The organism is Desulfobacterales bacterium (assembly GCA_029211065.1).
Taxonomy (GTDB): Bacteria; Desulfobacterota; Desulfobacteria; order Desulfobacterales; family JARGFK01; genus JARGFK01.
Map to the genome: position 1 here is coordinate 1 of JARGFK010000028.1, position 45,993 is coordinate 45,993.

46 protein-coding genes are annotated in these 45,993 nt (G+C 50.6%); 19 read left to right on the plus strand and 27 right to left on the minus strand.

Annotated elements, in window-relative coordinates:
* A partial coding sequence (locus tag P1P89_08180; GenBank protein MDF1591473.1) for a transposase occupies window positions 1–256 on the minus strand: 256 nt, incomplete at its 3' end.
* 214 nt (window positions 257–470) lie between these two features.
* On the opposite strand from P1P89_08180, the gene P1P89_08185 reads away from it, so the two are divergent.
* The 3 genes from P1P89_08185 to P1P89_08195 all read left to right on the plus strand — a co-directional run bounded on the left by P1P89_08185 (window position 471) and on the right by P1P89_08195 (window position 2,554).
* On the plus strand, window positions 471–932 hold the full coding sequence (locus P1P89_08185; GenBank protein MDF1591474.1) for a glycine/sarcosine/betaine reductase selenoprotein B family protein: 462 nt from the start codon (window positions 471–473) through the stop codon (window positions 930–932).
* Window positions 933–950: 18 nt separating this feature from the next.
* A complete protein-coding gene (locus P1P89_08190; GenBank protein MDF1591475.1) occupies window positions 951–1,697 on the plus strand; it encodes a hypothetical protein in 747 nt (248 codons plus the stop codon).
* A 77-nt stretch (window positions 1,698–1,774) separates the two neighbouring features.
* On the plus strand, window positions 1,775–2,554 hold the full coding sequence (locus P1P89_08195; protein ID MDF1591476.1) for a TVP38/TMEM64 family protein: 780 nt from the start codon (window positions 1,775–1,777) through the stop codon (window positions 2,552–2,554).
* Window positions 2,555–2,615: 61 nt separating this feature from the next.
* Here the strand turns inward: P1P89_08195 and P1P89_08200 are convergent, their stop codons facing one another.
* Window positions 2,616–3,038, minus strand: a complete 423-nt coding sequence (locus P1P89_08200; GenBank protein MDF1591477.1) for a hypothetical protein — start codon at window positions 3,036–3,038, stop codon at window positions 2,616–2,618.
* A gap of 257 nt (window positions 3,039–3,295) precedes the next feature.
* Here P1P89_08200 and P1P89_08205 point away from each other — a divergent pair, with 257 nt between their 5' ends.
* Entirely contained in the window at window positions 3,296–3,868 is a 573-nt protein-coding gene (locus P1P89_08205; GenBank protein ID MDF1591478.1) for a peroxiredoxin-like family protein, read from the plus strand.
* On the opposite strand, the gene P1P89_08210 is transcribed toward P1P89_08205, so the two are convergent.
* Both P1P89_08210 and P1P89_08215 read right to left on the minus strand, forming a co-directional pair.
* Window positions 3,861–6,263 carry a hypothetical protein gene (locus P1P89_08210; GenBank protein MDF1591479.1) on the minus strand — a complete coding sequence of 801 codons (2,403 nt, stop codon included), beginning with the start codon at window positions 6,261–6,263 and terminating at the stop codon, window positions 3,861–3,863. The two genes, P1P89_08205 and P1P89_08210, sit on opposite strands and share 8 nt — an antisense overlap.
* A gap of 8 nt (window positions 6,264–6,271) precedes the next feature.
* Complete coding sequence (locus P1P89_08215; protein ID MDF1591480.1) at window positions 6,272–6,544, minus strand: hypothetical protein; 273 nt, start codon at window positions 6,542–6,544, stop codon at window positions 6,272–6,274.
* A gap of 167 nt (window positions 6,545–6,711) precedes the next feature.
* Here P1P89_08215 and P1P89_08220 point away from each other — a divergent pair, with 167 nt between their 5' ends.
* Both P1P89_08220 and P1P89_08225 read left to right on the plus strand, forming a co-directional pair.
* A complete protein-coding gene (locus P1P89_08220; protein ID MDF1591481.1) occupies window positions 6,712–7,311 on the plus strand; it encodes a sigma-70 family RNA polymerase sigma factor in 600 nt (199 codons plus the stop codon).
* On the plus strand, window positions 7,308–7,622 hold the full coding sequence (locus P1P89_08225) for a hypothetical protein (GenBank protein MDF1591482.1): 315 nt from the start codon (window positions 7,308–7,310) through the stop codon (window positions 7,620–7,622). Before P1P89_08220 ends, P1P89_08225 begins: the two co-directional genes overlap by 4 nt.
* Before the next feature lie 657 nt (window positions 7,623–8,279).
* Here P1P89_08225 and P1P89_08230 read toward each other — a convergent pair.
* From P1P89_08230 to P1P89_08280, 11 genes are all read right to left on the minus strand, one after another.
* A complete protein-coding gene (locus P1P89_08230; GenBank protein MDF1591483.1) occupies window positions 8,280–9,056 on the minus strand; it encodes an FkbM family methyltransferase in 777 nt (258 codons plus the stop codon).
* A gap of 121 nt (window positions 9,057–9,177) precedes the next feature.
* Window positions 9,178–10,392, minus strand: coding sequence for an MFS transporter (locus P1P89_08235; GenBank protein ID MDF1591484.1), 1,215 nt, complete (start codon window positions 10,390–10,392; stop codon window positions 9,178–9,180).
* Between the two features lie 202 nt (window positions 10,393–10,594).
* Window positions 10,595–10,795 carry a hypothetical protein gene (locus tag P1P89_08240; protein MDF1591485.1) on the minus strand — a complete coding sequence of 67 codons (201 nt, stop codon included), beginning with the start codon at window positions 10,793–10,795 and terminating at the stop codon, window positions 10,595–10,597.
* 46 nt (window positions 10,796–10,841) lie between these two features.
* A complete protein-coding gene (locus P1P89_08245) occupies window positions 10,842–11,684 on the minus strand; it encodes an undecaprenyl-diphosphate phosphatase (protein ID MDF1591486.1) in 843 nt (280 codons plus the stop codon).
* Window positions 11,685–11,767: 83 nt separating this feature from the next.
* Window positions 11,768–13,366 carry a peptide chain release factor 3 gene (locus P1P89_08250; GenBank protein ID MDF1591487.1) on the minus strand — a complete coding sequence of 533 codons (1,599 nt, stop codon included), beginning with the start codon at window positions 13,364–13,366 and terminating at the stop codon, window positions 11,768–11,770.
* Window positions 13,367–13,383: 17 nt separating this feature from the next.
* Entirely contained in the window at window positions 13,384–13,941 is a 558-nt protein-coding gene (locus tag P1P89_08255; protein ID MDF1591488.1) for a class I SAM-dependent methyltransferase, read from the minus strand.
* A gap of 181 nt (window positions 13,942–14,122) precedes the next feature.
* A complete protein-coding gene (gene pnp, locus P1P89_08260) occupies window positions 14,123–16,219 on the minus strand; it encodes a polyribonucleotide nucleotidyltransferase (GenBank protein MDF1591489.1) in 2,097 nt (698 codons plus the stop codon).
* 381 nt (window positions 16,220–16,600) lie between these two features.
* Window positions 16,601–18,004 (minus strand): nicotinate phosphoribosyltransferase, encoded by a 1,404-nt coding sequence (locus P1P89_08265; GenBank protein MDF1591490.1) that lies wholly within the window; start codon window positions 18,002–18,004, stop codon window positions 16,601–16,603.
* A 22-nt stretch (window positions 18,005–18,026) separates the two neighbouring features.
* A complete protein-coding gene (locus P1P89_08270) occupies window positions 18,027–18,824 on the minus strand; it encodes an ADP-ribosylglycohydrolase family protein (GenBank protein MDF1591491.1) in 798 nt (265 codons plus the stop codon).
* A gap of 4 nt (window positions 18,825–18,828) precedes the next feature.
* Window positions 18,829–19,170, minus strand: coding sequence for a TraR/DksA C4-type zinc finger protein (locus P1P89_08275; GenBank protein MDF1591492.1), 342 nt, complete (start codon window positions 19,168–19,170; stop codon window positions 18,829–18,831).
* Between the two features lie 18 nt (window positions 19,171–19,188).
* A complete protein-coding gene (locus P1P89_08280) occupies window positions 19,189–20,655 on the minus strand; it encodes an SEC-C metal-binding domain-containing protein (protein MDF1591493.1) in 1,467 nt (488 codons plus the stop codon).
* Between the two features lie 297 nt (window positions 20,656–20,952).
* Here P1P89_08280 and P1P89_08285 point away from each other — a divergent pair, with 297 nt between their 5' ends.
* The 12 genes from P1P89_08285 (at window position 20,953) to P1P89_08340 (ending at window position 31,232) form a co-directional block, all read left to right on the plus strand.
* A complete protein-coding gene (locus P1P89_08285; GenBank protein MDF1591494.1) occupies window positions 20,953–21,702 on the plus strand; it encodes a DUF547 domain-containing protein in 750 nt (249 codons plus the stop codon).
* Between the two features lie 35 nt (window positions 21,703–21,737).
* Complete coding sequence (locus P1P89_08290; protein MDF1591495.1) at window positions 21,738–21,902, plus strand: NAD(P)-binding protein; 165 nt, start codon at window positions 21,738–21,740, stop codon at window positions 21,900–21,902.
* Window positions 21,884–23,191 carry an FAD-dependent oxidoreductase gene (locus P1P89_08295; protein ID MDF1591496.1) on the plus strand — a complete coding sequence of 436 codons (1,308 nt, stop codon included), beginning with the start codon at window positions 21,884–21,886 and terminating at the stop codon, window positions 23,189–23,191. The genes P1P89_08290 and P1P89_08295 overlap by 19 nt, the downstream gene beginning before the upstream one ends.
* 43 nt (window positions 23,192–23,234) lie before the next feature.
* On the plus strand, window positions 23,235–24,143 hold the full coding sequence (gene gnd, locus P1P89_08300; GenBank protein MDF1591497.1) for a decarboxylating 6-phosphogluconate dehydrogenase: 909 nt from the start codon (window positions 23,235–23,237) through the stop codon (window positions 24,141–24,143).
* Window positions 24,144–24,181: 38 nt separating this feature from the next.
* Complete coding sequence (gene zwf / locus P1P89_08305) at window positions 24,182–25,744, plus strand: glucose-6-phosphate dehydrogenase (GenBank protein ID MDF1591498.1); 1,563 nt, start codon at window positions 24,182–24,184, stop codon at window positions 25,742–25,744.
* Window positions 25,745–25,757: 13 nt separating this feature from the next.
* Window positions 25,758–26,456 (plus strand): TVP38/TMEM64 family protein, encoded by a 699-nt coding sequence (locus P1P89_08310; GenBank protein ID MDF1591499.1) that lies wholly within the window; start codon window positions 25,758–25,760, stop codon window positions 26,454–26,456.
* 57 nt (window positions 26,457–26,513) lie between these two features.
* Window positions 26,514–26,879, plus strand: coding sequence for a glucokinase (locus P1P89_08315; GenBank protein MDF1591500.1), 366 nt, complete (start codon window positions 26,514–26,516; stop codon window positions 26,877–26,879).
* 66 nt (window positions 26,880–26,945) lie between these two features.
* Window positions 26,946–27,695 carry a ribose-5-phosphate isomerase RpiA gene (rpiA, locus tag P1P89_08320; protein ID MDF1591501.1) on the plus strand — a complete coding sequence of 250 codons (750 nt, stop codon included), beginning with the start codon at window positions 26,946–26,948 and terminating at the stop codon, window positions 27,693–27,695.
* Window positions 27,696–28,024: 329 nt separating this feature from the next.
* Window positions 28,025–28,942, plus strand: coding sequence for an arsenosugar biosynthesis radical SAM protein ArsS (arsS, locus tag P1P89_08325; GenBank protein MDF1591502.1), 918 nt, complete (start codon window positions 28,025–28,027; stop codon window positions 28,940–28,942).
* Between the two features lie 178 nt (window positions 28,943–29,120).
* Window positions 29,121–29,756 carry a hypothetical protein gene (locus tag P1P89_08330; protein MDF1591503.1) on the plus strand — a complete coding sequence of 212 codons (636 nt, stop codon included), beginning with the start codon at window positions 29,121–29,123 and terminating at the stop codon, window positions 29,754–29,756.
* A gap of 35 nt (window positions 29,757–29,791) precedes the next feature.
* Window positions 29,792–30,466: a hypothetical protein gene (locus P1P89_08335; GenBank protein MDF1591504.1), complete on the plus strand. Its 675-nt coding sequence runs from the start codon at window positions 29,792–29,794 to the stop codon at window positions 30,464–30,466.
* A gap of 58 nt (window positions 30,467–30,524) precedes the next feature.
* A complete protein-coding gene (locus P1P89_08340) occupies window positions 30,525–31,232 on the plus strand; it encodes a DUF3047 domain-containing protein (protein MDF1591505.1) in 708 nt (235 codons plus the stop codon).
* Window positions 31,233–31,959: 727 nt separating this feature from the next.
* On the opposite strand, the gene P1P89_08345 is transcribed toward P1P89_08340, so the two are convergent.
* The 11 genes from P1P89_08345 to P1P89_08395 form a co-directional block, all read right to left on the minus strand.
* Window positions 31,960–32,553, minus strand: coding sequence for a hypothetical protein (locus P1P89_08345; GenBank protein MDF1591506.1), 594 nt, complete (start codon window positions 32,551–32,553; stop codon window positions 31,960–31,962).
* Between the two features lie 394 nt (window positions 32,554–32,947).
* The gene (locus P1P89_08350; GenBank protein MDF1591507.1) at window positions 32,948–34,690 is read right to left on the minus strand and encodes an aldehyde ferredoxin oxidoreductase C-terminal domain-containing protein; all 1,743 of its coding nucleotides are present in this window, start codon (window positions 34,688–34,690) and stop codon (window positions 32,948–32,950) included.
* 337 nt (window positions 34,691–35,027) lie between these two features.
* On the minus strand, window positions 35,028–36,152 hold the full coding sequence (locus tag P1P89_08355; protein MDF1591508.1) for a zinc-binding dehydrogenase: 1,125 nt from the start codon (window positions 36,150–36,152) through the stop codon (window positions 35,028–35,030).
* A 65-nt stretch (window positions 36,153–36,217) separates the two neighbouring features.
* On the minus strand, window positions 36,218–37,711 hold the full coding sequence (locus P1P89_08360; GenBank protein MDF1591509.1) for a tripartite tricarboxylate transporter permease: 1,494 nt from the start codon (window positions 37,709–37,711) through the stop codon (window positions 36,218–36,220).
* Between the two features lie 12 nt (window positions 37,712–37,723).
* Window positions 37,724–38,179 carry a tripartite tricarboxylate transporter TctB family protein gene (locus P1P89_08365; protein ID MDF1591510.1) on the minus strand — a complete coding sequence of 152 codons (456 nt, stop codon included), beginning with the start codon at window positions 38,177–38,179 and terminating at the stop codon, window positions 37,724–37,726.
* Between the two features lie 64 nt (window positions 38,180–38,243).
* Window positions 38,244–39,203, minus strand: coding sequence for a tripartite tricarboxylate transporter substrate binding protein (locus tag P1P89_08370; protein ID MDF1591511.1), 960 nt, complete (start codon window positions 39,201–39,203; stop codon window positions 38,244–38,246).
* 65 nt (window positions 39,204–39,268) lie between these two features.
* Window positions 39,269–40,189 (minus strand): TIM barrel protein, encoded by a 921-nt coding sequence (locus P1P89_08375; protein ID MDF1591512.1) that lies wholly within the window; start codon window positions 40,187–40,189, stop codon window positions 39,269–39,271.
* A gap of 14 nt (window positions 40,190–40,203) precedes the next feature.
* Window positions 40,204–40,815, minus strand: coding sequence for a class II aldolase/adducin family protein (locus tag P1P89_08380; protein MDF1591513.1), 612 nt, complete (start codon window positions 40,813–40,815; stop codon window positions 40,204–40,206).
* 3 nt (window positions 40,816–40,818) lie between these two features.
* Window positions 40,819–42,045, minus strand: coding sequence for a Tm-1-like ATP-binding domain-containing protein (locus P1P89_08385; GenBank protein MDF1591514.1), 1,227 nt, complete (start codon window positions 42,043–42,045; stop codon window positions 40,819–40,821).
* A gap of 86 nt (window positions 42,046–42,131) precedes the next feature.
* Window positions 42,132–42,995, minus strand: a complete 864-nt coding sequence (locus P1P89_08390) for a creatininase family protein (protein MDF1591515.1) — start codon at window positions 42,993–42,995, stop codon at window positions 42,132–42,134.
* Between the two features lie 177 nt (window positions 42,996–43,172).
* Window positions 43,173–44,174: a LacI family DNA-binding transcriptional regulator gene (locus tag P1P89_08395; GenBank protein ID MDF1591516.1), complete on the minus strand. Its 1,002-nt coding sequence runs from the start codon at window positions 44,172–44,174 to the stop codon at window positions 43,173–43,175.
* 366 nt (window positions 44,175–44,540) lie between these two features.
* Between P1P89_08395 and P1P89_08400 the strand changes: the two genes are divergently transcribed.
* Window positions 44,541–45,353, plus strand: a complete 813-nt coding sequence (locus P1P89_08400) for an alpha/beta hydrolase (GenBank protein ID MDF1591517.1) — start codon at window positions 44,541–44,543, stop codon at window positions 45,351–45,353.
* Between the two features lie 334 nt (window positions 45,354–45,687).
* Here the strand turns inward: P1P89_08400 and P1P89_08405 are convergent.
* The coding region (locus P1P89_08405) for a transposase (GenBank protein ID MDF1591518.1) at window positions 45,688–45,993 on the minus strand (306 nt) is incomplete at its 5' end.

Genomic DNA, 45,993 nt, shown 5'->3' on the forward strand with positions numbered 1-45,993 from the left:
CTGCTTGCTCCTCATCGCCCAAAAGTTCATTCGCATCACAGGCCACCTGACCGATGACATCATGGGCGCTCCACTTGCTGTGAGTCAAAAACTGCTGAAGATTGCGCGACTTGGAATCCGGAACGACTTCGGCCATCCGGTCCATGTTTTTGCGCGAACCCGCCTGCATCAGGCCGCTGGCATACTGCCGGGCTTTATCAGTCACATTGTGACGGTAGGATTGAAAATGATGACGGTAGCTTTTCACGAAGGACACAAAACGCCCCCCGATACGGGCGAGAACCCTCTGCGGGGTGGCATAAGATTTCCTCCTGGGTTTACGGTTCTTTCTCCGGGGTTGATTTCATGAATACATCCATAGTAAATAACTGAAGTAATTGCAAGAATAATCTTTACAATGTCAAATTAAAGATGTCAAATAAAAACATTATACTATAAAATAGAAATCATACTTAGCAAGGAGATCTCAAATGGCACGACTTGAACATATGCCCGAAGACGAGAGGAAGCATTTACTCTCTATTCCCTGTCCTAAATTTACACAAACTCCCTTTGTAAAAGGATCATTATTATCCCAACGACGGGTGGCCCTTATCTCAACTGCCGGAATTCACCGGCGTGGGGATCAGCCTTTTGAAATGGGGACATCCAACTATCGGATCATTCCGGCTGATGTGACGGCCAATGATCTGGTGATGAGCCATATTTCAACCAATTTTGACCGCACCGGCTTTCAGCAAGACATGAACGTCATTTTCCCCTTGGATCGCCTGCGGGAATTGGTAAAAGAAAGATTAATCGGTTCACTGGCCGATTTCCACTATTCCTTTATGGGTGCAACCGATCCTGCACAGATGGAAGGGACTGCCCGCGCCCTTGCGGGGATCATGAAACACGACTCGGTAAACTCAGTACTGCTAGTGCCGGTCTGACCGCTTTGCACGCGCGCCGTGGGCGGGCTGTCGCATTACATTGAGGACGAAGGCATTGCCACCACACATATCAGCCTTATTCGGGAGCATACCGAAGTGATAAAGCCCCCGCGAACCCTTTGGGTACCGTTCGAATTGGGGCGACCTTTGGGAGCGCCCAACGATGCCGACTTCCAAAAGCGGGTTCTTAGAAATACGCTTAAACTCCTGGAGGCCGACGCCGGGCCTATATTAGTAGACTATACCGAAGAAGCGCCGGTGGCCGAAACAGACCAGAAACCCGTGGCTTGCCCGGTAAATTTTGCTTTGCCGCCGAACCCGGACACGCCGGTGGAAAACCTGATCTCCAATTTCAAGCAGGAAGTCGATCAAATGCGGGCATGGTATGATACGGCGATAGAAAAGCACGGTCGGACCACCAGCGGAGCGACAGGGCTCTCGGCCGAAGAGACAGCCGCCTTTATAATTGCCTTCGTTCAGGGCGAGCGTCAGAATAAACGGATGCCGGACCTTGTTCTATCTACCGCCCTGAGGATGGCGGCTCAAGATTTGAAGGCCTACTACCTGGAGGCGGTTGCGGCTCAGCCCGGACAGCCGACGGACAGTACCAGTCTATCCGATTGGTTCTGGGGTCAAACCGCAGCTGCCAGAATGATCAATGAGGTGCGGAAAATATGTCTTGAAAGCGGCGATAAAGATCTCAACCTTCTGGGCAAGCTTTTGTTGGTTCCAAGGAGTCAACTTCATCGTTTTAAAGCTTCATAACGGCCGATGGCGCATTTTTTCGGCATCGCCGTTCGGCAGAGGGGCGTTAAAATAGAATCAGCTAACGGGTTATTGTGATGGGTATTTACAGTTTACTGCTTTTATTCCTGGGAATTCTCATTATCGGTTTGGTGTATGCCAAAACCCGTAGGAACCGGATTTCGCACCACGTTTTATTTGCTATTATTCTTTTATTATTTCTAATCGCTTTTTTTTCTATCCATCACCATTTTCAAAAGACCTGCGCTATTTTGTTTGCCGGAAATCTTGATCAAACCATCAGGCTGATTAAGTCATGGGGGGCTGCCGCCCCCTTAATGAGCCTGCTCTTGATGATCCTTCAAGCGATAATCGCACCCCTGCCCGCTTTTATAGTTACTGCAGCCAATGGTATGGTGTTTGGAGGTTTCTGGGGGGCAGCTTTATCCTGGTCCGGCGCCCTTATGGGGGCTTTAACATCGTTTTATATCGCACGTCTTTTCGGAAACGTGGCCGCAGAAAAAATCATCGGAAACCATAAAGCTGTCGAATTTATAAGGCGTGCCGGTGAAAAAAACGGTTTTTATGTGATTCTTTTGGCCAGGCTGTTGCCATTTATTTCCTTTGATTTCATAAGCTACATGGCAGGATTAAGCGGCATCCGCACGTGGGCTTTTATTTCCGGCACGGCTCTTGGCATGCTTCCCGCAACGATTGTCTATACAGTATTCGGCCATAAAATTTCGGTCATGGAGGAACGTTCTCCAATTATTTTAACAATAACGGTCGTTTTTATCTTTATTCTGGTTGTTTACTCCCTTGTTAAGGGTGTAAAACCTGATTCGATAAAGGAGAAAACGAGATCAGGCCCTGATTGAGAAAAGCAATATAGGATTCAGTAGATGACACACAAGGTCTGATCTCTTTTTTCATAGACCTCTAAAATTCGGCCGATAAAGCGCCCACCATGTTTTTCATGTCTTTGGGGTCCCCTGTCGGATGGAGCACGACCATAATCATGGCCCATTTACCCAAAGGCGATTCGTTAAGCGGGGCCGAATAATGTCCATTGCCCCATCGATCGGTTTTAAACATGTAAGGGGCCGTGCCGGCTCCTGTTTCATGTTTGTTGGGTTTCATGTTAACAAACCAGGTGGTATAAACGGAATCGGGTTTAAGCCCTCTGGCTTGAACATTTATATGCTCATTGTCAATAAAAGCGGTACCGCTTGCATCCGGGTGCGATTTGGTCGGACCAAGATTAATGATGCCGCTGCCGCTTGCCGCAAAACCGGACGTGCTGAAAATTATTGCGGTCAAGACGATTGCCAATACTTTCATGTTGCGAGTGATTTTTTTCATTTCAGTCTCCTTGTTTAAAATACATGATGTTAAAAAGAATTTAAATCTAAATACATATGCGATCCTGATGTCTTTGCTTTATGGGAGATTTATTTTGCCCATTTGCCTATTTGTCGAGTTTATGCTTGAATCCTTACAGTGTAAAAAGTCTATGATGAAACCAAACGTTAAAGGAGGAAGCCATGAAATTGCAGGATAAGCTGGACGGAATCAAAAGAGATTTTGAGAAAAAAGCGCCCAAGGAGGCTTTAAAAATCATGCACCGCGCTGTGGATGATCTGACAAATTCCGGAATTCTGGACCGGACCGTAAAAGTTGGAGATAAGGCGCCGGAATTCATCTTGAGAAACACAAAGGGACAGGAAGTGGCCTTAAACCAGCTTCTGTCGAAAGGACCGATCGTGCTGGGCTTTTACAGGGGTCGATGGTGACCTTACTGCAATTTAGAGCTGGAGGCTCTATCAGAAACGGTCCCGGAAATAGAAGCACTGGGCGCCTCGCTGGTCCTTATCTCTCCCCAATTAGAGGAGCACAATCGCGCCGTTGCCGAGGACAAAGGACTGGATGTGGAAATCCTCAGCGATCCGGGAAATAAGGTGGCAGAACGCTACGGCATCAAGTATACGCTTCCAGATGATCTTAAGAAATTGTATCAGCAGTTCAAGATTCATCTTAACGAATACAATGGGGATGATTCCTGGACGCTTCCCATGCCGACCCGGCTCATCATCGATCAGGCCGGCATCATCCAGTATGCAGAAATAAGTCCGGACTATACCGTAAGACCGGATCCTGGGGAAACCATAGCGGCATTAAAAGAAATTATTTGAAGGGAAATCCCCCTGACTGTTGGATCAACTTGGCAACGAGACCCGTCCAGCCGGTCTGATGACTGGCCCCCAGGCCCGCGCCGTTGTCGCCGTGAAAGTATTCGTTAAAAAGGACCAGGTTTTTCCAGTGGGGGTCATTCTGAAAAATGCGCTGCCCGCCGAATATCGGCCGTTCACCATTGCCATTGCGCAAAAACAGTTTCATTAATCTGCGGGACAGTTCGGTGGCCACCTCACCAAGCGTCATCATGTTTCCGGAACCGGTGGGACATTCCACCTTCAACGAATCACCATAGTAATGATTGAATTTTTGCAGGGATTCGATCAACAGATAATTAATTGGAAACCAGATCGGCCCTCTCCAGTTGGAGTTTCCGCCGAACAACCCGCTTTCGGATTCCGCCGGTTGGTAGCTGATGGTATGCGCCTGGCCGTCCACATAAAACGAATAGGGATGGTCCTTATGGCATCTGGAAACAGACCGGATACCGAACTCTGAAAGAAATTCGCTTTCATCCAGCATGGATCGCAGCACCTTAATCAGGCGGTCGCGGTTGACAATTGACAGCAGCCGGCGCGAATTTTCACCCGGCGATTTCACACAGGCGACATTGCCGCTGTCGCGCAGATAAACCCGATTTTCGAAGAACCAGTTCAGGCGTCGCTTGAAAATGGGCAGGCTTTCTACGAGATCATCCTCCAGGGTCTCGACGGCGAGCAGCGGCATTAATCCCACGAGAGAGTGGACTTTAAGTGGAATGATTCTGCCGTCCGGTAAATGCAGGGCGTCGTAAAAAAAACCGTCTTCCTCATTCCAAAGGCTCAGACCGCCACGGTAATCGGCAGTCATGGCCCGGGCGATCCGCAGAAAATGTTCAAAAAATTTACTGGCGCTGTCCTGATATACCGGGTTTTTTGCGGCCAGCTCCAAAGCGATCTTGAGCATGATCAGACAGTAAAATGCCATCCAGGCCGTCCCGTCGGATTGATCGATGTGGCCGCCGGTAGGCAGCGACGCACTGCGGTCGAATACACTGATGTTGTCCAACCCGAGAAAACCGCCCTGAAAGACGTTGCGTCCGCCTTCATCCTTTTTATTTACCCACCAGGTAAAGTTCAGCAACAGCTTGTGAAAGATGCTTTCCAGAAAAGCTCGATCGGCCTTGCCCCGCTGCTTGGCGTCGATTTTATAGACTCGCCAGGCCGCCCAGGCGTGCACCGGCGGGTTGACATCGCCGAATTGCCACTCATAGGCCGGCAGCTGCCCGTTGGGATGCATGTACCATTCGCGAGCCATCAGCTCCAGCTGTCGTTTTGCAAAGTCTGCCTCAACCAGGGCAAGCGGAATGCAGTGGAACGCCAGATCCCAGGCCGCATACCAGGGATATTCCCATTTGTCGGGCATAGAGATGATATCGAAGTTGCTTAGATGCTCCCACTCATGGTTGCGCCCGTCACGGCGGGCCTCCGAAACGGGAGGCATGGCCGGGTCGCCTTCTAACCATTGCTCGATATTGTAATAGAAAAACTGTTTCGTCCAGAGCATGCCGGATAAGGCCTGACGTTGCACACGATTTTCATCGGTGCTCAGGTTGGGATTTTGTATCGCTGCGTAAAATTCGTCAGCCTCTGCCTGACGTTTTTCAAAAATCTCATCAAAACCCATGAAAGCCAATGGGAGCGTCCGGCTTGAAAGGCGCAACCGCAAAACCCGGGATTCGCCTTGTGCAATCACACCGCTGTAAAGGGCTACGACCTTTGTGCCTTCCCCGGCCGGGTTGATCGCTTCTTTTTCTCTGTTGACCAGGTATCGGTGAAACGCATCTTTGACATAAAAACCGCCTTTGGGTGAGTTGGAAAAACGGGCTGCATTGGTTTCGTTTTCAGTGAAAAGCAATTCCGCTGCTTTTTCAGCATACAGATAATAGGTGCCGGCTGCCGGGTGATTAGCTTCCACCGCGGCGATTCCCGCTTTAGCTTTAATCTGTCTGAGCTGAGGTTTTCCCTGCATATCCCCCATAGGGCCTTTTTCATACCCCCAGCTCCAGGTATTGCGGAACCAGAGCGTGGGCAGCACATGACATTCGGCGGCCTCGGGTCCTCGGTTTGCCGTCGTGATCCTGATCAGAATATCATCCGGGTCGGCCTTGGCATACTCGACAAAGACATCAAAGTATCGGTTTTGCTCAAATATACCGGTATCGATTAATTCATATTCAAAGTCCAAATGATCGCGCCGCACATTTTCTGCCAAAAGTTCACTGTAGGGAAACTCCGCCTGGGGATATTTGTAGAGCATTTTCATATAGCTGTGCGTCGGTGTACTATCTAAATAGAAATAATATTCCTTGACATCTTCACCGTGATTGCCCTCGGAACCATTCAGCCCGAACATGCGTTCCTTTAGGATCGGGTCCCTGCCGTTCCAAAGGGCCAGTGCAAAACATAGATACTGAAAACGATCTGATATACCGGCAATGCCGTCTTCACCCCAGCGATAGGCCTTGCTGCGCGCATGATCATGGGGGAAAAATCCCAGGCGCTGCCGTCGGCACTGTAATCTTCCCGCACCGTTCCCCAGGAACGCTCACTGAGATAGGGGCCCCATTTTTTCCAGTTTAAACCGTGATTCCGGTATGATAAAATTCGATGATGTTCAGCCGTCCATTTTGTCATACTGACCCCCAGTCAAATATATTTCACTACTGTATTTGGTTGTTTTTTCTCCGGCAATTTGCTAAAACTGTCGAACAAATCCAATATTATAATTAAATTAGAAATATACAAGTGGGTTTTTTAGGCGCAACTTTCCCTAATTATCATATCAGAATCATGTGCTGTAAATGACAAAAGAAATTTCAGCCGCAAGCCCCGACCATGACCCCGAAACCTGGCTGGATCAATATGGAGACTACTTGTACCGGTTTGCCCTTGCCCGCAGCAAGGATCAGGCTGTAGCTGAGGATCTGGTGCAGGAAACTTTCCTGGCTGCCCTGCGTGGTTATAAAAACTTCAAAGGTGATTCCGCTATAAAGACCTGGCTTACGGCCATTCTCAAGCATAAGATAGTGGATCATCTCAGAAAAAAGAACCGCGAGAGAGCGGTGGATGATGTTGATAGGGTGTCGGAAACAGTTGACGGATTTTATCATAACAATGGCAGGTGGAAAGTCCGGCCGGAAAAATGGGATCAAAACCCTTCCGGGATATACGAACAGCATGAATTTCTGGATACACTCTATAAATGCCTTTCGGAACTTCCTGCTCGAATCTCCAGAGCGTTCATGCTTAGAGAAATAGAAGGCCTCAATACCGAGGAAATTTGTAAAGATTTACAGGTTTCTGCGACTAATAGTTGGGCAATGCTTTACAGGGCAAGAACGTACCTGAGACGCTGCCTTGAAATATTTTGGTTTAACAAGGATAAGGATAAAAGCATATGATGTCTCACTGGATGTTTAATTGTAAAGAAGTATCCCGCCGGGTTTCCGAATCAATGGACCGCAGGATCCCTCTTTATCAACGCCTGCTGATCCGGATGCATCTCTTGATGTGCAGGCACTGTGCCCGATTCAGGCGGCAGCTTATGTTCATAAGAGAACTTTGTCGCAGCCGAAAACTGAATGAAGACCTGCCGGATAAACCCGCCTATATGCCCCCGGATGCCCGCGAACGAATCAAGCAGGCACTAAAAGATGCCGCAGGTCGTATGACCTTATCCTGTAAAGGATCCAGCAAGGCTATCCGTTTCTAAACTTTGTACGGAGACATATCGGTATGATTCGGTTCAAGGACGTCATCCGGTTCTCGCATATATTTTTCCGGCGGGTAAAAAGCGCTGCATGACCGGCAGCGCAGCAGCACACGCCTTCAAGTCCGCAGGATGACGATTTCGCCTCCGCAGGAAGGGCATTCGGCCAATATTTTCTTCATTCCAAAACCTCCTTGACTGATTGTGGCTCATTTCTGAGTTTGAATACAGCGATTTATGTCTGCTTTAAGAAAATATTCAAGTTTTATACGCTATTTTGTAAGCATTCTCCAAGCTTTCAGATAAATCATGCCTGCATAAACATTGTGGCCATATTCAAAAAAAGAAATTGTCATCAGAAACTTCCTCAATTTGGTCAACGGCTTTTCCAGATTATATGATATCTTCAACCCACCAATTAACATGATTGTAAAAACAGGCGGTTAGATCACACTCGGTTTGGGCATTAAATTCACTAATAGAAGAATATAAACGATCCAGAATTTGATCAAAGCGGTCTACCTCTGCAAAGTCATCGGGATTTCCGATTTTTGCAACATCTATTCCCCGAAAGGCTGGGCAGTGATAGATTCCTACGGGCCCCGCCATGAGCATATTAGAGATGCTCAGAACTATAGACATAGGCAAAAGAGCTGAAACTTAAAGAACATGATTTATTTTCTGTGACGCATGGATAAAAAAATATTCGTCTTTCTTTTTAGCCTTAGTATAGTCTTTAAACATTGTTAACCGGTCATTATCTGGAAGATAGCATAAATATCCAATCTCCTTAAGCATTTCAAAAACCGTGTTAAAATCTATTTTATTATATGTACAAAAGGATTGATCAATTTCGCAATAAATAGTCGGCTTAAATTTAACCAATGTTCTTGCTCCACCTAAAAAGACTTTTAATTCGTGACCTTCGACATCGCATTTAATGAATTCCAAACGGTTTATATTCTTTGAAACACAAAAATTATCTATTGTATCTATTTTAACTTGCTCTTGAATTGAACCCTTAAGGTTCCCCGTCCCCAAAAATGCCAAGGCAGTTTTTGGCTTCCATCCATTTTTTAAAGGGATTGTGATGTTTTCATTTTTTTTGATATCTGAAAGAGCCAAATCAACTATATTTACTTGTCTTAACCTTTTCATAGCCCTCATATGCCTTAAAACTTTACGAGGAAACGCAAGTGGTTCAAAGCTATAGATTTTACCTTCACTCCCTACCAAAGGAGCGGCATAAGCTGTAAATCGGCCAACATTTGCACCAATATCGAATATGGTATCTCCTTTCGATATAAAATATTTTATGAAATGAATACTTGGTTCTTTATAGTTTAAAAACGTTGCCTGATAAATACTACTCAGATATCCAAAACTATTAATATATAAATTGTTCCCCAATATTTTTCTAATAATATTTTTTACCATTTGCCATTTTTCTCCTTAAAATCTTTAACGAGCTTTTCAGAGAAATATTCCGTTTGTTTAAATACAATTTCACATACTTTAAAAATATTCTCAAAAAGTATCAGAAAGCGTCATAAAAGAGCTATACGCGGCGACTAAGTTTTAAGTTTGAGATTTTTTTTTGCAGGGATAACCCCAACCCCGCCACTCCCAATGCCAGCATTGCGCAGGCGGGCACGATAACCGAAAAAGAAATTTCTACAAGCAGCAGCCAACCAATTAACAAAGGGCCGAGCGCAGTGGCAAAGATGCTCATGCTGGCAACCATGCCCTTGATGGCGCCCAACGAGGCGCTGCCGTATATTTCGGCCCAGAGAGCTGTCATGGTCGGTCCGGCGATTCCCTGGCTCATGCCTGCCAGCGCCAGAAAAGCAAAAGGCGCCAAAAAGAGCGGGCCTTTCCAGAGAAAAGCCATGCCGGCTGCTACCGGTAGAAGTATAAATGGAAACAGGCGCATCGCACTCCAGCGATCTATAAGCGGGCCGATGGCAAGCGACGCCGTCAAGCGCGCCACCGCAAAACCGACAAAGGCCGCTCCCATGGCTTGGAGTGAAAAGCCGCTTTCTCCAGCCAGCAGTCCCTGATAAAGAAACAGACCGGTCAGCGCCATCGGCAGAAACAAATTACCCGGAAGCAACGCATAAAATCGCCAGTCACGAAAAAGCATCCGGGTGCGGAATCCGGTCCTATCCGTTTCTTTCGCTCCACCCTGATACGCTTCTTTTTCACCGACCAGCGAGTTCATGGCCGGCAGGAGAACAAGTGCGATGACGCCTCCTTGAATGCCCCAGCTCATGCGCCAGTCGGCGGCTTGCATCAGGTACACGATGAGCAGCGGCAGCAAACCTTCGCCCAACGGGTAACCAAGCCCCGAAACACTCAAGGCCCGGCCGCGTCCGTCTTCAAACTCACGCGCCATGGTGGTCGAAGCGGTCAGGCTGAGCAAGCCTTGACCGGTCAGACGCAACCCGAGGAGAGCAAGAAACAGGGCCGGAACATTGAATGCAAAGGCCATCGCCAGACAGGCCAGGGTCAGACCGATGCCCACACTCAGACTGAAAGGCCGTAGCGGCATCCGGTCGATCAGACGGCCGAAAAATGGCAGACAGGCGGCACTAACTAAGGTGGCAGCTGCATATAGCGAACCGAACTGCGCCGGATTCAAGGAAAATGTCTCCAGAATACCAGGCACGAAGAGTGAGATGAGAAAGGTCTGTCCGAAGCTGGAAAAGAGTGTCAGCAAGATGCCGAACGAAAGGACTCGGCAATGGGTGTGTAAGAAATTAAAATAAGCCATAATGGGTAATTATCCTTTGCACACCCCCGAAAGCAAGGCAAGCCAGCATCGCTTCGGTTGAGAACCGGTTTTCAGGTGGAAATATCTGCCACAAGTTTGAGACTTTATTGCGCTCATTGGAGTTCTCTTGTTTTCATAAACTTTATCTCCGGCCACTGCTTCGCCTCAAATTCTGGCCGCCATTCGCTTTCGGCCAGATACGTCAAATTCCTTCTGTATCCAGCGCCAGGTTGCGCTGGTTTGCCCTTCTGCATCCCGTCAGCCGTTTTCTGTTCTCGCAGTTCACCCAACGGGCGGTGGCATAATCGACCCTGTCATAAGCAGCATCCACGTCGTATTCGGTTTTGAGCCGTGCCATGGCCAAATCGAACTGCAACACACCCACGGCTCCAAAATGATTCATTTCTCAACAACGATTCTCATTGTGTTACGATCTCAATTGCTAATCGCTAAAAAAACCAAAGCAGCAACACTCCCGCCAGAAGGATACGATACCAGCCAAAAATCTCCATACCGTTCCGGTTGAGATAAGCCAAAAAACCCTTAACGGCCAGCCACGCCACAAGCCAAGAGACACTCAAACCTAGCATTAGAACTACCGGTCCGGTGGAACGCAGCAGCATCGGTCCTTGCTGACAGAACTCATAAAAAGTGGCGCCGCCGAGGGTGGGCAAGGATAGCAGAAAGCTGAATTCCGCGGCGACCTTAGGTTGAAATCCCAGCAAGCGTGCGGCCATGATCGTGACCATGGAACGGCTGGTGCCTGGCCACATGGCGATGCATTGAGAGACACCAATAACCAGGGCGGACCGAATGGTCATGTCAAAAACCTGCTTTTCCTGCCAGCAGGGATCGACTCTGGGCTTTCGGCGGGATCTGCGTTCGATAACGATCATACATAGACCACCCACAGCCAGAGCGCCGGCCACCGGCCCTATATCGAAAAGGGTGGCCTTGATATAGCTTTCAGCCAACAATCCAATGATCGCTGCCGGTAAAAAGCCCGCCATCAGCAATAGAAGTAAACGGCGACCAGCCGGATCTCGTCCGCTCAGGCCCAGCAGAATCGACCGGATCTGCGGCGCATAGATTCCCGCAACCGCCAGCAACGCTCCGGATTGAATCACAATACCGAAAGCATCGATGCCCGCTTTTGCGGCTGGATTGCGGTATAGGTCAAGCCAGGCGGCGGCGAGAATCAGGTGGCCGGTGGAAGAAACCGGCAGAAACTCGGTTAGCCCCTCAATGAGCCCAAGGAGGGCGGCGTCGATTATCGAGATAATTGGCTGCACCGTTCGGATTTTCCTGTTTCAACATTGATCACTTTAATTGGCGGTATCTGACTTTTAACCGTGGTCTGCATCACTTCATTCGGTCATTGGCACTCACGGATTTTGTGAAAATAAATCTCCGGCCATTTCTCGGCCGTATAGTTAATCTGCCATTCGCTTTCCGCCAGGTAGGTCAGGTTTCCTTCCGCATCCAGCGCCAGATTGGACTGGCGCTCCTTTTCGAAGGCGGTCAGCATTTTTTTGTCATCGCAGCGTATCCATCGGGCGGTGGCAAAATTTACCGGCTCATAAACGGCGTCGACCCCGTATTCGGTCTTGAGTCTCGCCATGGTCACCTCGAACTGCAAAATGCCCACGGCCCCCAGGATCAAGTCGTTGCCCGAAAGGGGTCGGAAAAGCTGGATTGCGCCCTCCTCGACCAACTGGCTCACCCCCTTATGAAGCTGTTTTATCCTGAGCGGGGATTTGAGTCGCACCCGACGAAAATGCTCGGGAGAGAAATTCGGAATGCCAGTGAAACTGAGCGGTTCCTTTTCCGAGAAAGTATCGCCGATCCGAATAGTGCCGTGGTTGTGAATACCGATGATATCGCCGGGCCAGGCATCCTCCACGAAGGCACGGTCCTGAGCCATAAAAATGATCGGATTGGCGATTTGGATATCCTTGCCGATGCGGTGGTGGCGCACCCGCATTCCCCGCTGGAACCGGCCCGAACAGATGCGCAGAAAGGCGATGCGGTCATGGTGGGCCGGGTCCATATTGGCCTGGACTTTAAAGACGAAGCCTGAAAAGGCGTCCTCCTCGGGCATGACCGTGCGGGTGGTGGTCGGCCTGGGCAAAGGCGCCGGGGCAATTTCCAGAAAGGTGTCAAGCAGCTCGCGCACGCCGAAGTTGTTGATCGCGCTGCCGAAGAAAACCGGGGTCTGGCTTCCTTTGAGAAAATCCTGGAGGTCAAAGGGGTCGGCGGCGCCTTCCAGCAGGGCGACATCCTCGCGCAGTTCATCGGCCTGGCTCCCCAAAATTTCATCCAGCAGCGCTTCGTTCAGATCGCAGATGGTGATCGCATCGGCGGGCAGGCGGTCCTGTCCGGGAGTAAACAGTATGAGCTCCCTGCGATAGAGGTTGTAGGTGCCCTTGAAGCGTTTGCCCATGCCGATGGGCCAGGAGAGCGGCGCGCATTCGATTTGCAGAGTTTCCTCGATATCGTTCATGATATCCAGCGGCGACATGCCCTCACGATCGAGCTTGTTGACAAAGGTCAGGATGGGAGTGTTGCGCATCCGGCAAACCTCCATCAGTTTGCGGGTCTGCGTCTCTACCCCCTTGACGCTGTCGATGACCATGACCGCGCTGTCCACGGCGGTGAGCACTCGGTAGGTGTCCTCGGAAAAATCCTGGTGGCCGGGCGTGTCCAGAAGGTTGATTTCGCATTCGCGATAGTTGAACTTCATGACCGAACTGGTCACTGAAATACCGCGTTCCTGTTCAATGGCCATCCAGTCGCTGGTGGCATAACGGCCGGCCTTGCGGGCCTTGACCGAGCCGGCCATCTGAACGGCGCCGCCGAACAGCAGAAGCTTTTCGGTCAGGGTGGTCTTGCCGGCGTCCGGGTGGCTGATGATGCCGAAGGTCCGTCGGCGGTCAATTTCCGTGTTGCCTGACTTGTAAAATGGTTTTTCCATTAATGCTTCAGACGATTTCATAGCGCAGCGCTGTTGATGCTTCCATTCATCATGTCCGGCAAATACGGCTTTTGCATCAAGGCGACATCCTTGACCGGGATTTCACAACTCCATCCGAGTCGGCCGGCAATATGGCGCAGAGTTGCGGCGCGATAAAACACCACATGGGTCGGATCGCGGCGGTAATGCCAGGATGTAAAACAACGCTCATCGGTTAAAAAACAGGTCATAACCGCCATCCATCCGCCCGGTCGCAGCATCCGGTTAAAACGGGCAAATGTCTCGGCCGGTTGATAGAGATGCTCGATCGTTTCCGTGCAGGTAATGAAGTCATAAAGATCGGCAAGCGGTTTTGTATCAGGGAAAAAGAATAAGTCAAACAAATGCACCCGGTGTCCAGCCTCGCGAAGCATGTAAGCCAGGGCCGGACCGGGGCCGCACCCATAATCCAAACCTTTCGCGCCAGGCGACAGCCGATTGAGAAATGGTTTTGCAAGTTTCGCTAAAAAACGGCGATAATCCGGATCATATGGATTGTTCCGGTGCTGACAGTAGCGCGCGTATTCTTCTTCCAAGGACAACCTCTGGGCTGGTATCAAAAAAATCGCCCGGCAAATCCGGCAACGCTTATACCGCAACCCCTCCGTACTTACGAAAAACTGTGCAGAAATATTTTCGCACACAATGCATCGGCAAGGCGGCTCTTGCACATGGATGCCCTCTAAACTTTGCATGGCAGTTCTAAGATTATTCGTATTATGCTTCGATTTTCTCGGCGGCAACGGCTTTCATGCTCAGCCGGATCTTGCCATGCGAGTCGATGCCGAGCACCTTGACCGTTACGGTTTCACCCTCGTGCAAAATATCCGAAACCTTCTTCACCCGGTGGCCGGCAAGCTCCGAGATGTGCACCAGGCCGTCCGTCCCGGGCAGGATTTCGACAAAAGCGCCGAAATCGGCAATCTTCTGGACAATGCCCTGGTAAATCCTGCCGATTTCAGCTTCTTCGGTAATGGCTCTGATACTTTCGGTCACCGCTGCGCCGATAGGGTCGTTCGGCGCAAAGATGCTGACTTTGCCGGAATCCTCGACGTCGATCTTAACCCCGAATTCGGCACTTAATCCCTTGATGATCTTGCCGCCAATGCCGATAAGGTCACGGATTTTGTCTGGGTTGATCTGCAGGATGATTAATTTCGGCGCATGCGCGGGCAGTTGCGGCCTGGGAGCAGCGATGCCTTCGCGCATTTTCTCCAGGATGTGCAGCCTACCTTCTCTGGCCTGCATCAGGGCTTTTCCCATGATCTCCCTTGAGACGCCTTCGATCTTGATATCCATCTGCAGCGCCGTCACCCCTTCATCGGTGCCGCAGACCTTGAAATCCATATCCCCTAAATGGTCTTCATCCCCCAGAATGTCGGAAAGAACGATGACTGTATCATTTTCCTTAATCAATCCCATGGCCACGCCGGCCACCGGTTTTTTGACGGGTACGCCGGCATCCATGAGCGCCATGCTGGCGCCGCAGACCGTAGCCATGGAAGACGAGCCGTTGGATTCGGTTACCTCGGAGACGACTCTAAGGGTGTAGGGAAAAGTTTCCCGATCCGGCAGCACCGCCCGGATGGCCCGGGACGCCAGCGCGCCGTGGCCGATATCGCGTCGGCTGGGGCCGCGCAGAAAGCGCACTTCACCCACGCAATAGGGCGGAAAATTGTAATGCAGCATGAACGGATTAAACGTCATGCCGCCCAGCAGCTCCATCCGCTGCTCATCCGCGCCGCTGCCCAAGGTGGCGGTAACGACCACCTGGGTTTCGCCGCGCGTGAAAAGGGCTGAGCCATGGGTTCGGGGCAGAAAAGACACTTCACAGTCAATGGGCCGGATTTCATCCAGGCGCCTGCCGTCGATTCTGGCGTTTTCCTTGACGATGCGAGCGCGCATCATGTGCTTGCAGAGGTCCTTGAGCAGCGATTTGATTTCAGCGGCCGCTTCTTGCGGAAATTCCTCCGAAAGGTCATCGACCACCTTGCTTTGCAGTTCCCGGTAGCGGAACTCCCGCTCTTTTTTATCCACGCTGGAAATGACCCGGAGCATATCATCGGCAGCCAGCTCCGCCACTCTTTTTTTGAGGTTTGCATTAACCTCCGGTCGTTCCAGAATCATTTTGGGTTTGCCCGCAGCTTCCCGCAGGGCTTGCTGAATATCCAGCAGGGGCTGCAGGGCCTTGTGGCCGAAAAAAATGCCATCCAGGACCTCATCTTCAGCGAGGCTGTCGGCCCCGCCTTCCACCATTACCACCGCATTTCTTGAGCCGGCGACGATCAGATCCAGGCGGGATTCTTTCTGCTGAGCCGGAGTGGGATTGAGAATGTATTGGCCGTCGACAAAGCCGACCCGGACACCGGCGATCGGGCCAAGAAAGGGAATGTCGGAAACCATCAAAGCGCAGGAGGCGCCAAGCATGGCCGGCAGATCCGGATCATTTTCTTGGTCGGCCGATAGCACGGTTGCGATGATTTGGGTTTCGTTGCCGTAGCCGTTTGCAAAAAGCGGCCGGAGCGGCCGATCGATGAACCGGCTGGTTAAAGTCTCTTTTTCACTCGGTCTTCCGATTTCGCGCCTGAAATAACTGCCCGGGATCTTGCCTACCGAATAGAAACGTTCCTGATATTCCACCGTAAGGGGTAGGAAATCGATATCGGTCTTGGGCTCCGGGGCGGCGGTGGCTGTCACCAGCACGACCGTTTGGCCGTAAGTGACCAGGGCCGCGCCACCGGCTTGTTTTGCTAAACGGCCGGTTTCGATGGTCAAGGATCTGCCGCCCAGTTCTATGGTTAATTTTTTATACATGAATTCTCCTTTTTTATGTGACTGCATTAGTTTCATATCGGTGAAGCGTCATTTCGCCGATAGCTAAAGCCGTCTGATATGCTCAAACGGCCGTTTTGTTGACGTAAAGACTTTGAGTAAAGAATTTTTTAAATTTAACCGGAACCTAAAGGCTCAGTTGCGCTGCGGTATCAAACAAGTTGAAAGGATCATCCTCAGGGCGGTGTCGGACGGGAAAGGGCATTGTCGATCACACGCATTGGCAGGGGGGCTAAAAGCGTTATAATCAGTATGGTAAAATTCCAAAATTTAAAAAAAACGTTCATAACGGGTATAAGTTATACTTTGTTAGTGAGCATGTCAAGCGACCATTTAAAATTTCCTGTTAAAATCGCTTTTCATTTACTTTCTATGGCGTGCGATCAGACGATCCCTGATTTTCTTGAGTTTGCTGCTGATGCCGACTTTGTAAATGTGCGGATTTTCGAAACGCTTGTATTCCGCAGGCAGCATGTCCAGGCGCTCGCGGCAATATTGCGCCGTTTGGGATAACGGAGGCGGGTCATACACCATGCGGCCCTTGTCCATTACTTTTTGCAGCAGCGGCTCAGCTTCATATGGGCCGATTTCTAATGATTGATGGGGAATGAACGGATGATGGATCACGAAAATCTTTTTTTCGTCGTCGAGTCCGACCGCATCGGCGCCCCAAAATTGGCCCTGATGATTGATGACGCGCCAGACCTGCTTTTTTTGAGGCAAAGTGATTTTGGACACATTTTCTGAAAGTTTGATAACCGGGCGCCCATCGGCTTGCACCAGTTTGTAAACACCGTCGAGTGCTGCATCCGGATGGCCAATTACCAGGTTAGTCCCCACGCCGAACACGTCGATAGGTGCATCTTGCGCCAACAAGCTTCTGATGACATACTCGTCGAGCTGGTTGGATGCCGCAATTTTGACATACCCTAAACCCGCTTCGTCCAGCAGTGCGCGGCTCTGTTTGGCAAGATAGGCCAGATCGCCGCTGTCCAGCCGGATGCCTTTCAGGCGGTGCCCTTTTTTCTCCATTTCTTTGGCCACGATAATCGCGTTGGGCACGCCGCTTTTCAGGGTGTCGTAGGTGTCCACCAGCAGAACGCAGTCATCCGGCCGGGCGGCGGAAAAACTGCGAAAGGCCGATAGCTCGCTGTCATGGCTCTGAACATAAGCGTGCGCCATGGTGCCCGAGGCCTGCAGATTGTAATCCCTTGCCGCCCGGGCATTGCTGGTCGCATCGAATCCGCCGATAACAGCCGCGCGTCCGGCATGGTAGCCCCCCAGTCCCTGGGCTCGGCGCAATCCGAAATCGATAAGCGTGCCGCTCTTAGCCGCCAGGCGGATGCGACTGGCCTTGGTTGCAATCAGCGACTGAAAATTAAGAATGTTAAGCAACATCGTTTCGATGATTTGGGCCTCGATCAAGGCTCCTTCAACCCTTAAAATCGGGCTTGTGGGAAATACCAAATCCCCTTCCGGCAAAGAATAAATCGTGCCGGTAAAACGGAAATTTTTAAGATAGGTCAAATATCTGGAATCGAAATTTTGCGCTTGCAGAAAATCCAAGTCCTTTTGGTCGAAGCGAAGATTCTCGAGGATCGTCAAAAGGTCCAGTAAACCGGCAAAGACCGCGTATCCGCCGTTAAACGGCGTTTTCCGGTAAAAGTAATTAAATACGGCCTGATGATCTTTGCGGTCGGCCAAAAAATAGGCCTGTCCCATGACCAGTTCATATTGATCGGTGTATGTTGCTGTAATATCGAACATAACCGTTTTTTCCCAATTTCAATCAGATATTTCCCAGCAGCGCATTCATACCGGGTTTGTATCGGCGGCAGAATTGTTCGGTGATCGACCAGAGGTCCGGTGTCAGGAGCGCCTTGACCCCATCGAATATGTGCCGGGAAACGGGGCCGTAGTAAGCTTCGGCAATAGCGCCGGTGATGCAGGCAAGGGTGTCGCTGTCGCCGCCCAGCGAAATGGCGTTGCGAACGGCATCCTCGTAGTCGTCGGCTTCCAGAAAGGAAATGATGGCTTCCGGCACCGTCCCCTGGCACGACACATCAAAATGGTAGGTCGGCCGGAGGCCTGCCACGGTCCGATCGAGATCGTATCCGAACCGATCAACCACCTCCTTTTTAATCACCGCTTTGTCCCGCGTCGTCCTTGCCAGAAAAACGGCCAAAGCAGTCGCTTGGGCGCCTTTGATGCCTTCGGGGTGATTGTGGGATATTTCCGCCGTGCGGGCCGCTTCGCGCAGGACGGCATCAATGCCGTCAAAAGCCCATCCCACCGGGCTGACCCGCATGGCGGCGCCGTTGCCCCAGCTGTTGTAAGGTTCGGGATCAGGGGAGTAAAGCCACTGGATGAAGGCGCCGCCGTAACCGGCATGGGGATGGCGGCGGCCGATCTCCAGGATCCAGCGACGGTAGTCTCCGTCCTGCATAATGGCCTGGGCGACTGCAATAGTGAGCACGGAATCATCGGTGAAGCGGCACTGCGGATGAAGAAGGAGAAACTCCTTGGTCTTGAGCGGATAAGCCTCGTACACCGACCCGATGATATCTCCCGCGATAGCGCCGATCATGCTGTCAGCTCCTATCCGACGCCCGGGCGCAGGCGATACAGGTCAAGGCGCTCGGGTCAACCCGCAGGCGCCCTTCGACAATTTCTTCTTCACAATGGATGCAAAATCCGTAATCGCCGGATGCCATGCGGTCAAGCGCTGTGCGGATGCGCCGCTCTTCCATTGCCGTGAGACGTGCGGCCGCCTGGGCAATGGCCTGCTGCTGCATAGCGTCCATTCGCGACAGGCGTCCTACGCGTGCCTGATCCAGCGCCACGGGTTCCGTCGGTTTTTGACCGGCCGTAATCTCTTTGAGACGCTGCTCAAGACGGTGCTTGAAGTATTTCAGATCAATGTCATCTCGCATGGCGAATGAACGCATTCTCTATTTTACAGATTTGGAAAGCCCCAGGATCTCCCGCGCTCGCCTCACGCCGTTGCGGTTTAAATCCCCCATGACTGGATCGTCCGGCCTCTCTCGTGCGGCATCGGCCGACAGGGCTTCGACCGCTTCGCGGCCGTCGGCGGTCTTAACCGCCTGTTTGGGTGTTTTTCCTCCCAGGGCCGGCAGCTTCATATTTACCCAGCCTTCCCAATGCCGTTTCATCATTTCGGCCATATGGGCCTGAATTTCGGGATGCTGCATGAGCTCGTCTTGCTCGGCGGATCTTTCAGGTTTTTGTTTTTCGGGAATAACGCTCGCTGCCATCGCATCAAGCTCCAGGATTCGATCTGCCTTAAAGCGGACGCCCATTCCCAGACGTTTTTGAATCTCTTTGCGGATTTTTTTGGCGCGTTCGGCCGAGTTAACTTCGACGCTCAGTTTCCGGCCGTCGATGCGGATGGTTCCCATCAACGTGTTTGTGAACTCCGGCTTGCCTTTATACCCCTTTCGATTCCAGGGAATTTCCACGCGTCGGATTTGTCCGTCTGCATCTATCTCGGCTGTCTCGCGAAGATCGGCCTTCCCGTCGGTTGCACACAGCGAGGCAAGTTTTCTAAAAGCCTCTTCGGGCGACTCGACGGCATAGATTATTTTATGAAATTCAATGGGATCTCCGTCGGTATTGCAGATTTGGGGCGGCCGGTGCAAGCGCTCGTCAATATCCAGGAAAGCGGCGCGGATCTCGACATCATGTTCATAAAGATCCTGGTCGGTGATGGAAGGCAAACCGGCTTTAATCTGATTTCTAAGTTGGATGATTTCAGGTTTGTTTCGCGGCGGGATGACGGTTGCAGCCAGCCCGATGAGCATGCCGACGCCCTCTACGCTTACCGCCCGGCCGAACAGGATATCGGCGGGTTTGACATATCGGGAGCCGCTGCGCTCTTCAACGCTGATTTCAGCGCCGGTCAATGCATCCCGCAGGCTGATTCCCTTGCCCGGCTCCACCTTTAAGACCTCCCAGAGTGAGTATGGTTTGCGATTGACGGCGCCGATCAGGGCGAGCTCCATAGGCTCCAGCTGCGTCCCTTTATCCATCGCATAAAGTTCTGCCACGGTGCGATCCGGCGGTCCGTTCAGCTTGAAATCCTCGTCGAATTCGTCGTATTCCCAGTTGAATAGAAGCCAGGGTACAAAGAGCGGCCGCTGGCGATCCATACACTCGGAATCCGGCGCTTCCTTATCATCTTCGGGCCAGATCCAAAATTCATTCAGTGCGCAAGAGAAGATATCCTTACCGAAGGTTTTAACGGCATACTTCATCAGGCGTTCGGCAAGCCTGTCATGTGCCGCCGAAAGTCGTCGGTAGCGAAGCTCAACTGAAGTCGTCACATTGCCGCTCAAACAGCATTTCTTGTATTTTCTGCCGTTGCCGCAGGGGCAGGGATCGTTTCGGCCAATCTGCATTCGTCATTGCCTCCGGGTTTCTTGTTCATGTAATTTTTCTTTACCACATGTGACAATTTTAGGAAAGCGGCATATTTGCCATGAATTTTTGTAAGGACTTTTGGTTTTCCTCGACAAAAGGACAAAAAAGTTGAAATGGGGATGGAAACAGCCTAAACCTTTTGGAGGAAAGCTGTTCGATAGGATAAAAAAACATGGCAACCTTAAAAACTCTGATTCACAACAGCCATCAGGTTGAACAACCTTCTCGAAGCAATCGAAGATCAATGAATTTACTAAGTATTACAGGAGCATAAAATGAAAATAAACGTTCATCTTATCTTTTGGGTTATTTTGACGCTTATCTTGCCGGCAACTCCGGTCCGGTCCTTCGCCGAAATGGATCACAGCATTTATGCGGGCTTGCTCGAAAAATATGTTAAAAACGGTGTAGTGGACTATAACGGGTTTAAACACGACGAGACCCGGCTGGATCAATATCTCAATCTACTCGAAGAGACGGATACAAAAAACCTTTCGCAAGGCGAGCAGTTTGCCTTTTACATCAACGCTTACAATGCCTGGACCATCAAATTGATCCTTACCGGTTATCCTGGCGTGAAATCCATAAAGGATCTGGGAAGCATTTTTAAGAGTCCGTGGAAAAAACAAATCGCGCGAATAGATGGGGAGGTAGTCACATTGGATCATATCGAACATGACATCCTGCGGCCTCGCTTTAAAGACCCCCGGGTTCATTTCGCCATAAATTGTGCAGCTAAATCGTGTCCTCCGCTGCGGCCGGAACCCTATCGGGCGGATATCCTGGACCGGCAACTGGATGAAATGGCGCGGGCATTCATCAATGATCCCCGGTCCAACCGACTTGAAGGGCAAACGCTTTATGTCAGCAGCATATTTAAATGGTTTTCAGAGGATTTCAATGATGATGTGGTCGGTTTATTTCTCAAATACGCGCAAGGGGATCTGAAAAATAGGCTGGAAGACAGTAAAAGCAAGTTCAAAGTAGCCTACCTTGACTATGATTGGTCGCTCAACGGCAAATAGACCGGGAAAAGATAAACAAAGGAAAAGGAGTTAGCATGGCAAACTATGATTATGACATGGGTATTATTGGAGGGGGTGCGGGGGGCCTGACCGTAGCATCCGGGGCAGCTCAGTTGGGAGCCAAAACGCTGCTGATTGAAAAGGAGAAGGAACTGGGAGGCGACTGTCTCACTATGGATGCGTGCCCAGCAAGACGCTGATTAAGACTGCCCACGTATACCACCAGATGAAAATTGCACCGACCTACGGCTTGCCCGAAGTCGCGCCTCCGCCGGTCGATTTCCGGGAGGTATCCCGACGCATCCGGTCTGTCATCGCTGCGATTCAGGAGCACGACTCCGAGCAGCGGTTCTGCGGTCTGGGGGTAAAGGTGGAGTTCGGCCAGGCGCAATTTACGGATGATCACAGCATTTTGATCAACGGCCGGACCTACACGGCTAAGAACTGGGTGATCGCTACCGGCTCCTCGGCGGCGATACCGCCTATCGACGGGCTTACCCGCACCCCCTTTATCACCAACCGCGAAATCTTCTACCTCGACCGCCTGCCGGCGTCGATGATCGTGCTGGGCGGTGGTCCGATCGGCATCGAGATGGCCCAGGCCTTCAATCGACTCGGGTCGCTCATCACGGTGATCCAGCGCGGCGAGCAGATCCTCGCAAAGGAAGACAAGGACCTGGCCGACACGGTCATGGAAACAATGCGCAGCGAGGGCGTCGACTTTCGTCTGAACGCCGCGGTGGTCGGCACCAAGGACCTGGGCGCTGAGCGCGAAGTGACTATCCGCGATGTCAACGGCGGGATTTCAACCATCAGGGGCGAAACGCTGCTGGTGGCCCTGGGACGGAAGCCGAACACCGACGGCCTTGGGCTTGAAGCGATCGGCGTGGAACTGGGGAGGCAGGGCATCAAGGTCGACAACCGACTCCGGACGACACGCAAGCATATTTATGCGGTCGGGGACGTCAATGGCGGTTTTCAGTTTACGCACGCAGCCGGCTACGAGGGCGGCATCGTGGTAAGCAACGCCATTTTCCATCTTCCCCGAAAGGCGGACTACACGTTTCTGCCTTGGTGCACCTACACGGATCCGGAGCTTGCCAGCATCGGGATGAATGAGAAAACAGCGGCAGCCAAGGGGATCGACTATTCGGTTTGGACCGAAGCGTTTATCAGCAACGACCGGAGCTTGGCCGAAGGAGAATTGACTGGAATGGTCAAGCTGCTCTTAGACGAAAAAGAGAAGCCAATCGGTGTCCAGATCTTAGGGCCAGGCGCAGGAAACCTGATCAGCGAGTGGGTGGCGGCACTCAACGGCAAAGTCAAGCTGTCTACGATCGCTGCGGCTATCCATCCCTACCCGACCATCGGTGAAATCAACAAGAAGGTGGCCGGCAACTTTTTCTCGCTGAAAATTTTTTCAGATAAAGTCAGAAAAGGCCTCAAATTCTTCTTTCATTTGAAAGGCAGGGCCTGCGGACAAGCATAAAAGGAAGATTGCGCTTCAGCATTGCAAGGAAGGAGAAACACTCATGAAGATGGCAATGATCGGTTTGGGACGGATGGGAATGAATATGGCAAAGCGGCTTTTGCAAGGCGGCCATGAGGTTGTCGCTTACAATCGCTCACCGGAAAAAACCCATGCACTGGTTAAAGAAGAAGGGGCGATCGGGGCTTATTCGCTTGCCGAGGTGGTTGAAAAACTTCCAACACCCCGGATACTATGGCTGATGCTGCCGGCGGGAAGAGCTGTTGATGACCACATCGACGTACTCAAAGATCTTCTCACGCAGGGCGACATCATCATAGACGGCGGCAACACTTTTTACAAAGACGACCGGAAACGGGCTGAACGTCTGCATGATAAAAATATCCGGTATGTCGATGTGGGCGTAAGCGGCGGCATATGGGGCCTGAAGATTGGTTACTGCCTGATGATGGGTGGTGACAGACAGGTAGTTGAAAAGTTGGAACCGATTTTTAAAACCCTTGCCCCTAAGGAAGGCTATCTGTATTGCGGGGCAACGGGCGCCGGGCACTTTGTCAAGATGGTCCATAACGGCATTGAATATGGGATGATGCAGGCTTATGGCGAAGGGTTTGAAATTCTTGAAGCGTCTTCCTACAGTAAAGACTTCGATTATCAGAAAATCGCCCATCTCTGGAACCAGGGGAGTGTGGTGCGGTCCTGGCTTCTGGAACTATTGGAGGATGCATTCGGCCATGACGCCCGCCTGAAAGATATTAAGGGTTTCGTTGAAGATTCAGGCGAAGGCCGCTGGACACTGCAGCAGGCAATCGATACGGCCGTGCCGGCGCCGATTATTGCGCTTTCCCTGTTTCAGCGGTTCAGGTCCCGACAGGAAAACACGTTTTCCGACAGGGTTCTTTCTGCCCTCAGACGGGATTTTGGCGGACACGCTGTAAAGGACGCTGAGTAATATCCAAATCTATCCTATAGTCGTTGCGGAGAACCGATATGAATGAAAGCAAAGTGTCAAGACAGCTCCAGCAGAAATGGGTAAAGGCATCCTGTGTCCCGGATCCCGGGTCCATGACCGCAGGCGATGCCTTGGAAAAGTGCATCGATTCGTGTACCCTTATTATTTTGGGTGCTACTGGCGATTTAACTACCCGAAAGCTGATCCCGGCCCTGTTTAATCTTTATCTGATGGAAAGATTGCCAGACCCTTTCTCAATCGTTGGATGCGGACGGACGGCTATGGACGATGACCAGTTTCGCACCAACATGGCCGAGGCATTAAAGGATTCAGATCCATCGAGTTCTGAAAAGCAGACCGGGTTTCTTTCCCTTCTCCATTACCGGCGCATTCAGTATGACGACAGTGCAACCTTTCATGATCTTGCGACATCGTTGCGCGAACTCGACGGCAAGATGGGTACGGGCGGGAACAGACTATTCTATCTGGCCCTTCCGCCGACACTTTATATGCCGGTAGCCCGAATGATCGGACAGGCGGATCTCGCTTCAGAGGGTGAACGGAACAATGGTTGGGTCCGGCTGGTGGTGGAAAAACCTTTCGGCCGGGACCTTGCGTCAGCCGTCGAACTGGATCGTGGGATTCATGAATATTTCAAGGAACATCAAATATTCCGGATTGATCATTATCTGGCCAAGGAAACGGTTCAGAATGTATTGATGTTCAGATTTGCCAATGCCATTTTTGAACCGCTGTGGAACAGAAGGTACATAGACAGTATCCGCATTTCCGCCACCGAAACCCTGGGGGTCGAACACCGGGCCGGCTACTATGAGCAGGCCGGCGTCATCCGTGACATGTTCCAGAATCACATGATGCAGCTACTGGCCCTTACGGCCATGGAACCGCCATCTATATTTGGGGCCGACCGCGTCCGGGATGAAAAGGTCAAGGTTTACCGGTCACTTAGGCCCTTTCGGACGGATTCCATGAAAGATTATCTGGTTCTTGGCCAGTACGGAAGCGGAACGATTTCGGGGCAGGTTGTCCCCGCCTACCGGGATGAAGTTGGGGTCTCACCCGATTCCCCAACGCCGACCTATGCCATGATGAAGGTCTACCTGGATAACTGGCGCTGGCAGGGAGTGCCGTTTTACCTTGTATCCGGAAAACGTCTCCAGCAAAAACGGACTGAGATTTCAATTCAATTCAAACCGGTGCCTCATTCCTTGTTCAGAAATATTCTGGGAGAAACGATTATTGCCAACCGTCTGGTCATCGGTATTTATCCGGACGAAAGAATTGCGCTTACTTTTCAGACGAAAACACCGGGAGCCCAGGTCAGTCTTCGGTCCGTGACCATGGATTTTCACTACCACCAGCAACCCTTGGAGCAGCCGTTGGAAGCCTATGAAAAAGTGCTGCTCGACTGCCTGCTGGGGGATCATATGCTTTTCTGGCGTCAAGACGGCGTTGAGACCTGCTGGGCTTTTCTGACACCCATTTTATCCACATGCGAAAATTGCGGCGACAGAGCAACCATACTCCATTTTTACGAATCCGGAAGCAAGGGACCGCAAGCGATAGAAAATATTATATAACAGGAGAAAACAGATGGAATTAACTGCCAATAAGCTACCCGATAGACGTAACAAAGCATGGGCGAAAGCCCTCATATTTGTGTTTTTTATTATTGCGGCCATCATTTTAATCCGCTTTACGCCAATCCAGAATTATCTCACGGCCGAAGCTCTGGGGAGCTTCTTAGATGCTTCCGGTTTTTGGGCGCCGCTTGTCTATATGGTGCTTTATGCCGGGGGAGTTTGTCTGTTTTTGCCCGGAACCTTGCTCACCGGTCTCGGCGCCGCTATTTTCGGTCCTTATTGGGGGTTTTTATATGTGTGGATTGGCGCCATGGTTGGGTCGAGCGCCGCCTTCTTTATTGGACGAACCCTGGGGAGGGATTTTGCCGCTTCGCTGATCGGTGATCGACTGAAAAAATATGACGACGCCATCGAACGAAACGGCTTTGCCACCGTCCTGTATCTTAGGTTGGTCTATTTTCCGTTTACGCCCATGAACTTTGGAATGGGACTAACCAAGGTACGCTTCTGGGACTATTTTGTAGGAACCGGTCTGGGCATTATCGTAGGGACTTTCATATTTACCTTTTTCATCGGAACTCTGAAAGAAATATGGGCCTCCGGCAACTGGGGAGAGCTGATATCCTTTAAGGTTTTCTTTTCAATAGGGCTTTTTGTCTTTTCGTTTTTCATCCCTAAGATCATTAAAAAGGTAAAGGGCGAAAAATGAATTGGGTCTTAAATTTAATCATGGAAGATATCAGATGAGGACGTCAACGGATAAAACATGTGTTTTGGCTGGCGACATTGGCGGGACAAAAACGAACTTGGGGCTTTTCCTCCCCAAGCCATCACTGAAGCTGCGTTGACAGGCAAAAACGCTGCTTGCGTTCAAGCGCTGAATATCTTTGTCTCCATTTTCGGCGCAGCTGCCGGCAACTTTGCCCTGACTGGAGCGGCCATGGGCGGAGTTTATTTGGGAGGCGGGATTTCTCCGAAGATTTTGCCCAAATTAACAGAAGGTATCTTCATGGAAGCTTTTATAAACAAGGGTCGCTTTAAGACCTTTCTTGAGCAGGTACCTGTTAAGGTTGTTCTCAACGATAAAGCCGCCCTTATCGGTGCGGCCTATTGTGCAGGATCGGCCCTATAACCACTTTATATTTTAACTTATTGAAATAAATAATATAAATAACAACATATGGCAAATGATCCATCGATGGACGCTCTTAACAAACTGAAACAAGCGGCCGCTTACCGAGCGGTTGAACTTGTAAAAAGCGGCATGGTTCTAGGTCTCGGCACGGGCAGCACCTTTCGGTTCGCATTGGAAAGACTGGCGGACCTTTTAAACCGGAAACGACTGGAAAATATTCAGGGCATTGCCAGTTCCTTTGCTACTGAAAAAATGGCAAAATCTCTTGGGTTTCCGCTAACGACGTTTGCAATTCATCCGAAAATTGATCTAACCATTGATGGTGCAGATGAGATAGATCCGGATTTAAATATGATTAAAGGTGCCGGCGGCGCCTTACTGAAAGAGAAAATTTTGCAGCAGGTAAGTCGTAGAGTCGTTATTATCGCAGATGAGAATAAGCTTTCTCCCCGCCTGGGAACCCACGGCCCCTTGCCGGTTGAAGTCATCCCCTTTGCTTGTAGAATAGAGGAGATTTTTCTTCAATCTCTTGGGGCATCGGTTTCCTTGCGAATGGATGTGGATGGAAGTCCCTATCGGACAGATCAGAGCAATCTGATATTGGATGCTCATTTCGGGCCAATTTCCGCTCCCAAAAACCTGGCTGTCCTCTTAAACGAGCGTGCCGGGGTGGTTGAACACGGGCTTTTTTTAGATACGACATCCGATGTTATTATCGCCGGCACGAAAGGGATAAAACATCTTAGGCGAGGAGTTTTGAATTTGCAAACAAACCCTTCAAAGCCAGGACATGATCGGACAAACAACCATTGACCAAGTTTTCTTTACAATAACCAAAAATGAAAGGTAAAATGCAAAATTGTATCGATGCGTACACACAGGCATGTTTGGAGAAGGGATCTAATCCGGCGGAAATGACCGAGGCCATTCATGTCGCAACCGCCATCCGAGGCGGCGCGTCTTTGGTCCACGGAGTTCAGATGCGCAACATTTCTGAAAAATTGTCTATTTAAAATCCATATATTATACGATGAAGATACAATCTTATAGTATTAGGCGGAGTAGCCATGCTTGAAATCTGCACACAACTAAAAGAATATATGAACGAAAACCGGACAGATTCAAAAATCGATCCATTCCGGTTGACCCTGGCAAAGCACGGGTTAAAATTACTACGGGAAAAGACGCGAACGCTGCAGGTTAATGTCGGCCTTTTGTGCAATCAGACTTGCCAGCACTGCCATTTGGATGCAGGCCCTAATAAAATAGAAAATATGGATATAGACACGCTCAATAATGTGGCGGCATACGCCCACCGAAGCAAGTTTGAAGTCATCGACATCACCGGTGGCGCGCCTGAACTGAACCCCAATATATCGGAAATCGTAGCAAGACTTTCTCCCTTGGCGCCGAGAATTATGTTGCGTTCCAACCTTTCTGCCTTGAACGACGGGAAAAGAGATGAACTGATGTCTCTGCTAAAGTCGAATGCCGTGGTAATTTTTGCCTCTTTCCCATCATTGAATCTGGCCCAAACCGAGGCCCAGCGTGGCGCAGGAATTTTTAAGATGAGTATCGATGCATTGAGAAAACTGAATGCGCTTGGTTATGGCCGGGAAGGTAGCGGTCTGGAGCTGAATCTGGTTTCCAATCCGACCGGTGCTTTTCTTCCGCCCTCACAGTTTCAGACGGAAAAGCGGTTTAAGCAAGTGCTTGAAAAAAAATGGGGCGTTGTTTTCAATCAGCTTTTTACGTTTGCAAATGTTCCCCTGGGCAGATTTCGAAAATGGCTTGTCCACACTGGCAATCTTGACCGTTACCTGCAAAAGCTGGCATATAATTTCAATCCTTGCGCCGTTGAGGGGGTTATGTGTCGAACGCTTGTTTCTGTTTCCTGGGATGGATATCTTTTTGATTGCGATTTTAATCTTGCCCGCGGTATGTATATGGCACAACGAAAAACGCACGTCTCTGAAATGTCCGGACCCCCTGTAATAGGAAACCCTATCGTGACAGCCGATCACTGTTATACCTGTGCGGCAGGGTCAGGTTTTACCTGAGGTGGAGCTATCGCGACCTGAGTTCAGGTTACGGCATCATTTACACCTTAAAGGACATAGCATGGAAGCTGTTAAACAGTATAAAAACGACCGGTTTAAAATCGCTATAAGGCTTTTGTTCCGGTTCATCACAGCTGTTCTCATTCTATCGATGATCGCCTGTACAACCGCCTACAAGGTGCCGGATCTGAAGGGCTTATATAATAGCATGGTTCAGAATGAAAGCCCGTACCGAAACCCGGTGATACTTATTCCGGGTCTGCTTGGTTCCAAACTGGTCGATAAAGATACCGGCTCCGTGGTATGGGGCGCCTTTGGTTTAAATACGATAAGCCCGCGAACTGCCGAAGGTGCCCGACTTATCGCCATTCCGATGTTTAAAGGGAAAAAGCTTGAGGAAATGTGCGATAATGTCGAATCTGCCGGGACCCTCGACAGAGTTCAGTTTAATTTTTTAGGTTATCCCCTGGAACAAACGACGTATGCAAATATTCTGAGGGTACTCGGTATTGGCGGATATCGAGACCAAAACCTCGGGGAAGCCGGTGTTATCGATTACGGCAATCGCCATTTTACCTGTTTCCAGTTCGATTACGACTGGCGCCGGGATATTGTGGAAAGCGCTAAAAAGCTGGACGTCTTTATCAAGGAGAAAAAAAATACGTTCAACTTGAAATTGAAAAACGCTTCGGTATTAAAGATTATGATGTTAAATTTGATATTGTTGCCCATTCCATGGGCGGGCTTGTTGCTCGTTATTATCTTAGGTACGGGAGTGAGGATTTACCACCTGACGGCAATATTCCGAAAATAACATGGGCCGGTAGCCGGCATGTGGAAAATTTGGTCATGATCGGCACACCAAATGCCGGTTCTGTTGATATGTTCGTCAGTCTTGTTGATGGCTTCCGTCCGGCTTTATTATTACCATATTATCCGCCTGCGGTTTTGGGCACCATGCCTTCTTTATATCAGTTATTACCGCGAAATCATCAAAAACCGGTGCTGGATGAAAACAAACTTCCGATAGAGGATATTCTCGACCCTGAACTTTGGATACAAAAAGGCTGGGGACTGGCAAATCCGAAACAGGACAGCGTATTAAGGTCGCTCTTTTACGATATCGAGAGCCATGAAAAAAGGCGAGAGCTCGCTCTCAATTTCCTGCACATGGCTTTAAGCCGTGCAAGACAATTTTCAGCTGCAATGGATATACCATCCAAACCACCCACTTCCCTTAGGATGCTGCTTGTGGCAGGTGATTCTGAAAAAACCAATAAAACGGTTCAATACGATTCAAAAGGAGGACTATCCGTCATTGAAACGGGACCCGGTGACGGAACCGTATTGCGCAGCAGTGCACTTGGTGATTGGCGCTCGGCCGACAACCAGCATAGCCGGTTAATATCCCCGATACAATGGAACCAAGTCCTTTTCCTGTTTTCAAATCACCTTGATCTTACAAAGCAACCTGGATTTACGGACAACCTTTTATATTTTTTATTAGAAAGCCAGAAAGATTAAATTTAATAGCTTCAAAGTAGAATTGATAGGGAAATTAACCATTTTCATATGGGCCGTAATGGCTTTTTTTTGCATTCATCCGGCCGTTCTTGCTGAATCCCCGCCTTCAATCGAGGTAGGCCGCTTTTCGAATGCGACAGCAGAAGATGCGCTGCCACTGCACTGGGAGATTTTTTCTTTCAAAGGCATTCAGCGGCATACAATCTATCGACTGGTCGAAGAAAACGGAATGGTCGTGCTCAAGGCAGATGCCGATGCATCGGCCTCCGGATTGATGCGAAAGATCCGAATAGATCCGAAAGAATATCCCATTATCCAATGGCGCTGGAAGGTGGCCAATGTTCTGAAGAAAGGAAACGTCTATCAAAAAGACGGGGACGACTACCCGGCCAGGATATATGTCGTTTTTGAATACGATCCAAGTCGGCTGAGCTTTTCTGAAAGGATTCAATACAAGGTCGCAAAAAAGCTTTATGGAGAATATCCCCCCTCGGCCACCATCAACTATATTTGGGCTTCCAGTGCACCGAAAGGATTGTTTGTACCTAATCCTTACACAGAGCGGGCAATGATGGTGGTGATTGAAATCGGTGAGAAGCATTCGGGCACGTGGATCAGCGAGAGACGAAATATTTATGAGGATTTTCTGAAATCTTTCAATAGTGAGCCGCCCATGATTTCCTCTGTGGCGATCATGACTGACACGGACAATACCGGTGAATCCGCCACCGCTTATTATGGAAACATTCTGTTCAGCAAGGAATGAAATTCGTCTAACCAATTTTCAGGATATTTTCACCATGAGACACACCTGATTGGTAGTTACTGAGGCAAAAAGACAATTTCAGGCTGCGCACCCAAAAGAAAAGTTTTGATGATGTCATTTCTCCATCATTGCTTTAGGGAAACCAAAAAATTCAAGATGTCTTGCCTGAATCAATTCCCGCTTGTGATAGAATTTTACAAACGATTTGTTTCCGAAATTGAAATTATTTTCACGCAAAAAATATGAGGATATCAGGGAAGTCCTGGATTCCCGATATCATTCAAACACCTAAAGATATCTGTCTGCTGAAAACCCGTAGATATGTCTGACATAAAATGAAGATTTTTATGTTAAAATATGATTTTGCTGACTGTTTGAAAATAAAAAACCCATCCGTGGCAAATTCTGTGGGACAGTGGTATAGATAGGAACATGATAAAAAACGCATCCATATTGGTAAAATTCGAAGATGATCTCATCAGGAATCAAACGCTGAGATCAACAGAACAGTCTCTTCAGCTTTTAACTGCGATGTGGAATGAAGAGGTTACCTCGGCGTCCTGCCTCCCTCAGACCCATGGGAAGGCATGCATGTAGATATCCGGATTGCGGGGATACTGAATTCATGTTCGAAAAAATCCTTGCCCGATTGGGCGCAACGCTGAACGAAAGCAACCTGCCTTACATGATCATCGGCGGACAGGCCGTTCTTCTTTCCAGAGCTCTTTTAACATAGCTCGGCTTGAAGAAATAAGTCCCCCTGCCGGGGGATTGAGGCAAGCGTGTGCGGGTCGATCGTTTTCCCGTCAAGCCGAGCCGACCTGATATGCGCCTGGAACGCTTCAGTATGTTTGTTCGCAAACCAGATAAAGTTCGAGTCCTGAATCCGGATCCCCTTATTAAGTAAGTTTCCCCCCAAATCTTTTGCAATCACATTAAAAAATTTTACCGTTACTTTGGTTCGTTGATCGGACTCGCATGCCGTGCCGGTCCGGCAGGTGATCTGGTTGCGCATGGCGGCAAATCGACCGCCTTTCCGAAGCGTCGCACCCGCCAGCCCCGGCATGGCGGCGGAAAGGGCCACGGTAGAGTTCTCTTGAATAAGCGCCGTATCAATATCATCCACTGGATTATGATCCAAAAAAATCGTCTGGACTCTATCTGCCAGGTATTGCCCGTCGAGACCCAATCCCCCGCAGATAAAATCCCGGAGACTGCATCCCACAGACGTTTCCACTAAAAACCCCTGTTCGAGTAGTTGAAAGAATTTTGGCAACAGTTCGGCTGAAACCGTTAAAGACAGATTGTTAATTGGATTCATGGCTGGAGTTAATCCCCCCCTCACCTAACCTCTCCCCACCAGGGGGCTGTGTCGTAATTGTAAAAGCCAGCGTTCCAAGAATTTTCGTCATTCCGGGCTTGACCCGGAATCCAGAATATTTTCAAGTTGATGTTCACCTGGATGCCGGATCAGGTCCGGCATGACATGGAGAAAAAGAACCCATTATAACAATTACGACACAGTCTCCAGGGGGAGAGGAATTACAGATCATGGATTCCCGCCGCAGTTTATCCCGCACTTGATGCGGGGCGGGAATGACAAAATGAGACCATATGCTCACCGGGAATGCCCTTCACCAGTAATTATTTGGCACCATTTGAAAATATATAGGGGCCCCTTTTGGGACCCCTATCCACATCACAGCGGCCAGCATCTAAAAGTTAAATACCTCGTCCAACTCTTTATCGGTTACCCCGAAGGTAATGTTATGGGGCGGCAGTTTCTCATTCAGGAAGTATGCAGGCAGGCGGTCATGTTCCGACGTCAAGCCGGCTTTTTTGTTGAATTCGCGTTCCATTGTTAACACCTTCTTGCCCAGAGCGGCAACGCCGTCTGCAGTGAGACTCAGCCCGTAAAAGGCATTGAGCATATCGAGGAACGCCTGGAAGGTCTCCGGCTGGTCCGCTACAGCAAACGCAATAAATATGCACATGCCGGTGGAATCAACGGCCGCCGTGGTAATCTGCAGGTTCCGGGAAAGCTCCACCTGCCCCGCCGGTTTGAGTGGATCCACACTACCGCCGATGCCCAGGATATTCGTCATCACCGCATAACCGGCGGTGTGGTCGGCCCCCATTGTGCTGGTGGCGTAAGTAACGCCGATTCCCTGGACCGTTCGGGGGTCGTAGGCCGGCATCGCTTGTCCCTTCACCACCGGGATCCTTTCTACCCCGAACACCTTTCCGGTAACCGCCGCGCCACTGCCCAGGATTCTGCCCAGGGGTGTGCCCTTTCCGACTTCTTTCACCAGGTTGATGGCTGCATTGGCGTCGCCGAATTTGGCAACACCCGCATCCATGGCCACAGCGATGGTGGCGCCCATTTCGATGGTATCCAGACCGAAGTCGTCGTCCAGGCGGTCCAATTGCGCAATGGCGTCCAAATCATCGATGCCGCAGTTGCCGCCATGGGCCCAGACAGTCTCGTATTCGGGCTGTTTGGTCAAATAGTTTCCGTTTTTATCGTAAAAGGTTCCAGAGCAGCGTATGACACAGCCCCGGTGGCAGCCGTGGGTGGCAGACCCTTCTCCGCCCCGTTCGTTCTCAAGCTGCGCCTGGGTCTCCCCGCTGATTTTGGAGGCGCCTTCAAAAGTCCCGGTTTTAAAATTCCGGGTGGGGTATCCCCCTGCCTCGCTGATCACGTTGGTCAAAACATTGGTCCCGTATGCCGGAAGCCCCTGGCCGGTTACCGGATGCTTCTTCAGACCGGCCACAAAGGCCTTGTTGGATTCCTTGAATTTTTCGGGATCTTTTGGCGCCCGCATTTTCATGCCGGCATCGTCTAAAACGATCACCTTGATGTTTTTGGATCCCATGACAGCGCCGACGCCGCCTCGTCCGGCATGGCGTGTCGGCCGCAGCTCCATGTCGGTAAAAGCGACCGAAGCACCCGCCATTTTCATCTCCCCGGCCGGGCCGATCGAGATACAGGCGATTTTATCGCCATGAGCGGATTTCATTTTAGCGACCAGATCATAGTTGCCCAGCATTTTCAGGCTGTTGTCCGCCGTAATTTTTACGCCGTCCTTGTTGATGAAGACCTTGTAAAGGGTATCGTCGGCTGGTTTTCCTTCCAAGACTATGGCGGCATACCCCAACCGTGCCAAGACTTGGGCGCCCTGCCCGCCGGAGTTGGCTTCCTTGATGCCGCCGGTAAGGGGACTCTTGCAGCCAACGGAGATACGACCCGACATGGCCGCAGTCGACCCGCTTAATAGACCCGGAGCGATAACGATTTTGTTGTCGCCGCCCAAGGGGTGACAATCCGGCGGAACTTCTTTTGAGACGATCCCGGATGTCAGGGCGCGTCCGCCCAGACCGGCATAGTCTCCAATCGGCTGAGTGTTTGCCTTGGGTCCACCTTTTGCGCCCACATCAATTCGCAGTATCTTATCCATCGGTACCCTCCTTTCTTATTGTTTAAAACATTTTGAATTATCAACCGGGTTATACAAATTTTTTATCAATGCCATTTTCCGTCGATCATTATGGTCACCACACTTCAAATTCAGTCTGAATAGTCCATGAATTTGAAACCATTGATACCTGCTGTGTCAGCTGATGTGTATTCATAGAAATTAACAAATGGGAGGAATTTCAGATTAACAGCATCCGAACATGTTCCGGGATCATATTCCGCATCCGCGTGAAATGGAAAAAGATAGGTTTATGCCGTTTAACCTCTGAGACAATTGTTTTTTTTGATATCTGTATTCTCAACAAAAGTCAAGCCGGTTATTTCATTTTTACGACCACCTTGATGGCGTCTTCGATTCTTTCGCGCGCGTATTTGACGGCGGTGGGAATCTCTTTAAACTTAAACGTGTGGGTATGCATAAGGGTGGCGTCAAACCGGCGCTGCTCCATGAAGGCCATGGCCCGGTGGGTCGCACTTCGGCCTTCGCCGCGGATGCCGTAGACATATATGTTGTTACGCACCAGATAGGCAAGATCCACCGGCACCGGTTCATGGGGAAACGCGGCCAGACAGACTCGGCCGCCGCGGTTTACCATCTGGGCGGCTTCATTCAGGGCGTTCGGAGCGCCGGAGCACTCCATCACATAATGGACACCTTTGCCGCCGGTAATGCGCTTGACCGCTTCAACCGGATTTTCCTTGCGCACATTGACCACAAAATCAGCTCCCAGCTTTTTACCCAGCTTCAGGCGGCTGTCTCGGGTCCCGGTCAGAACCACCGGCTGGGCACCCAGCGCCTTGCCGACTGCAACGGCCATCAGTCCGATGGGTCCCGGCCCTGTTACGACCAGGCCTTTACCGGCAATCACCCCGCCCATGGCATCGAGGCCATACATGGCGGTGCCGGCGGTGACCACCAGGGTGGCCTCTTCATCGCTCATCTGATCGGGAACATGGACCAGGGTATTGATACTGTTGACGGCGTATTCGGCAAAGGCCCCGTCCGTGGTAAACCCGTTGGCCCGGTGGCCCTTGTTTTTATCCCCGTAGTTCATGCCGTAATTTAAACAGGATGTGTACATCCCCTCCCGGCATCTTTCACAGCGGCCGCAGCCGGCATGGATTTCCACGGTGACGCGCTCGCCCGGCTGAAATTCATCAACCCCGGGGCCCGGCTTCACCACCGTGCCCATATATTCATGTCCCGGGGTAAAATTCTTGTTAAACGGCATTCCGCCCTCAATCATGGCCGGCAGGCCGTTTGCGAAAATCTCCAGGTCGGTCCCGCAGATGGCCACCGCATCAACCTTCACCAGGACTTCAGCAGGGCCCGGTTCAGGCACCGGTTTCTGGGTCAGTTTCAGCTCGTTGGGATCACCCAGCACCCAGGCTTTCATGGTTTTTGGAATTTTAAAACTTTTGCCACGACTCTTATTTTGCATGTTTGCTCCTCTTTTCATCTTAAAATTTTCGTCGCCTGAATTTTGGCACTTCATTTGTCAGAATTTTATTGAGCGTCAACCTTCTTTTTTTTCCACAGGGATTTAATCAGCGGCATGATGAATGATATAATTGAAATAATGATAAACGCCAGACTGATGGGATGGGTCACAAAGATGCTGTAGTCACCCTGGGAGATAATCAGGGACATGCGCAGATGTTCCTCCAGCTTCGGTCCCAGGATGATGGCCAGCAGCATCGGGACAATGGGAAATCCGTACTTTTTCATGAAATATCCCAACAGGCCGAAAGAAAACATGATTCCGGCGTCAAAAAAAGAATTGTGCAGGGCAAAAGTTCCCACCACGCAGAGTATTAAAATAATCGGCAGCAGGACCCTTTCCGGCACCTTAAGCACCTTGACCCAGAGTTTAATGGTGCAAAAAGTAAGAAATAGGTTCATAAAATTCGCCACCAGATAGGCCCAGAAAACGCTGTAGACAAACTGGGGCGCCTGTTGAAAAAGCAGCGGGCCCGGTATCAGGCCGTGAATCAACAGGGCGCCCAGCAGAATGGCGGTAACCGGGTCACCGGGAATCCCCAACGTCAGCATGGGTATCAGGGCGCCGCCGGCAACGGCGTTATTGGCCGCTTCCGGCGCAGCAACGCCCTCAGGCTCCCCTTTGCCGTATCCGTCCGCCTTTCGTGAAACCTTGCGGGCATAATCATAGCTTAAAAAAACTGCAATCGGTCCGCCGGCGCCCGGAATCGCGCCGATGCCGGTGCCCACCAGCGAACCGATCAGCATCGCTTTTAACAGCTTAAAAAGGTTTCTGATTTTCGGCAGGACCCCCGAAATTTTTGATTTGTATTCCGGAATGACCTGCACTTTTCCGGCAATCCCCACCAGGATCTGGGGAATCGCAAACAGGCCGATCATCGCCGGCAGAAAGGATATGCCGGCCTGCAGTTCCACTGTGTTAAAGGTAAATCGCGGAGTGCCCATCATGGGATCGAGTCCCACCGTCATGATGATGAGTCCGATCACGCCGGAGATCAGGCCTTTGATGGTGGACTCCTGGCCGAAGCTGCAGATCAGCGTCAGGCCCAGCAGCACGATGGCGAACAGCTCCGGTGCGCCGAAGTTGAGCGCGACCTTTGCGATCAGGGGGGCTGCCAGAACCAGGCAGGTCAAGCCGAAGATGCCGCCGAAGAAGGATGACGCGACAGCCACCCCGAGGGCTTCGCCGGCCCGCCCGTTTTTGGCCATTTCATATCCGTCGATGGCAGTTGCCGAGGCAGACGGCGTTCCCGGTATATTCAATAGAATAGCTGAAATCGAGCCGCCGGTCATACCGGAGGCATATAATCCCAGCATCAGGCAGATGGATGTCACGGCAGACAGTTTAAAAGTCAACGGGAGGAGCAGCACCATCCCCAGGGAGATGGTTAGACCGGGGGTGGATCCGATGAACAGCCCGAAAAATACTCCCACCATGGAAGCAAAAATATTCTGCGGCTGAAGCACTTCATATAAAGCTGTCAACACTATTCCGTCCATCGAAGCTCCTCTTTAGAAAAATTTCCCGCCGGGCAGAACCACCTGAAAAATTTTTTGAAAAAAAACATAGATAACCATTGGGGACACGATCGATAAGACAACGATTTCCTTCCATTTTCGCGATCCGGTCATGACCATTAACACCGCCATGAAGACGGGTGTCACCCACACAAATCCGAACAGGTGCATGGCCTGGACATACGCATACAAAAATATTGTCAGGAAGATAATGCCGATGCCTTCTTTGGATGAAATTTTCGGGTCAAAGCTTTCCAGCGGTTTTCTTAAAACAGTCTTGAGCAGCAGCAGTAGAACCACTATAAACAACAAGACCACCAGCAGCCAGGGCATGAAATCTATGCCCAAAGTATTGGGCAGGTTTCGCGTCGGCAAACGGGATGTCAGAAAAGCATAATAGCTGCCGAAAATGAGCAGCACGACGGAGATGATGATATTGGCTTTTTTCATTCAAAAAATTCCCTTAAAAGCAGGGGCGACTCTCCACCGGGACATCGCCCCTGCCAAACGGTTATTATTTTGAAAGGCCGCCCACTTTAACTGCCTCGGCCACATTGTTATTTTGAATGACCAGATACTTCTCAAACTCCGCCTTGCCCATGAAATTGATATTGAAACCGTTTTTCTTTGATAGTTCCATAAACTCAGGGGTTTCGGCACCTTTCTGAAAGGCCGCTTCCAGCTTTTTGACGACGGCCGCCGGGGTTCCCTTGGGAGCGCTGATGCCGCGGAAAAGCTCCATGACCGCCGGATAACCCAGCTCCTTCATGGTGGGGATATCTTTAAGGGACGGATCCCTTTGCTCCGTGCTCATGGCCAGGATTCGGGCCTGACCGGCCTGCACCTGGGGGGCGATCTCGGGCAGGGGTACGCAAATGGCCTCAACCTCTTTGCCCAGCAGGCTTGCAATTCTGCGTCCGGCTCCAAGGGGGACATGAACGGCTTGCATATCAACGACTGTTGCCATGAGAACCGCGGTCAGATGGGTACCGCTGCCGGTGCCGGCATTACCGATTTTGATTTTGTTCGGGTTCTTTTTGCCGTAATCCACAAATTCCTGAAACGTCTTCCAGGGAGCATCCGCCCGGACGGCAATGGGCATGGCGGTAAATCCGATGTTGCAGATGTTATCAAAAGCATCGTATTTAAAGGGAACGTTGCCGATATTGGTGGTGGTCAGAATCGAAGTCGAATTCCACCCCAGGGTGTATCCGTCTGGAGCAGCATCTTTCAGCGCCGTATACATAATGCCGCCGCCGGCGCCCGGTTTGTTGATGGGAACAACCGGCTGGCCGAGTATTTTACCGGCCCCGTTTGCCAGCGCGCGTCCCATCAGGTCGGCTGATCCGCCGGCGCCAAATGGGATCAGAAAATTAATCGGTTTGCTGGGATAATCCGCACCCCACGCAAGTCCCATGTTCAACACCATTGTCAGAACGACTGCAAACAGAACACTTGATCTCTTTCTCATCATAACGTTACCTCCCCTTTGTGTTGTTGATAAGTTTGAAGCGGCTTATATAGACTTTCGAAAAAGCATTACAGGGTTGCCCATGCTTCCTTGATCACACGCTTGGCATTGGCAATAATCACTTCAGGATACTCTTCAGCCAGAAGCGGCCTGACCTCAACGCTTAAAACCGGTTTGTTCTCCGGATTCAGCAGCTTTTTATCCAGCAGCAATTTAAAGTAATCCCGAACATCGGCCGTGTCCAGTTCCCCTTCCGGTACGCCGAAGCGCGGCTGCAAATCACCATACATCGGGTGCAATCGATCCCGCATGACACAATTGCCGATATGAAAATGCATGGGATACTTCATGACCAGCGGAATCGCATCCTCCGGTTTTTCGTTTAAAAGCGGAAAGTGCGACAGATCCGCCAGGACGCCGAAATTCTTAAATTCCCCGTAAACATCCGCAGCCACATCCGCAGCATCCTGAAAATGTCCGATCAGGCATTCTTTGTCGATGCCGCGGTCAAAAATCTTCATGTATAATTTAATATCTCCCATTTCCTGGGTATACCGGCACAATTCCTTCAGCGATTCGGCAAAAATCTTTTTGGCCTCGGCCCTCTTGTCATCCCCGGGATCCTTGCCCGACAGCACCCGCACGCAGGATGCGCCCAGATGGTACGCCTCATCAATGCCGCTTTTTACGCCGTTGATAGCCCTTTTTCTCTCCGCCGGATCAAACGCATTCAGGTTCAGCTTCTGGCTGAATACCCGCGGCTGGGTGGCATAGCACACTTTCATATGCGACACATCCAGAAGTTTGCGCGCTTCATTGCGAACCTTTACATCTTTTATCCAGCCCACTTCCACCGCCGTCCAAAAATCGTCTTCGACAATTTTTTTTAACGTTTCCACGACCGGTCCTTCACCATTGACCACTTGCGGAAAAGCCTTGAAGTGAACGATACCCAGATCCATATAACGGTAAATCGAAAATGTATCCATGCTGTCTCCTTTTATCAGTTTTTTTGGATGTTGGCCGCCAGATAGGCGATCATAGCGGTATCTTCCACCAGGTCGGCCAGATAAAAGGCATTCATGAGGTCCGTCCCCATGGTCAGGATGCCGTGCTCTTTCATCAGGAGCGCTTTTATTTCAGGATTGTTCTGAACCCCGTCTGTCACGCAATCGCAAAGCTCCGAAGACCCGGGAGGAAAACACGCCACGCAGGGGACGTTTTTCAGCACCACCCGGGCGGATATGGTCGCCAGGGGCAGCGGTTCGCCTGTGTTGGAATACGCCGTGGCATAGGGCGGATGAACGTGCGCAATGGCTCCCACATCGGGCCGGCTGCGAAAAGTCGCCAGATGAAAGGAGGTTTCCTTGGACCCTTTCAATCCCATGGGAGACTCCAGCACGTCGCCCGAAAGCGTGACCAGAATATTCTCTTCCGGTTTGACGTCTCCCAGTGATATGGCGGTGGGTGTAATCAGCACCCGATCGGTATTGGGTATCCGGACACTGAGGTTCCCGCCGGTACCGCCGACCAGGTGTCGGTCATATGAACGCCGGGAAAACTCGGCCAATGCCGTTCTGTAATAGTTCAGCTCCCCGATAGTTATATCCTTCATCTGTTATTCCCTTTCCTGTAAAAAACCGATTAATGCCTCTACGCAGATATCGGCAAAGGCATGATCGTTGATGTGCAGATCGATCTCTCTATAAGGGATCGACGGTTTCAATTGTTGTTTCAACGCCTGCAGCAGCATCCTGTTCCCTTTGGGATCAAAAAGCGGCCCCCCTTTACTGCCGTAGACCGACCAGCCTTTTGTGGGAACCAGAACGGCAACCGGACCGGCGGCGGTGTTCAGCCGCTCTGCCATCACCGTTCCGATTTGCGCCATCTCCGTAGGGGAAATTTTGACATTGGCGTTGTTGGGGTTGTGAAAATAGATTTTTCTCCTGCGCAGCCTGCCGGGGATGGATTCTTTCGGACCGAAGCATAAATATTCCAGCCCGCCGGTGGATACGACCTGGGGAAGTCCCACCCGACCGGCCGTCGTCAGTCTTCCCGGCCGTACCGGGATATAAGCCCCTGCGCCCACCACTTCTTCGGAAAGTTCATGGGGCGTCAAATCGACAACGCCGCTGAAAATCCCCGATTCCATCAGTTCTTCCATGGCTGAACCGCCGGCGCCGGAAGCATGAAACGTAATGACTTGATATCCCCTTTGACAGAGCTGCCCATGGATACGGTTGGCGGCTTTCTCGGTGTTGCCGAGAGCCGTCAAGGCAATCGTGCGACCACGCGCCGCCAGCGAAATCGGCTCTCCTCTTTCGACCATTCCCAACAGGGCGGCAACCGCATTGGACATAACTGATCGCGAAACCGGATTGGGACCGCCGAGCAGGTCCGCCACAGAAAACATCATCCCGATGTCGGCATTGCCGATATAGGGCCGCATGTTTCCCGAAGCCACCGTGGACAACAGAAACTTGGGAAAACCTAGCGGAAGGCTGCGCAAGGCCATGGCGGCAATGGCAGTCCCCTGGTTTCCGCCCAGGCCGATGGCGCCGTCCAGTTTGCCTTGCTTCAGCAGCGCTAAAAGAACACGCATGGCCCCCTGGCCCATGGTTTTTATCACTGTGTCGCGTTCGCCGGTTTGGACCAGCCTCTCCAGCTTGCAGCCGGCCTGGGCCGCTACGGTATTATTTGAAAAATCGGCCTTGCCCGAAGCCGTGAACGCCCCCACATCGATCACGATGGGAATATGCCCGTGTTCACGTACCATACCGGCCATGAAAGCCGCCTCCGGCTCCTTGGTGTCCAGTGTTGCAATAATTGCGATATGTTTTGGCATCGGGTAGATACTATTCAGATGAAGCGTTCGGCAGGGTTGGTTCTGCAACCCTGCCGTCTCCGCTTCAGCCGGAAGTCGATATCCGGTTAGGCTCTGTTTTTAAACTGACGCGCCTCCAACGGCACATTTATTTTAAACTTTTTGATTTCATTCAGAAAAGCCGCCAGGGCCTCCCCGGCAACCTTAAAGTATCTTTCCCCTTTTTCCTTGCTTCCGGCAAAGGGGTCGCCGATGGTGGCGGTATCACTGTATTCATGGTGTTCCATGGGCACCCAGATGTTTTCAGATCCCATGAACATGACATTGCCGGTACCGTCTTTTTTGGAGAAATTTTTGCCCATGTAGGCCGGGGCATGGGTCCGGTCTTTTTTGGCCTTGTCCATATCGATCAGGGTTTCATCCCAGGCCCAGACCGTGCTGGTTTCCAACTCGCCGGCGTGCCATCCCGGTGTATCTTCCGGCGGTCCTGTCATGATTTCACCGACAATGGACATGGAGCGTTCGGTGGGGGTCTTATACCAGCACACAAAGCAACCGGTTTCGTATCTTATTTTCCGCAGCACCTCGTCGATGACCTTGGAGTTACTGCCGTGGTGGGTGACAAATACAATCTTGTTGTAGCCGTGGTAGATCATGCTCATGGCCAGATCATAAACCACCGCGCGATAGGTTGCACCGGAAAATGTCAAGGTTCCGGAACCTTTGTTGACTTCGCCCATATGGTGCGGGGAGTAACCCACCGGCATAAAGGGCGTGTATAAGGTGTCCGCCAATGGAGCCGCCTCCCGGACAACCCCCATGGTGGTCATGGAGTCGGTCCCCAGAACACAGTGGGAGCCGTGCTTCTCATTGGAACCCATCGGAATCATGATGATATCGTTGGTCTTCAGGTGCTCGGCCACCTCATCATAACTTTTCTCAAACGTATTGTAACTTTTTCTTCTTGCCATTTTTCTTGCTCCTTTCACATGGTTTTTGATTGAATCGGTTGCACCGCAACATGCGGGTGCAGCAATTTATGTCAGAAAATAACGCAGCGTGACGTCAGGGGAAAAACTGTCACAATCAATGGTAAACGTTTACCAAAACAATTAAGCAAAACAACGGATAATGTCAATAGGTTTTTTTTAGATTTTTTCAGCCCCTGTCGACTCCCTGACGATCAGCCGGGTTTTAAACCATTTCATGCGTGAAAAATTATTATTTGCCATGAGGTTTACCAACATTTCCATTGCCGCCGCCCCGAGGCTGTTCATGGGGATTTCTACCGTCGTCAGGGATGGCAGAAAATAGGAACTGAGGGGCACATTGTCAAACCCCACCACCGCCAGATCCTCCGGCACCCGCAACCCCAGTTCCCGCGCAGCATAGATGGTGCCGAAAGCCATCTGGTCATTGGCTGCAAAAATCGCCGTGGGACGATCTTTTTCACGCAAAATCCGGGCGGCAACCTGGTAACCGCCTTTGGGAGTTAGGTTTCCCCGCCGGACAAGGTGTTCATCAAAGGAACAACCATTCTGGGCCAGGGTCCCTTTATACCCCTTGAGCCGGTCGATCCCGGTGGTGGAATTTTGAGGTCCCCCGACAAATCCGATGCGGGTGTGCTTCAGATTAATCAGATGCTGTGTTGCAAGGGCGGCGCCGCCGATATTGTCCACCACGATTGCCGGAAAATTGACTTCATGCCGTCCGATCACCACTACACGGTCCCTGAGTTCATTTAAGGCTGACAGCGGCTCATAACCATGGATGATGCCGCCGCTGAAAATAATGCCATCCACGATTTTTTCCCGGAGAAGGTAAATGGACTTGATGATCCGGTCCGGTTTGCGTTCGGTGTTCTGCAAAATGATGTTATACCCCTTTTGATCGGCAACATCCTGGATACCCCGGACGATCTCAGCATAGTAATGGTTGGAAATATCAGGGATGATGATCCCGATGGTCATGGTCTTTTTTAATTGAAGGCTGCGGGCCAGCGCGTTCGGCCGATAATCCAGTTCCTTGACCGTCTTTAAAACCCGTTCCCGGGTTTCCGGATTAACTTTATGGAGGCTGTTATTCACCACCCGCGACACCGTGGCAATGGATACACCGGCATGGCGGGCGACATCCTGGATGTTGGCCATATTCCCTCGTTTAAAACAATGGTAAACGTTTACCTGTATTTATGGTCTATTTCAGACATTGTCAAGGATATATCGCACTGCGAAAAATTTGTTATGTTTTTTTACCAAGAATTAAAGCCTGCGTCTTTACAAATACGGAATCAAACGATAATCTAACAGAGAGATTTAAAACGTGATCGAATTTATAAGTATATATTCATAGGTGAGGGATGACTACCCGGCCGTCAAAAACTCCCCGCTGTCGGCAGCATAAGACCGGGAACAATTGAACGTAAAGCCATCCGGACAAACGATCGGAGCGGAGCTGACCTGGCATTGCAAATTCAAACCCTTCTAAAACAAAGAGGCGTAACAAAGGTGGCGATAGTGAAAACTGTCTTATGGGTCCTGCTTTTGTATTCGGCCTACGTCGGTTTTATTTTTCTGATGCAGCGGCAAATCATGTTTCCCCGGGGGATGATCCCATCTCCTTCGCCGGATGCCGCCAAAGTGCCGGGCCGGGAACAGATCTGGCTGGACACATCTTCCGAAAAGGTTGAAGCCTGGTATCTGCCGCCGGCCAGACCTCTGCAGCGTCCAGGGCCGGCAGTGATCTTTGCCCACGGCAACGGTGAGTTGATTGATTTCTGGCCGGATGAGCTGACCCCGTTCCGTAAAATGGGCATCGGGGTGCTGCTGGTGGAATATCCCGGTTATGGGCGGTCCGGTGGGAGCCCTTCACAAAAAAGCATTACCGCATCATTTGTGGCAGCCTATGACCGGCTGAAAGAACGGCCGGATATTGATCCTGACAGGATCATCTTATTCGGTCGCTCCATCGGCGGCGGAGCGGTCTGCGCCCTGGCCCTGGCCCGGCCATCAGCGGCCTTGATACTAATGTCGACGTTTATGAATGTGCGCGCCTTTGCAAAAAACTTTCTGGTTCCCCCTTTTTTCGTGCGGGACCCATTCGACAATCTGGCCGTTGTAAAAACCTATCCCAAACCGATTCTTTTTATTCACGGCAAACAGGATGACGTCATTCCCTATCGCCACGGCCTGGCACTCTCCCAGGCGGCGCCAAACGGCAAACTGCTTTCCTATGATTGCCAACACAATGATTGCCTGCCGGGTTCAGGGACTTTCTGGCAGGATGTGGAGGCGTTTTTACGTGAAGCTGGAATCCTCAAAGATTCGTAATCGAATCCATATATATATCCGCCGTGTCGATACCACAGCCGCTGAATCGACCCATCATGCGATATGTATAGCAGATATAATGGTCGGTCTGATGCATGTCTTGTAAAGTAAAGAATATTTTCGATGTTGTTCGCTTAAAACCCGATAAGTATGACACGCACTAATAGCCGGAAACTTCAATTTTAGCCTGCCAGTCGATCACCCCACATATTGTGCCCGTCACCAAAATAAAAATTAAGCTTTAGATTATAGTTAGCCCCTTTTTCTTATCGAAATCTCCGAGAACTGGCATTAAAAGTGTTGTAATTGTTCACGGGGTTGACTAGTAAATCAGCTAAGTCAGCCAGGCTAAATTTGGTTTTTGATGTTTAAAGTATGATGAAATGGCATTCACCAAAATCGGGTAGGTGGATTGAGCATGCTGGCGACAGGTCTGCCGCAAAGACAGTATCCGTTCCACCCAGCGGTTGCCTTTTTCGCTCTGAGTCCCATAGCTTCGTTTGCGCCATAAAACCCCGTAGCGAAGCGCCCGTTCCGCCCGATTATTGGTGGGCTCAACATCGGATTCATCCAGAAACCTCCAGAGTGAATCCAGTTCGCCCGATACCCGCCGGGCGAGTTTGCCGGCATCATCATCAGC

What these genes read in the sequence shown, in the direction of transcription:
- P1P89_08370 (MDF1591511.1), bottom strand. Translation starts at nt 39,203, where the DNA reads ATGATGAGAAAGAGATCAAGTGTTCTGTTTGCAGTCGTTCTGACAATG.
- P1P89_08250 (MDF1591487.1), bottom strand. Translation starts at nt 13,366, where the DNA reads ATGGAAAAACCATTTTACAAGTCAGGCAACACGGAAATTGACCGCCGA.
- P1P89_08395 (MDF1591516.1), bottom strand. Translation starts at nt 44,174, where the DNA reads ATGGCCAACATCCAGGATGTCGCCCGCCATGCCGGTGTATCCATTGCC.
- gnd (MDF1591497.1), top strand. Translation starts at nt 23,235, where the DNA reads ATGAAGATGGCAATGATCGGTTTGGGACGGATGGGAATGAATATGGCA.
- P1P89_08310 (MDF1591499.1), top strand. Translation starts at nt 25,758, where the DNA reads ATGGAATTAACTGCCAATAAGCTACCCGATAGACGTAACAAAGCATGG.
- P1P89_08235 (MDF1591484.1), bottom strand. Translation starts at nt 10,392, where the DNA reads ATGGCTTATTTTAATTTCTTACACACCCATTGCCGAGTCCTTTCGTTC.
- P1P89_08240 (MDF1591485.1), bottom strand. Translation starts at nt 10,795, where the DNA reads ATGAATCATTTTGGAGCCGTGGGTGTGTTGCAGTTCGATTTGGCCATG.
- P1P89_08385 (MDF1591514.1), bottom strand. Translation starts at nt 42,045, where the DNA reads ATGCCAAAACATATCGCAATTATTGCAACACTGGACACCAAGGAGCCG.
- rpiA (MDF1591501.1), top strand. Translation starts at nt 26,946, where the DNA reads ATGGACGCTCTTAACAAACTGAAACAAGCGGCCGCTTACCGAGCGGTT.
- P1P89_08215 (MDF1591480.1), bottom strand. Translation starts at nt 6,544, where the DNA reads ATGACAAAATGGACGGCTGAACATCATCGAATTTTATCATACCGGAAT.
- P1P89_08365 (MDF1591510.1), bottom strand. Translation starts at nt 38,179, where the DNA reads ATGAAAAAAGCCAATATCATCATCTCCGTCGTGCTGCTCATTTTCGGC.
- pnp (MDF1591489.1), bottom strand. Translation starts at nt 16,219, where the DNA reads ATGTATAAAAAATTAACCATAGAACTGGGCGGCAGATCCTTGACCATC.
- P1P89_08335 (MDF1591504.1), top strand. Translation starts at nt 29,792, where the DNA reads ATGATCGGCACACCAAATGCCGGTTCTGTTGATATGTTCGTCAGTCTT.
- P1P89_08340 (MDF1591505.1), top strand. Translation starts at nt 30,525, where the DNA reads ATGGCTTTTTTTTGCATTCATCCGGCCGTTCTTGCTGAATCCCCGCCT.
- P1P89_08290 (MDF1591495.1), top strand. Translation starts at nt 21,738, where the DNA reads ATGGCAAACTATGATTATGACATGGGTATTATTGGAGGGGGTGCGGGG.
- P1P89_08285 (MDF1591494.1), top strand. Translation starts at nt 20,953, where the DNA reads ATGAAAATAAACGTTCATCTTATCTTTTGGGTTATTTTGACGCTTATC.
- P1P89_08380 (MDF1591513.1), bottom strand. Translation starts at nt 40,815, where the DNA reads ATGAAGGATATAACTATCGGGGAGCTGAACTATTACAGAACGGCATTG.
- zwf (MDF1591498.1), top strand. Translation starts at nt 24,182, where the DNA reads ATGAATGAAAGCAAAGTGTCAAGACAGCTCCAGCAGAAATGGGTAAAG.
- P1P89_08280 (MDF1591493.1), bottom strand. Translation starts at nt 20,655, where the DNA reads ATGCAGATTGGCCGAAACGATCCCTGCCCCTGCGGCAACGGCAGAAAA.
- P1P89_08200 (MDF1591477.1), bottom strand. Translation starts at nt 3,038, where the DNA reads ATGAAAAAAATCACTCGCAACATGAAAGTATTGGCAATCGTCTTGACC.
- P1P89_08230 (MDF1591483.1), bottom strand. Translation starts at nt 9,056, where the DNA reads ATGGTAAAAAATATTATTAGAAAAATATTGGGGAACAATTTATATATT.
- P1P89_08360 (MDF1591509.1), bottom strand. Translation starts at nt 37,711, where the DNA reads ATGGACGGAATAGTGTTGACAGCTTTATATGAAGTGCTTCAGCCGCAG.
- P1P89_08270 (MDF1591491.1), bottom strand. Translation starts at nt 18,824, where the DNA reads ATGATCGGCGCTATCGCGGGAGATATCATCGGGTCGGTGTACGAGGCT.
- P1P89_08390 (MDF1591515.1), bottom strand. Translation starts at nt 42,995, where the DNA reads ATGGCAAGAAGAAAAAGTTACAATACGTTTGAGAAAAGTTATGATGAG.
- P1P89_08210 (MDF1591479.1), bottom strand. Translation starts at nt 6,263, where the DNA reads ATGTTCGGGCTGAATGGTTCCGAGGGCAATCACGGTGAAGATGTCAAG.
- P1P89_08220 (MDF1591481.1), top strand. Translation starts at nt 6,712, where the DNA reads ATGACAAAAGAAATTTCAGCCGCAAGCCCCGACCATGACCCCGAAACC.
- P1P89_08185 (MDF1591474.1), top strand. Translation starts at nt 471, where the DNA reads ATGGCACGACTTGAACATATGCCCGAAGACGAGAGGAAGCATTTACTC.
- P1P89_08265 (MDF1591490.1), bottom strand. Translation starts at nt 18,004, where the DNA reads ATGTTCGATATTACAGCAACATACACCGATCAATATGAACTGGTCATG.
- P1P89_08375 (MDF1591512.1), bottom strand. Translation starts at nt 40,189, where the DNA reads ATGGATACATTTTCGATTTACCGTTATATGGATCTGGGTATCGTTCAC.
- P1P89_08195 (MDF1591476.1), top strand. Translation starts at nt 1,775, where the DNA reads ATGGGTATTTACAGTTTACTGCTTTTATTCCTGGGAATTCTCATTATC.
- P1P89_08345 (MDF1591506.1), bottom strand. Translation starts at nt 32,553, where the DNA reads ATGAATCCAATTAACAATCTGTCTTTAACGGTTTCAGCCGAACTGTTG.
- P1P89_08355 (MDF1591508.1), bottom strand. Translation starts at nt 36,152, where the DNA reads ATGCAAAATAAGAGTCGTGGCAAAAGTTTTAAAATTCCAAAAACCATG.
- P1P89_08350 (MDF1591507.1), bottom strand. Translation starts at nt 34,690, where the DNA reads ATGGATAAGATACTGCGAATTGATGTGGGCGCAAAAGGTGGACCCAAG.
- P1P89_08275 (MDF1591492.1), bottom strand. Translation starts at nt 19,170, where the DNA reads ATGCGAGATGACATTGATCTGAAATACTTCAAGCACCGTCTTGAGCAG.
- P1P89_08225 (MDF1591482.1), top strand. Translation starts at nt 7,308, where the DNA reads ATGATGTCTCACTGGATGTTTAATTGTAAAGAAGTATCCCGCCGGGTT.
- P1P89_08315 (MDF1591500.1), top strand. Translation starts at nt 26,514, where the DNA reads ATGTGTTTTGGCTGGCGACATTGGCGGGACAAAAACGAACTTGGGGCT.